This window comes from Streptomyces sp. NPDC086835, assembly GCF_044745705.1.
Classification (GTDB): Bacteria; Actinomycetota; Actinomycetes; order Streptomycetales; family Streptomycetaceae; genus Streptomyces.
In genome coordinates this window covers 1,036,278-1,093,050 of the sequence record NZ_JBIVAU010000002.1, presented here as the reverse complement: position 1 = coordinate 1,093,050, position 56,773 = coordinate 1,036,278, and the positions used below count along the sequence as shown (strand labels likewise).

The 56,773-nt window shown below is 71.5% G+C and carries 51 protein-coding genes and 1 riboswitch (2 of these 52 only partly in view); of the genes, 18 read left to right on the top strand and 33 right to left on the bottom strand.

The features are described 5' to 3' along the window. The 3 genes in view from ACIPJI_RS11050 to ACIPJI_RS11040 are tightly spaced (at most 25 nt apart) and all read right to left on the bottom strand, a layout consistent with a single transcriptional unit that may run on beyond the window. Positions 1-671: the 5' portion of a methionine synthase gene (locus ACIPJI_RS11050; RefSeq protein ID WP_307708426.1), read on the bottom strand. It extends 343 nt beyond the left edge of the window; the window shows 671 of its 1,014 coding nt (coding positions 1-671); it begins with the start codon at positions 669-671; its stop codon lies off the left edge, out of view. Positions 672-696: 25 nt separating this feature from the next. Further along, the gene (locus ACIPJI_RS11045; protein ID WP_307708425.1) at positions 697-1,395 is read right to left on the bottom strand and encodes an SDR family oxidoreductase; all 699 of its coding nucleotides are present in this window, start codon (positions 1,393-1,395) and stop codon (positions 697-699) included. A 7-nt stretch (positions 1,396-1,402) separates the two neighbouring features. Beyond that, entirely contained in the window at positions 1,403-1,942 is a 540-nt protein-coding gene (locus ACIPJI_RS11040) for a TIGR00730 family Rossman fold protein (RefSeq protein WP_307708424.1), read from the bottom strand. A 101-nt stretch (positions 1,943-2,043) separates the two neighbouring features. Between ACIPJI_RS11040 and ACIPJI_RS11035 the strand changes: the two genes are divergently transcribed. Both ACIPJI_RS11035 and ACIPJI_RS11030 read left to right on the top strand, forming a co-directional pair. Next, positions 2,044-2,832, top strand: coding sequence for an alpha/beta fold hydrolase (locus ACIPJI_RS11035; RefSeq protein WP_356621116.1), 789 nt, complete (start codon positions 2,044-2,046; stop codon positions 2,830-2,832). 128 nt (positions 2,833-2,960) lie between these two features. Continuing rightward, the gene (locus tag ACIPJI_RS11030) at positions 2,961-3,767 is read left to right on the top strand and encodes an alpha/beta fold hydrolase (protein WP_402245671.1); all 807 of its coding nucleotides are present in this window, start codon (positions 2,961-2,963) and stop codon (positions 3,765-3,767) included. Between the two features lie 82 nt (positions 3,768-3,849). Here ACIPJI_RS11030 and mnmA read toward each other — a convergent pair whose 3' ends face one another. Further along, a complete protein-coding gene (gene mnmA, locus ACIPJI_RS11025; protein WP_402245669.1) occupies positions 3,850-4,977 on the bottom strand; it encodes a tRNA 2-thiouridine(34) synthase MnmA in 1,128 nt (375 codons plus the stop codon). 61 nt (positions 4,978-5,038) lie between these two features. Between mnmA and ACIPJI_RS11020 the strand changes: the two genes are divergently transcribed. Then, positions 5,039-5,740 (top strand): N-acetylmuramoyl-L-alanine amidase, encoded by a 702-nt coding sequence (locus ACIPJI_RS11020; protein ID WP_402245667.1) that lies wholly within the window; start codon positions 5,039-5,041, stop codon positions 5,738-5,740. A 204-nt stretch (positions 5,741-5,944) separates the two neighbouring features. Here ACIPJI_RS11020 and ACIPJI_RS11015 read toward each other — a convergent pair whose 3' ends face one another. The 3 genes from ACIPJI_RS11015 to ACIPJI_RS11005 all read right to left on the bottom strand — a co-directional run bounded on the left by ACIPJI_RS11015 (position 5,945) and on the right by ACIPJI_RS11005 (position 7,825). Further along, the gene (locus tag ACIPJI_RS11015; protein ID WP_402245665.1) at positions 5,945-7,108 is read right to left on the bottom strand and encodes a cysteine desulfurase family protein; all 1,164 of its coding nucleotides are present in this window, start codon (positions 7,106-7,108) and stop codon (positions 5,945-5,947) included. Positions 7,109-7,241: 133 nt separating this feature from the next. Next, complete coding sequence (locus ACIPJI_RS11010) at positions 7,242-7,625, bottom strand: hypothetical protein (protein WP_402245663.1); 384 nt, start codon at positions 7,623-7,625, stop codon at positions 7,242-7,244. 44 nt (positions 7,626-7,669) lie between these two features. Beyond that, positions 7,670-7,825, bottom strand: coding sequence for a hypothetical protein (locus ACIPJI_RS11005; protein WP_037773700.1), 156 nt, complete (start codon positions 7,823-7,825; stop codon positions 7,670-7,672). A 106-nt stretch (positions 7,826-7,931) separates the two neighbouring features. Between ACIPJI_RS11005 and ACIPJI_RS11000 the strand changes: the two genes are divergently transcribed. Then, positions 7,932-8,552: a TetR family transcriptional regulator gene (locus ACIPJI_RS11000; RefSeq protein WP_402245661.1), complete on the top strand. Its 621-nt coding sequence runs from the start codon at positions 7,932-7,934 to the stop codon at positions 8,550-8,552. A 105-nt stretch (positions 8,553-8,657) separates the two neighbouring features. Here ACIPJI_RS11000 and ACIPJI_RS10995 read toward each other — a convergent pair whose 3' ends face one another. From ACIPJI_RS10995 to ACIPJI_RS10955, 9 genes are all read right to left on the bottom strand, one after another. Further along, the gene (locus ACIPJI_RS10995) at positions 8,658-9,509 is read right to left on the bottom strand and encodes a thioesterase family protein (protein ID WP_356621110.1); all 852 of its coding nucleotides are present in this window, start codon (positions 9,507-9,509) and stop codon (positions 8,658-8,660) included. Positions 9,510-9,607: 98 nt separating this feature from the next. Next, the gene (locus tag ACIPJI_RS10990; RefSeq protein WP_307708413.1) at positions 9,608-10,261 is read right to left on the bottom strand and encodes a trimeric intracellular cation channel family protein; all 654 of its coding nucleotides are present in this window, start codon (positions 10,259-10,261) and stop codon (positions 9,608-9,610) included. A 46-nt stretch (positions 10,262-10,307) separates the two neighbouring features. Next, on the bottom strand, positions 10,308-11,708 hold the full coding sequence (locus ACIPJI_RS10985; RefSeq protein WP_402245659.1) for an ABC transporter ATP-binding protein: 1,401 nt from the start codon (positions 11,706-11,708) through the stop codon (positions 10,308-10,310). After that, positions 11,705-12,703, bottom strand: a complete 999-nt coding sequence (locus ACIPJI_RS10980; RefSeq protein WP_356621108.1) for an ABC transporter ATP-binding protein — start codon at positions 12,701-12,703, stop codon at positions 11,705-11,707. The genes ACIPJI_RS10985 and ACIPJI_RS10980 overlap by 4 nt, the downstream gene beginning before the upstream one ends. Before the next feature lie 6 nt (positions 12,704-12,709). Beyond that, on the bottom strand, positions 12,710-13,663 hold the full coding sequence (locus tag ACIPJI_RS10975; protein WP_159694983.1) for an ABC transporter permease: 954 nt from the start codon (positions 13,661-13,663) through the stop codon (positions 12,710-12,712). Positions 13,664-13,673: 10 nt separating this feature from the next. After that, the gene (locus ACIPJI_RS10970; protein WP_307708410.1) at positions 13,674-14,678 is read right to left on the bottom strand and encodes an ABC transporter permease; all 1,005 of its coding nucleotides are present in this window, start codon (positions 14,676-14,678) and stop codon (positions 13,674-13,676) included. A gap of 86 nt (positions 14,679-14,764) precedes the next feature. Next, positions 14,765-16,435, bottom strand: a complete 1,671-nt coding sequence (locus ACIPJI_RS10965) for an ABC transporter substrate-binding protein (protein ID WP_402245656.1) — start codon at positions 16,433-16,435, stop codon at positions 14,765-14,767. A gap of 211 nt (positions 16,436-16,646) precedes the next feature. Further along, positions 16,647-17,438, bottom strand: coding sequence for an enhanced serine sensitivity protein SseB C-terminal domain-containing protein (locus ACIPJI_RS10960; protein WP_307708408.1), 792 nt, complete (start codon positions 17,436-17,438; stop codon positions 16,647-16,649). Positions 17,439-17,572: 134 nt separating this feature from the next. Further along, positions 17,573-18,322: an enhanced serine sensitivity protein SseB gene (locus ACIPJI_RS10955; protein WP_307708407.1), complete on the bottom strand. Its 750-nt coding sequence runs from the start codon at positions 18,320-18,322 to the stop codon at positions 17,573-17,575. 374 nt (positions 18,323-18,696) lie between these two features. Here ACIPJI_RS10955 and ACIPJI_RS10950 point away from each other — a divergent pair, with 374 nt between their 5' ends. Beyond that, positions 18,697-18,882: a hypothetical protein gene (locus ACIPJI_RS10950; RefSeq protein ID WP_402245653.1), complete on the top strand. Its 186-nt coding sequence runs from the start codon at positions 18,697-18,699 to the stop codon at positions 18,880-18,882. A gap of 102 nt (positions 18,883-18,984) precedes the next feature. Here the strand turns inward: ACIPJI_RS10950 and ACIPJI_RS10945 are convergent, their stop codons facing one another. Beyond that, complete coding sequence (locus ACIPJI_RS10945) at positions 18,985-19,680, bottom strand: AAA family ATPase (protein WP_356621105.1); 696 nt, start codon at positions 19,678-19,680, stop codon at positions 18,985-18,987. Positions 19,681-19,805: 125 nt separating this feature from the next. Next, positions 19,806-19,902, top strand: a riboswitch (glycine riboswitch). A 148-nt stretch (positions 19,903-20,050) separates the two neighbouring features. Between ACIPJI_RS10945 and gcvT the strand changes: the two genes are divergently transcribed. The 4 genes from gcvT to ACIPJI_RS10925 all read left to right on the top strand — a co-directional run bounded on the left by gcvT (position 20,051) and on the right by ACIPJI_RS10925 (position 24,479). Continuing rightward, positions 20,051-21,166, top strand: a complete 1,116-nt coding sequence (gcvT, locus tag ACIPJI_RS10940; protein WP_356621104.1) for a glycine cleavage system aminomethyltransferase GcvT — start codon at positions 20,051-20,053, stop codon at positions 21,164-21,166. Between the two features lie 79 nt (positions 21,167-21,245). After that, positions 21,246-21,620: a glycine cleavage system protein GcvH gene (gene gcvH / locus ACIPJI_RS10935; protein ID WP_389223697.1), complete on the top strand. Its 375-nt coding sequence runs from the start codon at positions 21,246-21,248 to the stop codon at positions 21,618-21,620. A 22-nt stretch (positions 21,621-21,642) separates the two neighbouring features. Then, complete coding sequence (glyA, locus tag ACIPJI_RS10930) at positions 21,643-22,902, top strand: serine hydroxymethyltransferase (RefSeq protein WP_005311636.1); 1,260 nt, start codon at positions 21,643-21,645, stop codon at positions 22,900-22,902. Positions 22,903-23,108: 206 nt separating this feature from the next. Beyond that, positions 23,109-24,479, top strand: a complete 1,371-nt coding sequence (locus ACIPJI_RS10925) for an L-serine ammonia-lyase (RefSeq protein ID WP_402245650.1) — start codon at positions 23,109-23,111, stop codon at positions 24,477-24,479. Positions 24,480-24,546: 67 nt separating this feature from the next. On the opposite strand, the gene ACIPJI_RS10920 is transcribed toward ACIPJI_RS10925, so the two are convergent. Further along, positions 24,547-24,762 carry an EF-hand domain-containing protein gene (locus ACIPJI_RS10920; protein WP_307708403.1) on the bottom strand — a complete coding sequence of 72 codons (216 nt, stop codon included), beginning with the start codon at positions 24,760-24,762 and terminating at the stop codon, positions 24,547-24,549. Between the two features lie 102 nt (positions 24,763-24,864). On the opposite strand from ACIPJI_RS10920, the gene ACIPJI_RS10915 reads away from it, so the two are divergent. Continuing rightward, positions 24,865-25,503, top strand: coding sequence for a GNAT family N-acetyltransferase (locus tag ACIPJI_RS10915; RefSeq protein ID WP_402245647.1), 639 nt, complete (start codon positions 24,865-24,867; stop codon positions 25,501-25,503). A 57-nt stretch (positions 25,504-25,560) separates the two neighbouring features. On the opposite strand, the gene ACIPJI_RS10910 is transcribed toward ACIPJI_RS10915, so the two are convergent. The 3 genes from ACIPJI_RS10910 to ACIPJI_RS10900 all read right to left on the bottom strand — a co-directional run bounded on the left by ACIPJI_RS10910 (position 25,561) and on the right by ACIPJI_RS10900 (position 28,365). After that, complete coding sequence (locus tag ACIPJI_RS10910) at positions 25,561-26,202, bottom strand: ADP-ribosyltransferase (RefSeq protein WP_402245645.1); 642 nt, start codon at positions 26,200-26,202, stop codon at positions 25,561-25,563. Between the two features lie 73 nt (positions 26,203-26,275). Further along, positions 26,276-27,460 (bottom strand): hypothetical protein, encoded by a 1,185-nt coding sequence (locus tag ACIPJI_RS10905; RefSeq protein ID WP_402245644.1) that lies wholly within the window; start codon positions 27,458-27,460, stop codon positions 26,276-26,278. Between the two features lie 401 nt (positions 27,461-27,861). After that, positions 27,862-28,365, bottom strand: a complete 504-nt coding sequence (locus tag ACIPJI_RS10900; protein ID WP_307708399.1) for an ATP-binding protein — start codon at positions 28,363-28,365, stop codon at positions 27,862-27,864. Positions 28,366-28,806: 441 nt separating this feature from the next. On the opposite strand from ACIPJI_RS10900, the gene ACIPJI_RS10895 reads away from it, so the two are divergent. After that, positions 28,807-29,394 carry a DNA-binding response regulator gene (locus ACIPJI_RS10895; protein WP_307708398.1) on the top strand — a complete coding sequence of 196 codons (588 nt, stop codon included), beginning with the start codon at positions 28,807-28,809 and terminating at the stop codon, positions 29,392-29,394. 73 nt (positions 29,395-29,467) lie between these two features. Here ACIPJI_RS10895 and ACIPJI_RS10890 read toward each other — a convergent pair whose 3' ends face one another. The 7 genes from ACIPJI_RS10890 to ACIPJI_RS10860 form a co-directional block, all read right to left on the bottom strand. Then, positions 29,468-31,243, bottom strand: a complete 1,776-nt coding sequence (locus tag ACIPJI_RS10890) for an ATP-binding cassette domain-containing protein (protein WP_402245641.1) — start codon at positions 31,241-31,243, stop codon at positions 29,468-29,470. Beyond that, positions 31,240-33,222, bottom strand: a complete 1,983-nt coding sequence (locus ACIPJI_RS10885) for an ABC transporter ATP-binding protein (protein WP_402245639.1) — start codon at positions 33,220-33,222, stop codon at positions 31,240-31,242. The genes ACIPJI_RS10890 and ACIPJI_RS10885 overlap by 4 nt, the downstream gene beginning before the upstream one ends. A 214-nt stretch (positions 33,223-33,436) precedes the next feature. Continuing rightward, positions 33,437-33,565, bottom strand: a complete 129-nt coding sequence (locus ACIPJI_RS10880) for a SapB/AmfS family lanthipeptide (RefSeq protein ID WP_053556909.1) — start codon at positions 33,563-33,565, stop codon at positions 33,437-33,439. A gap of 28 nt (positions 33,566-33,593) precedes the next feature. Further along, on the bottom strand, positions 33,594-36,215 hold the full coding sequence (lanKC, locus tag ACIPJI_RS10875) for a class III lanthionine synthetase LanKC (protein ID WP_356621096.1): 2,622 nt from the start codon (positions 36,213-36,215) through the stop codon (positions 33,594-33,596). A gap of 153 nt (positions 36,216-36,368) precedes the next feature. Beyond that, a complete protein-coding gene (locus ACIPJI_RS10870) occupies positions 36,369-37,136 on the bottom strand; it encodes an enoyl-CoA hydratase/isomerase family protein (RefSeq protein WP_402245636.1) in 768 nt (255 codons plus the stop codon). A gap of 75 nt (positions 37,137-37,211) precedes the next feature. Beyond that, entirely contained in the window at positions 37,212-38,459 is a 1,248-nt protein-coding gene (locus ACIPJI_RS10865; protein WP_402245634.1) for an Ig-like domain-containing protein, read from the bottom strand. Between the two features lie 190 nt (positions 38,460-38,649). Then, positions 38,650-39,876, bottom strand: a complete 1,227-nt coding sequence (locus ACIPJI_RS10860) for an Ig-like domain-containing protein (RefSeq protein ID WP_356621094.1) — start codon at positions 39,874-39,876, stop codon at positions 38,650-38,652. A gap of 198 nt (positions 39,877-40,074) precedes the next feature. Between ACIPJI_RS10860 and glgX the strand changes: the two genes are divergently transcribed. Next, positions 40,075-42,378 carry a glycogen debranching protein GlgX gene (glgX, locus tag ACIPJI_RS10855; RefSeq protein ID WP_402245632.1) on the top strand — a complete coding sequence of 768 codons (2,304 nt, stop codon included), beginning with the start codon at positions 40,075-40,077 and terminating at the stop codon, positions 42,376-42,378. A gap of 32 nt (positions 42,379-42,410) precedes the next feature. Here the strand turns inward: glgX and ACIPJI_RS10850 are convergent, their stop codons facing one another. The 4 genes from ACIPJI_RS10850 to ACIPJI_RS10835 are packed head-to-tail and all read right to left on the bottom strand — an operon-like array spanning position 42,411 to position 46,057. Further along, positions 42,411-43,067, bottom strand: a complete 657-nt coding sequence (locus ACIPJI_RS10850; protein WP_356621092.1) for a response regulator transcription factor — start codon at positions 43,065-43,067, stop codon at positions 42,411-42,413. Beyond that, positions 43,060-44,334, bottom strand: a complete 1,275-nt coding sequence (locus ACIPJI_RS10845; protein WP_402245630.1) for a sensor histidine kinase — start codon at positions 44,332-44,334, stop codon at positions 43,060-43,062. Before ACIPJI_RS10845 ends, ACIPJI_RS10850 begins: the two co-directional genes overlap by 8 nt. Before the next feature lie 32 nt (positions 44,335-44,366). Then, positions 44,367-45,155 carry an ABC transporter permease gene (locus ACIPJI_RS10840; protein ID WP_356621091.1) on the bottom strand — a complete coding sequence of 263 codons (789 nt, stop codon included), beginning with the start codon at positions 45,153-45,155 and terminating at the stop codon, positions 44,367-44,369. Continuing rightward, entirely contained in the window at positions 45,155-46,057 is a 903-nt protein-coding gene (locus tag ACIPJI_RS10835) for an ABC transporter ATP-binding protein (protein ID WP_402245628.1), read from the bottom strand. Before ACIPJI_RS10835 ends, ACIPJI_RS10840 begins: the two co-directional genes overlap by 1 nt. A 188-nt stretch (positions 46,058-46,245) precedes the next feature. Between ACIPJI_RS10835 and ACIPJI_RS10830 the strand changes: the two genes are divergently transcribed. The 6 genes from ACIPJI_RS10830 (at position 46,246) to ACIPJI_RS10805 (ending at position 56,009) form a co-directional block, all read left to right on the top strand. Continuing rightward, complete coding sequence (locus ACIPJI_RS10830; protein ID WP_402245626.1) at positions 46,246-48,204, top strand: ABC transporter ATP-binding protein; 1,959 nt, start codon at positions 46,246-46,248, stop codon at positions 48,202-48,204. A 119-nt stretch (positions 48,205-48,323) separates the two neighbouring features. Next, entirely contained in the window at positions 48,324-50,216 is a 1,893-nt protein-coding gene (locus ACIPJI_RS10825; protein WP_402245624.1) for an ABC transporter ATP-binding protein, read from the top strand. Between the two features lie 522 nt (positions 50,217-50,738). Beyond that, on the top strand, positions 50,739-52,760 hold the full coding sequence (locus ACIPJI_RS10820; RefSeq protein WP_402245622.1) for a M4 family metallopeptidase: 2,022 nt from the start codon (positions 50,739-50,741) through the stop codon (positions 52,758-52,760). Between the two features lie 162 nt (positions 52,761-52,922). Then, entirely contained in the window at positions 52,923-53,621 is a 699-nt protein-coding gene (locus ACIPJI_RS10815) for a response regulator (protein ID WP_402245620.1), read from the top strand. 49 nt (positions 53,622-53,670) lie between these two features. Then, on the top strand, positions 53,671-54,408 hold the full coding sequence (locus ACIPJI_RS10810) for a Clp protease N-terminal domain-containing protein (RefSeq protein ID WP_402245618.1): 738 nt from the start codon (positions 53,671-53,673) through the stop codon (positions 54,406-54,408). A gap of 56 nt (positions 54,409-54,464) precedes the next feature. Further along, positions 54,465-56,009, top strand: coding sequence for a histidine kinase (locus ACIPJI_RS10805; protein ID WP_356621085.1), 1,545 nt, complete (start codon positions 54,465-54,467; stop codon positions 56,007-56,009). Positions 56,010-56,078: 69 nt separating this feature from the next. Here the strand turns inward: ACIPJI_RS10805 and ACIPJI_RS10800 are convergent, their stop codons facing one another. Continuing rightward, a protein-coding gene (locus ACIPJI_RS10800; protein ID WP_356621084.1) for an NCS2 family permease crosses the window boundary here: on the bottom strand, positions 56,079-56,773 show its 3' portion. 751 nt of this gene lie beyond the right edge of the window; 695 of the gene's 1,446 nt are visible here — the last part of the coding sequence; its start codon lies off the right edge, out of view — the gene reads right to left on this strand; it ends in the stop codon at positions 56,079-56,081.

Below are 56,773 nucleotides of genomic sequence, written 5' to 3'. Positions count from 1 at the left end.
GCGAACGGCACGTCCGGTGCGCAGGAGTGCACCACCACCGGCCCGTCCGCGGCCGCCATGACCTCCCGCAGCCCGCTCTCGACGACCTGCCGGTCGACGGCACGGTACGTGCGGTAGCCGCTGGCGGTCCTGACCTGCCCGCGCAGCACGGCCGTGAGCGACGGCTCGTCGAGCTGGAGCACGACACGGGCGCCGGGGACGCGGCGGCGCACCTCGGCGAGGTGTTCTCGCAACCCCTCGGCGAGGGAGGCGGCGAGGTCCCGGCAGGCGCCGGGGTCACCGAGCGCGGCCTCGCCGCCGCGCCGCTCGAGGGCGGCGGCGAGCGTCCACGGGCCGACGGCCTGCACCTTCAGCGGCCCCTCGTAGCCCTGGGTGAACTCCTCGAGCGCGTCGAGGTCCTCGCCCATCCAGGAGCGGGCCCTGCGGGTGTCGCGACCGGGCCGGTCGCTGATCCGCCAGCCGCTCGGCTCCACATGGCCGTACATCTCGACCAGCAGGCCGATGGTCCGGCCGATCATGTCGGCGCCCGGCCCCCGGGCGGGCAGTTCCGCCAGGTGGACAAACTCCTCGAAGGACCCGGTGACCGTCCTCGCCGCCTCGCGTGCGTCACCGCCGGGCAGGGAGCCCACGCCGGTCGCGGGGCCCCATCGGAATTCGTTCTTCTCGCTCACCCCGGCAGCGTACGTGCCCCCGCGCTCAGCGCCCCGGCCGCACCGTCAGATCGTTGATCTCCGCGTCGCGCGGCAGGTCCAGCGCGGTCAGGATCGCCGTGGCGACCGACTCGGGGTCGATCCAGCGGGAGGCGTCGTACTCCTTGCCCTCCTGCGAGTGCACCTTGGCCTGCATGGGGCTCGCGGTACGCCCGGGGTAGACGGAGGTGACCCGTACCCCGGCGGCGTGCTCCTCGTGCCGCAGGGAGTCGGCGAGGGCCTTCAGGCCGTGCTTGGAGGCGGCGTACGCGGCCCACTCGGCGTGGGCGGCGAGGCCGGCGCCGGAGTTGACGAAGACCACATGGCCCTGGGCGGCCCGCAGTTGGGGAAGGAACAGCCGGGTCAGTTCGGCGGGCGCGATCAGGTTCACGTTGAGCTGCTGGTGCCATGTCTTCGGACGCAGGTCGCCGACCGGTCCGAGGTCGACGATGCCCGCGATGTGCAGCAGCGAGTCGACGCTCGAAGGCATGGACTGGTGCCCGAGGGCCCAGGAGATCCGGTCGGGGTCCGCCAGGTCGGCGACGAGCGTGCCGGCTCCCGGGTAGCGCGCCTCGAATTCCTTGGCACGGCCCGCGTCGCGCGCGACGAGGACGAGATCGTCGCCCCGCTCGTGCAGACGACGCGCGACGGCCGCGCCGATGCCGGATCCTGCGCCGGTGATCAGATGGGTGGTCATGCCCGCCATGCTCGCACTACTGGATGCCGGCGGACTCTTCGAGGTACGCCATGGCGCCGGCGCCGTCCTCGGCGAAGAACACGAGGTCGGTGAGCGGCACGGGCAGGAAGCCCTCCTCCTCCATCCGCTGGAACTGCTGCTTGAGCCCGTCGTAGAACCCCGCGGCGTTGAGCAGGACGACCGGCTTGGCGTGATGGCCGTGCTTCTTCAGCTCCAGGATCTCGGTCGCCTCGTCGAGCGTCCCGGTGCCACCGACCATGATCACGACGGCGTCGGACTTGGCGAGCAGCAGCGCCTTGCGCTCTGCGAGGTCCTTGGCGATCACCATCTCGTCGGCGTTCGCCCGCGCCTTGGCCTGAAGGAACTCGACGGAGACGCCGACCAGCCGGCCGCCGGCCTCCTGCACACCGTCCGCCACGACCTTCATCAGCCCGCTCTCCGAACCGCCCCACACCAGTGTGTGACCGCCCTTGCCGATGAGCTCGGCGAACTCGCGGGCGGGTCGGGTGTAGCGCTCGTCGAGGTCGGCGGCGGAGAGGAAGACGCAGATGTTCATGCGACCACCGTAAAGGGGGGCACTGACATCTCTTACGGAATTTCCCGCCGGACCGATGAGTTCTCGCGAGCGGCCCGGTCAGCCCTCTCATGGACACCACCATGAGCACGGCTGTGATGAAGGCCGAGTCCGCGGACGGCACCCTCATCGCCTACGAACGGCGAGGCAGCGGACCGGCGTTGGTGCTGGTGGGCGGAGCGCTGTGCACGGCCGCGTCGGACGCGCCGCTGGCGGAACTGCTCGCCCCGCATTTCAGCGTGTTCACGTACGACCGCCGCGGCCGGGGAGCCAGCGGCGACACGGCCCCGTACGCGGTGCAGCGCGAGATCGAGGACCTCGCGGCCGTCATCGGGGCGGCGGGCGGGCACTTTGCCGTCCACGGCACTTCCTCGGGCGCGGCGCTGGCGCTGCGCGCCGCGGCGGCCGGGTTGCCGATCACCCGACTGTCCCTCTATGAACCGCCGTTCGAGACCGACCCGGCGGCCGTGCAGGGCAACACCGAGTACGTCGGCCGGATGACGGCGCTCCTCGCCCAAGGGCGGCGGGGTGACGCGCTCGCCGCTTTCCTGACCGCGCCAGGGATGCCCGAGGAGGCCGTCGCCGGCCTCCGTGCGCTGCCGGCGTGGTCCGACATGGAGGCGCTCGCGCACACCTTGGCGTACGACCACGAGGTGATGGGCGACGGCATGGTGCCCACGGCGCTCCTCGCCTCCGTCACCGCCCGGGTGATGGTGGTCGACGGCGGCGCGAGCCCCACCGGGCTGCGCGACGCCGCCCGCGCGGTGGCGACGGCCCTCCCCCACGGCCGCCACCGCAGCTTGACGGGCCAGACGCACGAAGTGGCCCCGCACGTACTGGCGCCGACGCTGGTCCGGTTCTTCGCCGAGTGACGGCCCGGCCGTGAGGCCCGGTCAGGTCCTCACCACCTCCTGTGGACCGGGGCGTGGCCGGAAGTGCCGCCCGGTCACGGCCGGTTGGCGCCGATCATGTCCCTGATCACGCTTGTAGAGTGCCCGGCATGAGCCGAGTGACCGTCAACGGTGCAGCGATCCACTACAGCGACCAGGGACCGGCCGACGGGGTGCCTGTCGTCCTCGTCCACGGACACCCTTTCAACCGCTCCCTCTGGGCACCCCAGGCCGAGGCCCTGACCGCGGCCGGATACCGCGTGATCACACCCGACCTGCGCGGTTACGGCGAGAGCGAGGTCGTACCCGGCAAGACCCTGCTCTCCGACTTCGCCGACGACATCGCGGGCCTCCTCGACCATCTCGGTCTCGAGCGCGTGGTGGTCGGCGGGGTCTCCATGGGCGGCCAGATCGCGATGGAGTTCCAGCGTTCGTACGCGCCGCGGGTGCGGGCGCTCGTCCTGTCGGACACTTCTCCGGTCGCGGAGACGGAGGAGGGCAAGGCCTTCCGCAACCGCCTCGCCGACCGGCTGCTCGCCGAGGGCATGGACGGGTACGCGGACGAAGTGATCGACAAGATGCTGGCGGCGTACAACGTCACGGCGATGCCGGACGTCGCTGCGCAGGTGCTGACGATGATGCGCACGACCGCACCCGAGGGCGCGGCGGCGGCCCTCCGCGGCCGCGCGGAACGGCCCGACTACCGCGACACGCTGGCCGCGGTGCAGACGCCGGTGCTGATCGTCGTCGGGACGGACGACGCGTACACCCCCGTCTGTGACGCGGAGGCGATGCGGGCTCTGGTCCCGCACGCCACGCTCACACTGATCGAGGACGCAGGGCACCTCCCGGGGGCCGAGCAGCCCGCACGGTTCAACGCGGCGCTGCTGGCGTTCCTGGAGGAGCAGGCGGTCTAGGGCATCCCGCTTCCGGATCCTGCCGGGTCCATCCTTTTTCGGGCGGATCCTGCCGGGCCCGACCGGATCCGGAGGGGAATGCCTAGGCGACCGCCGTCGCCCGCCGGGTCGTGGTCGCGATCGTCGCCGAGCCGACCACCCGCGTGCCGTCGTAGAGGACGACCGCCTGGCCGGGGGCCACGCCGCGGACCGGCTCGGTGAAAGTGACCCGCAGCTCGGAGCCGTCGACCAGCTCGGCCGTCACCTCCGTCTCACCGCCGTGGGCACGCAGCTGGGCGGTGTACGTGCCGGGGCCCTCCGGGGCCGCGCCGCACCAGCGGGGCTTGATCGCGGTCAGGGCGGTGACATCGAGGGCCTCGACCGGGCCGACGGTCACGGTGTTGTTCACCGGGGAGATGTCCAGGACGTAGCGCGGCTTGCCGTCGGGCGCGGGGTGGCCGATGCGCAGGCCCTTGCGCTGCCCGATGGTGAACCCGAAGGCGCCGTCGTGACTCCCGAGCTTCGTGCCCGACTCGTCGACGATGTCGCCCTCCGCGGTGCCGAGGCGGTCCGCCAGAAAGCCCTGGGTGTCACCGTCGGCAATGAAGCAGATGTCGTGACTGTCGGGCTTCTTCGCGACCGCGAGCCCGCGCCGCTCGGCCTCCGCCCGGATCTCGTCCTTGGTGGTCAGCGTGTCGCCGAGCGGGAACATCGCGTGCGCGAGCTGCCTCTCGTCGAGGACGCCCAGCACGTACGACTGGTCCTTGGCCATGTCGCTGGCGCGGTGCAGCTCGCGGCTGCCGTCGTCCTTCAGGACCACGGTGGCGTAGTGGCCGGTGCACACCGCGTCGAAGCCCAGCGCGAGGGCCTTGTCCAGCAGCGCGGCGAACTTGATCTTCTCGTTGCAGCGCAGGCACGGGTTGGGCGTGCGGCCCGCCTCGTACTCGGCGATGAAGTCCTCGACGACGTCCTCGCGGAAGCGTTCTGCCAGGTCCCACACGTAGAAGGGGATGCCGATGACGTCCGCGGCGCGGCGCGCGTCGCGCGAGTCCTCGATGGTGCAGCAGCCGCGGGCACCTGTGCGGAACGACTGCGGGTTCGCGGAGAGCGCCAGGTGCACGCCGGTCACGTCGTGACCGGCCTCTGCCGCACGGGCGGCGGCGACGGCGGAGTCCACGCCGCCGGACATGGCGGCGAGGACGCGGAGGGGGCGCTGGGAAGTCTCAGTCATAGCGCTACCAGGGTACGGGTGCCTGGGAACCGAAAGCTCGCGAGTATGCGTTGTGACCGTCATGGGCAGCGACAACAAGCACGGCAGCGGCGGCAAGAAGCACGGCGTGAGCAGGCGGGCCGTGCTGATCGGCGGCGGGGCGGCGGTCATCGGTGGGGGCGTGCTGGTCGAGGAGGAGCTGCGCCGGCTGTGGCGGGGCATGCCGTGGGTGCGCACGCCGCGCAAGGAGGGCGAGATCGACCACGCGGGCGCGCAGTGGGTCGCGGCGAACGCGGCGAACTGGCGGCTGGCCGACCGCCCCGACGACTTCGAGATCGACCGGGTCGTCATACACGTCGTGCAGGGCAGCTATCCGACCGCGCTCAAGGTCTTCAGGGATCCCCTGCACGGCGCGGCGACCCACTACGTGGTGCGCAAGGACGGCCATGTGGCGCAGATGATCCGCGAGCTCGACGTCGCGTACCACGCCGGAAACCGCTCGTACAACGAGCGCAGCATCGGCATCGAGCACGAGGGCTTCGTGGACCGGCCGCAGGACTTCACCGACGCGATGTACCGCGGCTCGGCGAAGCTGACGGCGGACATCTGCGTGCGCCGCGGCATACCGGTGGACCGGGAGCACATCGTGGGACATGTCGAGGTCCCGGGGGCGGACCACACCGACCCGGGGCCGCACTGGGACTGGCCGAAGTACATGAAGCTCGTCGCGGCGGAGATGCCGGCGGCCCGGCGGGCGGCGGAGCTGGCGGAGAGCAGCGGCTGAGCCCGCCCCGTCCGACGCGCCGGCGCCAGGCGCCGCTGTCACCCTTTCCCGTCCGCGGACCCGGCAGCCGGCCGCCGTGCCGGTGGAGCTGCCGGGCCACGAATCCGACGACCGCTACGGCGACGGCGGGCACCACCTGCCACGGGAGCCCGAGCACCTGGCCGGGGCCGCAGGAGCCGCACCGAGCGGTTCGAGCAGGGGGAGCTAGCTCAGGCCGGCCGTACGCGCCCGTTCGACCGCCGGGCCGATGGCCTGGGCGACGGCTTCCACGTCGGCCTTCGTCGAGGTGTGGCCGAGGCTGAAGCGCAGGGTGCCGCGGGCGAGGTCCGGGTCGGTGCCGGTGGCGAGCAGGACGTGGCTGGGCTGGGCGACGCCGGCGGTGCAGGCGGAGCCGGTGGAGCATTCGATGCCCTGGGCGTCGAGGAGCAGGAGCAGCGAGTCGCCCTCGCAGCCGGGGAAGGTGAAGTGCGCGTTGGCGGGCAGCCGGTCGTCCGGGTCGCCGCCGAGGATCGCGTCGGGGACGGCGGTCCGCACGGCGCGAACGAGGTCGTCGCGCAGGGAGCCGATGTCGCGGGCGAAGTCCTCGCGCCGTTCGGCGGCCAGCCGGCCGGCCACGGCGAAGGCGGCGATGGCCGGGGCGTCGAGGGTGCCGGAGCGTACGTGGCGTTCCTGGCCGCCGCCGTGCAGCACGGGGACGGGGCTGTACTCGCGGCCGAGCAGCAGGGCGCCGATGCCGTACGGGCCGCCGATCTTGTGTCCGGAGACCGTCATCGCGGCCAGTCCCGACGCGGCGAAGTCCACCTCGAGCTGCCCGAACGCCTGGACCGCGTCGGCGTGCAGCGGTACGTCGAACTCCTTCGCCACGGCAGCGAGTTCGGCGACCGGCATGACCGTGCCGATCTCGTTGTTGGCCCACATGACGGTGGCGAAGGCCACGTCGTCCGGGTTCCGTCCGATGGCCTCGCGCAACGCCTCGGGGTGGACTCTGCCGTACGGGTCGACGGGCAGGTACTCGACGGTCGCGCCCTCGTGTTCGCTGAGCCAGTCCACCGCGTCGAGCACGGCGTGGTGCTCGACGGGGCTGGCGAGTACGCGGGTGCGGGCCGGGTCGGCGCCGCGGCGTGACCAGTACAGGCCCTTCACGGCGAGGTTGTCGGCCTCGGTACCGCCCGAGGTGAAGACGACTTCACTGGGCCTGGCGCCGAGTGCCTCCGCGAGCGTCTCGCGGGCCTCCTCGACGGTACGGCGGGCCCGTCGCCCGGCTGCGTGGAGTGCGGAGGCGTTGCCGGTGACGGAGAGCTGGGCGGTCATCGCCTCGACGGCCTCCGGCAGCATCGGAGTGGTCGCGGCGTGGTCGAGGTAAGCCATGGTGGCCTCGATTCTACGAGGCTCTCCGGGGGCGCGGACGCGGCGCAGGGGTGCACGGACCTCGGACCTGCGCCCCGGGCGGGGCGGGTGGGGGGCCGGGAGCGGCTCTGTCCCGGCCGGGACCAGTGGGCGGTCAGCCGCCGAAGCCCCAGACGACGGTCCCGTTGACGGTCACGAGCACGGCCAGCACCACGAGATCGGCGACGCCGAGGGCGAGACCGAGCAGGGCGCGGCCGCGGCGTACGGTGCCGCGCCGGAGGGCGAGTGCCGCGAGCACGACGGCGGTGGGGCCGAGCACGATGTTCATGACGAGCAGCCCGACGAGGCCGAGCACGAAGGCTGCGACGGCCATGCCGTCTGCGTCCTTGCGGCGTTCCGCCGCGGAGTCGTTCGCCGGGCCGTCCGCCTTGCCGTTCGCGGCCGTCGGCGCCTCGGGGGTGTCTTCGGTGCCGACCGCGGCGGCTGGGCGGCGGTCGTCGCCACGGTGCTGGGGACGTACGAGTTCGGCGAGTTGCATGACGTCTCTCCTTCCGGTTCCGGTACGAGGACTGTGCGGGCGGTTCAGTCGCGGCGGGCCCGGCCGCGCTCGCGCACGGCGAAGACGAGCAGCCAGCAGCCGATGACGGAGGCTGCCACCAGCGAGACGGACGCGGGGAGTTGGACCACGGCGCCCAGCATGATTCCCAGCAGAAGAAGTGCTGCTACAAGGGCGATCATCGTCATCCTTTCGGCGACTTCTCGGTGAACACTTGTCAGTACGACTGTTCACTGACTGGCGAGTCTACTCTTCCCTTCTTCGGAGAACGGTTGTTTACTCGATGTCATGAGTCACACCGTCGGCATCCGTCAGGCCCAGAAGCAGAAGACCCGCCAGGCCCTCCTCGATGCCGCGCTGCAGCTGCTCGAGGAGCAGAGCCTGAGCAGCCTCGGGCTGCGTGAGGTCACCCGGGCCGTGGGTGTCGCACCGACCGCGTTCTACCGGCACTTCCGCGACACGGCGGACCTCGGCGTGGCACTCGTCGAGGAGACGCTCGGCAGCCTGCACCTCACGATCGGGGAGGCGCTGCGGGAGCCCCACGACGAGGCCCGCATCGAGCGGACGGTGGCGCTGGTCGCCGGGCTCGTGAGCACCTCACCCGCACATGTCCGTTTCATCGCCCGCGAACGGCACGGCGGCGTGGCGGCGGTCCGCGCGGCGATAGGCGAGCAACTCGACCGGTTCTCCGAAGAGGTGGCGGCCGCGTTCGCCGGCGAGCCGGAGTCGGCCGGCTGGAGCGAGGAGGACCTCCGAATGCTGGCCGGCGTGTACGTGGACCACATGGTGATGACGGCCTCGTCCTTCCTCGAGGCCGGCCCCGGCGGCGAGGACAAGGTCCGCGCCCTGGCCGTACGGCAGTTGCGTCTCATCAGCCTCGGCCGCAGCCACTGGCTGGACGGCCCGTGACCTTCCTGCCGGAAACGCGACGGCTGCCTCCCATCACAGCGGGCGGGAGGCAGCCGGAGTCGTTCTGACGGCGGGTGCGCCGATACGGCGGGACCGCAGCGGGGGCTACCGGCCCCGAGGGGCCTTGGCCAGCTGGCGGGACTGGGCCACCAGGCGGTCCGCGGAGTCCCAGACGTCCGCGTCCTCCTCCAGGAAGCCACCCGCCAGGTTCCGCGTCGTGATCGAGACCCGCAGCGGTCCGGGCGCCGGGCGGCAGCGGATGTGGGTGGTCAGTTCGACCGTCGGGGTCCAGCCGGAGAGCCCGAGTTCGAACGACGTCGGAGGCAGCGCGTCCACCGTCAGCAGCAGGGACAGCGGGTCCGCGTCGCGGCCGTCCGCGAGACCGAACCAGCCCCGCATCTCACCCTTGCCGGAGGGGGCGCCGAGCGCCCATCCGACGGTCGCCGGGTCCAGCTTGATGTCCAGCCGTTCCGTGATCGCGGAGCTGCCGGGGATCGCGGGCTGCCCGTCGGCCGGTCCGAGGCACTGCTCGAGCGGCGGGATCGCCGGGGGCTCGGCGGCGGTGCGGACGTCGTCGGGCAGGGAGTCGAGGTCGCCGTACGTGGCAAGCACGCGGATCCGCTCGACCTCGGTGCCGTCCTCCTCGTACTGGAAGAGGGACGCCTGACCGGTGGAGAGCGTGCGGCCGGTGCGCACGGTCTGGGTGCGGATCACCGCGGGCCCCGGCTGGGAGGCCGTGAGGTAGTGCGCCGACACGGAGAAGGGGTCGGGGTGCGGCAGCGCGTCGCCGAGCGCCCGGCCCATCAGGGCCAGCAGATAACCGCCGTTTACGGCGTGGATGATCGTCCAACCCGCCGAGAGTTCCACGTCGTAGACGCCGTCCGCGCGCCGCGTGATCGCCGTGTCCCGGTCGAATTCACTGTTGCCGACGGTCGCCTGAGTCGCTGCTTCTGCCATGGCGGTACGGTACAACAGACAAATACTAAGCGGTAGCTTTGTGCACGGCGTCACGCCGGCGCCATCCGGCCCGGCCGCTCGACATCACCCGCTGGTCATCACTCACTAGCCTCTGAACGCCGGTTCCAGGCACGCGGCGCCCGCCAGTGGAAACGCATCGCCAGCAGCCGCAGGACGAACGCCGTCACCACGGCCAGCCCGCTCGTGAACGGGTTCAGCACCTCGAAGCGGATGCACAGCACGACCATCGCCGCACCCACCATCGCCGGCACGGCGTACAGGTCACGGTCCCAGCGCAGCAGCGAGGGCACCTCGTTGGCCAGCACATCGCGCAGCACACCTCCGCCGACGGCCGTGGCGAGGCCGAGGGTGGCGGAGGAGGTGAGTCCGAGACCGTACTCGTACGCCTTGGTCGTGCCCGTCACGCAGAACAGGCCGAGTCCGGCCGCGTCGAAGACGTTGACCGCCACCTGGATCCGCTCCACGTGCGGGTGCAGGAAGAACACCAGCGCCGTCGCGACCAGTGGTGTGACGAAGTACCCGAGATCGGTGAAGGCCGCGGGCGGTACGGCCCCGATGATCAGGTCGCGCAGCAGACCGCCGCCAAGCGCCGTGACCTCGGCGAGGACCGCCATGCCGAACACGTCGAAGTTCTTGCGGACGGCGAGCAGTGCCCCGGAGATCGCGAAGACGAAGATGCCGACGATTTCGAGAGCATGCTGGACGGAGGGCGTGAACAGTTCTTGGAGCACCGGACAGTTCTACAACGCCCGGTGCTCCAAGGTGTGCGGCGGTCCGTCAGCCGGTCTTGGCCGACTTCGCGCCGGAGGCGTCCGACTCCGGAGCGTCGGCGGCGTCGTCCGAACCGGCATCCGCGTCGGCGGCGTCCGCGGGCGGCGCGTCGTCCGCCTTCGCGGGAGCGTCGGCCTCCACGGCGTCGTCGGCCTCGACCGGAGCCCCGGCCTTCGCGGGAGCGGTGTCGGCCTCGACCGGAGCCCCGGCCTTCGCGGGAGCGGTGTCGGCCTCGACCGGAGCCTCGGCCTCCGCCGGCTCCTCGGCCTCCGCGGAGTCCTGCTCCTTCTTCTTCTCCGCCGACTCGTCCCCGGACGACTGCGCCGGGATCGCGACCTTGTCGGCGTCGGGGCCCTCCGCCGCGACGGCCTTGGTCTCCGTGACCGCCTCGATGCCGGTCGGGCGCGTCAGCGCCAGCGTCCCCGCCTCGATCTCGGCCGCGAAGTGGCACGCCACCTTGTGCCCGTCACCGACGTCCGTCAGCACCGGGCGTTCGGCCGCGCACCTGTCCTGGGCCCACGGGCACCGGGTGTGGAAGCGGCAGCCGGCCGGCGGGTTGGCCGGCGAGGGCAGGTCTCCCTGGAGCAGGATCCGCTCGCGGCGGTCCTCCACCTCGGGGTCGGGCACCGGGACCGCCGACATGAGCGCCTTGGTGTACGGGTGTTTGGGCCCCGCGTACAGCGCGTCGCTCGGCGCCTCCTCCACGAGGGAACCGAGGTACATGACGCCGATGACGTCCGAGATGTGCCGGACGACGGCGAGGTCGTGGGCGATGACGAGGTACGTCAGGCCCATCGACTCCTGGAGCTCCTCCAGCAGGTTGATCACCTGCGCCTGCACCGACACGTCGAGCGCCGAGACCGGCTCGTCGCAGATGATCACGTCGGGCTCGAGGACCAGCGCCCGGGCGATGCCGATGCGCTGGCGCTGACCGCCGGAGAACTCGTGCGGGTAGCGGGAGAGCGCGTTGGTGGGCAGGCCCACCTTGGCGAGGATCTCCTTGATCCGTTCCCGGCGCTCGTCCTGGTCCTTGCCGATGCCGTGCGCGGCCATGCCCTCGCTGAGGATCGACTCGATGTTCTGCCGCGGGTTGAGGCTGCCGAGCGGGTCCTGGAAGACCATCTGCAGACGCCGGCGGTACCGGCGCATCTCCTCCTCCGGCAGCTTCGCCAGGTCCGTCCCGTCGAAGACGACCTCGCCGTCGGTGATGTCCACGAGCCGCAGCACACCGCGGCCGAGCGTCGTCTTGCCGCAGCCCGACTCGCCCACCAGCCCGTACGTCTGGCCGGCCTCGACCTTGAGCGACACACCGTCGACCGCGTAGACATGGCCGACCGTGCGGTTGAAGAGGACGCCCTTCCTGACGGGGAAGTGGACCTTCACATCGTCGAGTTCGAGCAGGCTCATGCCGAGACCTCCGCCTTGGGCTTGGGAAGGACCGGGTTGACGCAACGCACCTGGTGTCCGGCCGCGCGCGGTTCGGTCAGTTCGGGTGTGCCGGTCAGGCACTCCATCGTGTAGTAGTCGCAGCGCGGCGCGAACGCGCAGCCGTCCGCCCAGGCGATCCGGTCGTTGATGGATCCGCGGATGGGGCTGAGCGGTTCGCCGCGCGGCGCGTCCAGCCGGGGGATGGACCCGAGCAGACCGTGCGCGTACGGGTGGGTGGGGTGCGCGAACAGCTCGCGGCGGCCCGCGGATTCGACGGCCCGGCCCGCGTACAGCACGTTGACCTGGTCGCAGAGACCGGCCACGACGCCCAGGTCGTGGGTGATCATCAGCAGGGCGGTGCCCTCCTGGTCGACCAGTTCCTTGAGCAGTTCCAGGATCTGCGCCTGGATGGTCACGTCGAGCGCGGTCGTCGGCTCGTCGGCGATGAGCAGCCGGGGCGCACACGCGACGGCCATGGCGATGAGCGCGCGCTGGCGCATACCGCCGGACAGCTGGTGCGGGTACTCCTTGAGCCGCCGGGTCGGGTCGGGGATGCCGACCCGGTCCAGCAGGTCGGCCGCTTCCTTGCGGGCGGCCTCACCCTTGAGCCCGCGGTGGCGCTCGAGGATCTCGGTGACCTGGACGCCGATGGGTACGACCGGGTTCAGCGAGGACAGCGGGTCCTGGAAGATCATCGCCAGCTGGCTGCCACGCATGTCCCGCAGCTTGCGCGGGCTCATGCTCAGCAGGTCCTGGCCGTCGAACTCCGCGCGCCCGCCGACCTTCACGCCCTTGCCGGGCAGCAGGCCCATCAGGGCGAGCGAGGTCACGGACTTGCCGCAGCCCGACTCGCCCACGAGGCCCACCACCTGGCCCTGGTCGACGTCGAACGAGACGCCGTCGACGGCCGTGGAGTCCTTGCGGCCCTTGGCGGTGAAGGTGACGCTGAGTTCTTCAACTGAGAGCAGTGCCATGGGACTTCAGCCTCGCAGCTTCGGGTCGAGGGCTTCGCGCATGGCCTCGCCGAGCAGGGTGAAGCCGAGGGCGGTGATGATGATGCCGATGGCGGGGTAGGCCGCCATCATCGGCTCGTTGTCGAAGAACCGTTCTGCCTGGGCGAGCATGACGCCCCACTCCGGGATCGCCGGGTCGGGGTTGCCGAGGCCCAGGTAGGACAGGGCCGCGGCCTCGATGATCGCGGTGGCGAGGCTGAGCGTCGCCTGGACGATCACCGGGCTGAGCGAGTTCGGCAGGATCTGGGTGAGGACGATCCGCTTCTTCCGGATGCCGAGCGCCTTGGCCGCGAGCACGTAGTCGCTGCTGCCCTGCACCAGCATCGAACCGCGCAGCAGTCGCGCGAAGATCGGGATCTGCACGACGCCGACCGCGATCATCACGGTGGTCAGCGACTGGCCCATCACCGCGGCGATGGAGACCGCCAGCAGCAGCGACGGCAGCGAGAGCATGATGTCGGTGAAGCGCATGATCACGGTGTCGACGCGCTCGCCTGCCCTGCCGCCGAGGGTCGCCGCGGCGCCGGAGAGAACGCCGACGAGCGCGCCGACGATCAGACCGATGAGCATCGACACCACGCCGACCATCAGGGTCTGCCGGGCCCCGACGAGGATCCGGGAGAACATGTCGCGGCCCAGGTGGTCGAGGCCGAACCAGTTCTCGCCGCGCGCGCCGACGAACTGTCCCTTGTTGGCGAAGACTTCGCCGCGCCACGTCTGTGCGGACGGGCTGTGCGGAGCGAGCCACGGTCCGATGATCGCGAGGAGCACGAACAGCGCGATGATGACGGCGCCGATGATGGCCATCTTGCTGGCCTTGAGCCGCCGCATGGCCTCGCGCCACAGACTCGCGCCGCTCGTGACCTCGGACGTCTGCATCAGCTCTGCGAGCCGGTCGATCTTGTCGGCCTTCTTCGTCATGGTCGTCACGTCAGTGCACCCGCACTCTCGGGTCGATAAGGCTGTACGCGAGGTCGACCAGGAGGTTGATGAGGACGTACACCATCGCGATGAAGAGGATGAACCCGACGAGCACCGGGTAGTCGCGGGCGTCGATCGAGGTGCGGATGAAGTTGCCGATCCCGTTGAAGGAGAAGACCGACTCCGTCAGCACCGCGCCGGACAGCAGGCTTCCGGTCAGCAGACCCACGGCGGTGACCACGGGCAGCAGCGCGTTGCGCAGCACGTGCCGGCCGCGGACGACCCGCTTGTCGAGACCCTTGGACTCGGCCGTGCGGACGTAGTCCTCACCGAGGACCTCGAGGACGCTGGCCCGGGTCATGCGCACGATGACGGCGAGCGGGATGGAGGACAGCGCGATGGCGGGCAGGATCAGATGGTGGATCGCGTCCAGGCTGGCGTCCAGCTCGCCGGTCAGCAGGCCGTCGAGGACGGCGAATCCGGTGACGTCGGTGGCGTCCATGCCGGTGTCGAGCCGTCCGTAGCTCGGGAACAGCTGCAGCTGGACGGCGAAGATCCCCTTGAGGATCAGGGCGAGGAAGAAGACCGGGATGCAGATACCGATGAGCGACCCGGACACCGCGCCGACGTCGAGCCAGCCGCCGCGGCGCTTGGCCGCCAGGTAGCCCATCGGGATGCCGACAACGATGGCAATGAGGATCGCGACGATGCTGAGTTCCACCGTTGCCGGGAACCGTGTCGCGAACTCGTCCCACACGGGCTGACCGGTCTGGGTGGAGGTACCGAGGTCCAGTTCGAAGATGCGCTTGAGGAAGCGCCAGTACTGGACGTAGACGGGCTGGTCGAGCCCGAGGGCCCGGTTGATACGCGCCACTTCGGCTTCGGTCGCCCGCTCGCCCAGGATCGCTGAGGCGGGTCCGCCGGGCAGCCGGTTCAGCCAGAGGAAGAGCAGAACCGACAGGCCGAGCAGGGTGGGTATGAGCTGTAGCAGTCTTCGTACGACGAGTCGCAGCACCCCGCGTGCCCCTTTCTTACGTGCGTCGATGCGGGTCCGCCCGGCCACCGAGGATCTGTGGCCGGGCGGACCCGCTGGGGTTTCGATTACTTGAAGGAGACCTCGGCGAAGTTCTCCTGCGTCAGCGGGGAGACCTTCGGCGGGTTGACGTTCTTGGCGAACGCGATCGCCGGCGGGGAGGCCGAGATCGGGACACCCGGGACGTACTCCATGATCGTCTCGTTGGCCTTCTTGTAGGCCTCCACGCGACCCGCGGGGTCGGTCACCTTCGACGCGGCGTTCACGGAGTCGAAGACCTTCTTGTCGTCGAAGCCCCACTGCTTGTCGGGCCCGGCGAACCAGGTGCCGATGAAGTTGTAGCCGTCGTTGAAGTCACCGGTCCAGCCCAGCATGTGCAGGGCGCAGGAGCCGGCCTCGGTGGCGTCCAGGTAGTCCGGGGCCCACTTCATGGCCTTCGGGGTGACTGTGATGCCGGCCTTCTCCAGGTCCGCCTTCATGCGCTCGAACATGTCCTGCGGGGCCGGCATGTAGGGGCGCGTGACCTCGGTCGGGTAGCAGAACTCGATCTTGAGCTTCTCCTCACCGGCCTTCTTGAGGAGCTCCTTGGCCTTGTTGGTGTCGAACGGGTAGGTCTTCACCTTGTCCGAGAAACCGGCGACCGTGTCGGGCATGAACTGGGTCGCGGCCTTGCCGCCCTCGGGCAGCTGCGTCTTGACGATGCCCTCGCGGTCGATGGCGTGCGAAATGGCCTGCCGGACCTCGAGCTTCTTCAGCGCGGGGTTCTTCGACTGCGTCATACCGACGTAGAAGATGTTGAAGACGTCACGGGTCGGGACCTCGTAACCCTCCTTCTCCAGCGTCTTCACATCGGCCGGAGCGACCAGGTCGTAACCGTCGATGTCACCGGCCTGCAGCGCCTGACGGCGGCCGGCCTCGGTGTCGATCGTGCGGAAGACCAGGTTCTTGACCTTGGCCTTCTCGCCCCAGTAGTCGTCGAAGCGCTCAAGGGTGACTTCCTTGTTGCCCTTGTTCCACTTCGTGATCTTGTACGGGCCGGTGCCGGCGACCGTGCCGGCCTCCTGGCTGTACTTGGGGTACGTGATCGCGTCACCCTTGGCGGTCGCGTCCTGCTTCGCGTACTCCTTGATGGCCTTCGGCGAGTGGATCGCCAGCGCCTGGAGGGAGAAGCCGCCGGGCAGGTTCGCCGAAGGCTCGTTGACCTCGATGACCGCCGTGTTCTCGTCCTTCGCCGTGCAGGACTTGTAGTTCGGCTTGGGGGCTTCCTTGTCCTCGTTCTTGGCGAAGCCGCCCATGATGGTCTGCCAGTAGTAGGAGACCGCGCTCGACTGGTAGGTGCCCTTCCAGTTGAACCAGTGGTCGTAGTTCGCGCAGACCGCGGCGGCGTTGAACGCCTCTCCGTCGTGGAACTTCACACCCTTGCGCAGGTTGAACGTCCACACCTTGCCGGCCGGGTCGCTCGACCACTTCTCGGCGAGACCGCCGACGAGCTTGCTGCCGCCCGACTCGTGCTCGAGCAGGGCCTCGAAGGCCTGACGGGTGACCCGGAAGGTCTCACCGTCGCTCGCGAGCGCAGGGTCGAGGGAGCCGGGGTCGCCGGCGCCGGCGAACACGAACGTGTCCTTGTCGCCCCCCTTGTCACCGTCCTTGCCCCGCTCGCTGGCGCAGCCGGTGGCGATCAGGCCGACGGCCACCGCCGCCGTGATCGCCCGGACAGCTCCGGACTTGAATATTCGCATGGGTCCACCCCGAGGTTCCGCCGTGGGAGAGGTCTTGACGGCCGAACACTACAGACGGGAGACACCTGGGAGAACAGTCCGGATAGCGGTGATACCTACTCGAGACCCGGACACTCAACAAACCGGGCAGATACGGGACATCCCCGCCAGGCGATTTAACACCCTTGACATCCGGGGGAGTTCGTTCCCGTCATTTCCGCAGCGGCCCAGCTCAGCGGGTGTGCGGCGGCGGATATCCGTACCCGCCGCCGGCGGCCGGGGCCCCCGCGTGGGCGTCGCGGTCGTAGAAGGGGCGGGCATTGACCCGCATCCACATGGTGACCGGGTCGTACTCGTCGGACATGGCCACGGTCGACACCGGCAGGCCGTCCGGCACGGCGGCCACCGACTGCCGCATCATCACCCGCACCGTCTCGACCGACTGCGGGCCGGTGTCGTAGAGATCCAGACCGATGGCCAGGTACGCGGGCCCCACCGCGGGCTGCACCCAGGCACGCCGCAGCGAGCGGACGGCGGGGGTGCGGTGGGCGTTCTGCGTGAGCAGGGCGTAGAACTGCGGGATCTCGATCGCCGGGTCCGACAGCCGCAGCGGTCCCGCCGGCATCCGGTCCAGGCCCGTGGCGATACGGCGCAGATCGAGCCACGGCACGCCGACACCGCCGCCGGGGGCGTGCGGGTTCAGCCAGATGCCCCAGCGGTCCGGGTAGAGGGCGCGGGCGATGTCCCGGCCGGTGGTGACCTCGTGCGCACGGTTCCAGCCGGAGACGGCCAGCTCCTGGGCGGAGGTGACGCACGGGGCGTAACAGACGCCGTCGATCTCCATGTTGCCGTACTGGGCGTCGGGCGAACCGGGCTGTCCGTGCCACAGCAGCATCCAGATCCGGCCGCCCGCGGGGTCGGCGAGGGCGTGCAGCAGCGCCTCGTACGCGTCGTAGCGGCCGGGAGTCACCTGGCGCAGCATGTGCTCGACCTGCCCGGCCGCCGCGGTGCCTGACGCACTCACCCTGTTCCGCCCCTCGTTCGGTCCCACCGTTCCGCACAGCCTCTGTCAGGCTGGTCAGGCCATCAAACCAGCTTAATCGGCCCTCCTGGCAAAGACTTGACCACAGGATCTCTCTTTCGTGTCGGGCCCGAGCCCTACGCGTGCAGTCGTTGATAGAAGGGGCGCACTCGCTCGAGCATCCAGTCGGCCACCGGATCCTGCGCGACGTCGAGAAGCACCAGGTTGACCGGCCACGGCGGCTGGACCCGGCCCATGGCCCGGCCAAGGGCGTCCATGGGGGCGTTGCGCTCGACGCCCTCCCAGGACGAGAGCTGCACACCGATGAAGAGTGTCGGCGCGTCGCCCTCGATGGAGGCGAGCGCGCGGCGGCCGGTCAGCACGACGCCGACGGCCTCGAACTCGCCGGCCGCGGCGGCGAGGAAGTCGACCGGCTCCTCCTGCCAGTCCGGCTCGAAGAGCCGCACCCGGCCGCCGGAGGCCGGACCCTCGAGCGGCGTCCGCCCCACCCGGCACAGTTCGGCGACCGCGGCGGGCGGCAACGGGGCGCCCACGGCGCCGCCCGGGTTGACGGCGATACCGAGCTGCGGTGGCAGTCCGCGGGCGAAGTCCCTGGCGGGCGCGACGGTGAAGGGCATATGGGCGCCGACGCACTGGAGGAACTGCTGCTCCGAGCTGAAGACGGGGACGTACGCGGCGCCGTCGATCTCCATGGTCGGCAGATCGAGGTCCCGGCTCTCCTGGCTGCCGCCGTTGGGCAGCGGGACCCATATCGGGCTGCGGCCGAGCACCTCGACGAGGCGGCCTCCGGCTGCGGGGTTGCCGAGGGAGGCGGCGAGCACCTCTTCCAGCTCGTTGCCGGGCCAGCCGGTGCGGGGTATGTCCATGCGGTGTCCTTCGTGCGGGCCCCAGCGGTGGGCGGTGCGTGGTCGTGCGACGACCCTAGCGCCGGGGGCGTGACCGCTGCGCGGAGCGTTTCCCCCACCCCGGTACCGATGTGCGGCTCCGCCGCGCATGGGCTCCGCCCGGCCCCCGCCACCGCGCTGCGCGCGGTGTTTACAGGGGCTCCTCCCCTACGCCTGGCCGCGGAGGGAGACCCCCCACGGGGTGTGGGGGGTCCCACCGCACCCCCACGCCGCCAGGCGTAGGGGGACCCCAACCGCACCTCCGCACGCGGCGAGGGGGACCTCCACCGGGCCCCCGCGCCTCGAACTCCCCTAAGCCCTGGCGGAAGGGGGAGGGACCCCCAGCGAGTCTGGATATGCCCCCATCGGCGGAGTCCGACCCTGACGCCGCCGGCAACACGGGCGCCGCCGGCAAGGCAGGCGCCGCCGGCAAGACGGGCGCCACCGGCAAGACGGGCGCCACCGGCAAGGCTGATTTCGCGGAGCGAAAATCACCCGCCTGGGGCACCTCCCACGGCCGCCAGGCCGTAGGGGAAGTTTGAGGGCACCGCGCGGAGCGCGGAGCGCGGTACGGGGTCTCCGGGGCCGGCCCCGGTTCGGGAAGGGGAGGGGACAAGCTCGCGCAGCGGACGGCGCGTGCCCCGCTACCCGAAGCCCAGCCGCCCCAGCGCCCCCGCAGCCTCGCGGTCCAGGAGGACCGCCGACGCGCAGCCGGCCGGGAGGCGGCCCGCCTCCGCGTCGGCGACCAGGCGGGAGACGGCCCGGCGGTGGCGGGCGAAGGCGTAACCCGAGACGCCGCGGCCCCGCTCGCGCTGGCCCGCTCTCGCGACCTGGGGCGTCACGTCCAGCAGCACCAGGTGGAGGGACGTGCCGCGCCGCCGTGTCTCACGGGCGAGCCAGCGCCGCACCCACGCCTGTGTGCCGCAGTCGTGCACGACGACGCTCTCGCCGGAGCGGAGTGCGCGCCGCAGCCCGGCGTAGTGGGCGAGCCGCACCAGCGGGCGGTAGACGGCGTACGGCAGGAAGCGGGGCGCGTGGGCGTCCCAGCGGTCCCGCGTGTCCTGCGAGTCGATGCCGAGGCCTCTCGCGGCGCGCCGGATCAGCGTGGACTTGCCGCTGCCGGGGAGGCCGGAGACGACCACCACGTCACCGGCGCCGAAGACCAGGCTGTGCGGGCTGTGCCCGGCCCGCTGCCGCAGGTCGCGCAGCACGGGCGGGGCGGTCGTGGCCGCTCCGGCCCGGGACGGGACGGCGGACATGCCCGGTGGCGCGGGCACCCCCGTGGTCGTGGCGTATGCACCGGTCGGCTGCAACGTCGTCCCCTCCCCGTGTCGGGTCATCCCACACCCTTGCCCATGAAGTGTAAAGAATTGGTAATACGGCTCAAGTGTTTTCGGGGCGGCCTCACGCTCCACTCTTCCCCGATGCGTGCAATGATGTGCGCGCCAACTCCATACCGGCCGCTTGAATCCACGCGGGAGAGTCCCTGCCACCTGTGTGGCGGGCGCCGAAGGAGCAAGTTCCTCCCTTGAATCTCTCAGGCCCCGTACCGCGTGCGATGAGGCAGATCTGAAAAGCGAGCCGCATTCGAGTGGCTCCACCCAAGGTGCAAGTCACGACTACCCGTACGCGTAGTCGGGGCGAACCTCTCAGGTTCCGATGACAGATGGGGAGGATTGTCCTCGCAGCCATGCCCTGGGAGCCACACCTATGAGCAACGCCCCCCGTCTGACCGCACTCGACGCCCTGCACAGGTCGCTGGGCGCGACCATGACCGATTTCGCCGGCTGGGACATGCCCCTGCGGTACGGCAGTGAGCGTGACGAGCACAACGCCGTCCGCACCAAGGCCGGGCTGTTCGACCTGTCCCACATGGGTGAGATCACCGTCACCGGTCCGCAGGCCGTCGATCTGCTGAACTACGCGCTGGTCGGCAACATCGGCACCGTCGGCCTCGGCCGCGCCCGCTACACGATGATCTGCCAGGAGGACGGCGGCATCCTCGACGACCTGATCGTCTACCGCCTCGGCGAGGACGAGTACATGGTCGTCGCCAACGCCGGCAACGCCCAGATCGTGCTCGACGCCCTCACCGAGCGTGCCCAGGGCTTCGACGCCACCGTCCGTGACGACCGTGACGCGTACGCACTGATCGCGGTCCAGGGCCCGGAGTCCCCCGGCATCCTGAAGTCGCTGACCGACGCCGACCTGGACGGCCTGAAGTACTACGCGGGCCTGCCGGGCACCGTGGCGGGTGTGCCGGCGCTGATCGCCCGCACCGGCTACACCGGTGAGGACGGCTTCGAGCTGTTCGTCGAGCCGCAGCACGCCGAGAAGCTCTGGCAGGCGCTGACCGACGCGGGCGCGCCTGCCGGTCTGATCCCGTGCGGCCTGTCCTGCCGCGACACGCTGCGCCTGGAGGCGGGCATGCCGCTGTACGGGCACGAGCTGACCACGGCGCTCACCCCGTTCGACGCGGGCCTCGGCCGGGTGGTGAAGTTCGAGAAGGAGGGCGACTTCGTCGGCCGTGAGGCGCTCACGGCCGCCGCGGAGCGTGCCGAGTCCGCCCCGCCGCGCAAGCTCGTCGGGCTGATCGCGCAGGGCCGCCGGGTCCCCCGTGCCGGTATGTCGGTGGTGGCGGACGGCACGGTGATCGGCGAGGTCACCTCGGGCGCCCCGAGCCCCACCCTCGGCAAGCCGATCGCCATGGCCTACGTGGACGCGGCCCACGCCGCGCCGGGCGCGCCGGGAGTCGGCGTCGACATCCGGGGCACCCACGAGCCGTACGAGGTCGTGGCGCTGCCGTTCTACAAGCGCCAGAAGTGATCCTCCGGGTGCCGGAAGTGATCGTCCGCACCCTCTTCCCGTTCACCAGCACTCCCCCGCGTACAGGAGAATTCAGGTCATGAGCAACCCCCAGCAGCTGCGCTACAGCAAGGAGCACGAGTGGCTGTCGGCCGCCGAGGACGGCGTGTCGACGGTCGGCATCACGGAGCACGCGGCCAACGCGCTCGGCGACGTGGTGTACGTCCAGCTCCCCGAGGTCGGTGACACGGTGACCGCGGGCGAGACCTGCGGCGAGCTGGAGTCCACCAAGTCGGTCAGCGACCTGTACTCCCCGGTCAGCGGTGAGGTCACCGAGGCCAACGAGGATGTCGTCAACGACCCGTCCCTGGTGAACTCCGCCCCGTTCGAGGGCGGTTGGCTCTTCAAGGTACGCGTCAGCGAGGAGCCGAAGGACCTGCTCTCCGCGGACGAGTACACCGATTTCGCCAGCTGACCAAAAACTTAGGGACCGAGTGATGTCGCTTCTCAACACCCCTCTCCACGAGCTGGACCCGGACGTCGCCGCCGCTGTCGACGCCGAGCTCCACCGTCAGCAGTCCACCCTCGAGATGATCGCCTCGGAGAACTTCGCTCCGGTCGCGGTCATGGAGGCACAGGGCTCCGTCCTCACCAACAAGTACGCCGAGGGCTACCCGGGCCGCCGCTACTACGGCGGCTGCGAGCACGTCGACGTGGTCGAGCAGATCGCGATCGACCGGATCAAGGCGCTGTTCGGCGCCGAGCACGCCAATGTGCAGCCCCACTCGGGCGCGCAGGCGAACGCGGCCGCGATGTTCGCGCTGCTGAAGCCGGGCGACACGATCATGGGCCTGAACCTGGCCCACGGCGGTCACCTGACCCACGGCATGAAGATCAACTTCTCCGGCAAGCTCTACAACGTGGTCGCGTACCACGTGGACGACGCCACCGGCCAGGTCGACATGGCCGAGGTCGAGCGGCTCGCCAAGGAGTCCAAGCCGAAGCTGATCGTCGCCGGCTGGTCCGCGTACCCGCGCCAGCTGGACTTCGCGGCCTTCCGGCGGATCGCCGACGAGGTCGGCGCCTACCTGATGGTCGACATGGCGCACTTCGCCGGCCTGGTCGCCGCGGGTCTGCACCCCAACCCGGTGCCGCACGCCCACGTCGTCACCACGACCACGCACAAGACCCTCGGCGGTCCGCGCGGCGGCGTGATCCTCTCCACCGCCGAGCTGGCCAAGAAGATCAACTCCGCGGTCTTCCCCGGCCAGCAGGGCGGCCCGCTGGAGCACGTCATCGCGGCGAAGGCGGTCTCCTTCAAGGTCGCCGCCTCCGAGGACTTCAAGGAGCGCCAGCAGCGCACGCTGGACGGCGCCCGCATCCTCGCCGAGCGTCTGGTGCAGGCCGACGTGACCGAGCACGGAGTCTCCGTCCTGTCCGGCGGCACGGACGTGCACCTGGTCCTGGTGGACCTGCGCAACTCCGAGCTGGACGGCCAGCAGGCCGAGGACCGCCTCCACGAGGTCGGCATCACGGTCAACCGCAACGCCATCCCGAACGACCCGCGGCCGCCGATGGTCACCTCGGGTCTGCGGATCGGCACCCCGGCGCTCGCCACGCGCGGCTTCCAGGACGAGGACTTCCGCGAGGTGGCGGACATCATCGCCGAGGCGCTGAAGCCGTCGTACGACGTGCCGGCGCTGCGCGCCCGCGTGACGGCCCTGGCCGAGAAGCACCCGCTCTACCCTGGTCTGTGACGGATCTCCCGTAACGGAACCGAACAAAACAAAAGGGGCACCGCGCACACTGGACCGTGCGCGCGGTGCCCCGCACCACGTAAGCACCACGCACACGCAATGCCTCTGCACCCACGCGTCGCCCACCGCCATCCGTATACGAGGCGCTGCGCGCCGCTGCACTACACGGCAGACAACGGCGTCTACCACCCCACAAGGAGTTCCCCGTGGCCATCTCGGTCTTCGACCTGTTCTCGATCGGCATCGGCCCGTCCAGCTCCCACACGGTGGGCCCGATGCGCGCCGCCCGGATGTTCGCCCGGCGCCTGAAGAACGAGGGCCTGCTCGCCCACACCACGGCGATACGGGCCGAGCTGTACGGCTCGCTCGGCGCGACCGGGCACGGCCACGGCACGCCCAAGGCCGTCCTGCTGGGCCTGGAGGGCAATTCCCCCAGGACCGTCGACGTCGAGAGCGCCGACGAGCAGGTCGAGCGGATCAAGTCGGACGGGCGGATCAACCTGCTCGGCGCCCATGAGATCGACTTCGACTTCGACGCGGACCTCGTCCTGCACCGCCGCAAGGCCCTGCCGTACCACGCCAACGGCATGACGGTCCTCGCCCGCGACGCCGAGGGCACGACGCTGCTGGAGAAGACGTACTACTCCGTCGGCGGCGGGTTCGTCGTCGACGAGGACGCAGTGGCGGGCGACAACCCGATCGTCCCCGACGACACCCTCCTGAAGTACCCCTTCCGTACCGGTGACGAGCTGCTGCGTCTCACCAAGGAGACCGGTCTGTCGATCTCGGCCCTGATGCTGGAGAACGAGAAGGCCTGGCGCACCGAGGACGAGATCCGGGAGGGGCTCCTGGAGATCTGGCGCGTCATGCAGGCGTGCGTCTCGCGCGGCATGTCCCGCGAGGGCATCCTGCCGGGCGGTCTCAAGGTCCGCCGGCGCGCCGCCACCACGGCCCGCAAGCTGCGCTCCGAGGGCGACCCGCAGGCGCTCGCCATGGAGTGGATCACGCTCTACGCGATGGCCGTGAACGAGGAGAACGCGGCGGGCGGGCGGGTCGTCACCGCCCCCACGAACGGCGCCGCGGGCATCATCCCGGCGGTCCTGCACTACTACATGAACTTCGTGCCCGGCGCCGACGAGAAGGGCATCGTCGACTTCCTGCTCGCCGCGGGCGCGATCGGCATGCTCTTCAAGGAGAACGCCTCGATCTCGGGCGCGGAGGTCGGCTGCCAGGGCGAGGTCGGCTCCGCCTGTTCGATGGCCGCGGGCGCGCTCGCCGAGGTGCTCGGCGGCTCCCCGGAGCAGGTCGAGAACGCCGCGGAGATCGGCATGGAGCACAACCTGGGCCTCACCTGCGACCCGGTCGGCGGCCTGGTCCAGATCCCGTGCATCGAGCGCAACGGCATGGCGGCGGTCAAGGCCGTCACGGCCGCGAAGATGGCGATGCGCGGCGACGGCAGCCACAAGGTGTCGCTCGACAAGGTCATCAAGACGATGAAGGACACCGGCGCCGACATGTCGGTCAAGTACAAGGAGACCGCCCGCGGCGGGCTCGCGGTGAACATCATCGAGTGCTGACCGAAGCCTTTCCCGGACATGGGAAGGCCCCCGGCGCGCGCCGGGGGCCTTCCCATGTCCCGTGGGATCAGGCCTTGTTCAGGTGGGCCCAGAACTCGTCGAACGACAGGAGCTTGTCCTTGTCGGTGTCCTGTGCGGCGATCACGGCCTCGGCCACCGACTCGGTGACGTTCCAGTCACCCATCTGAGCCATGGCCGACTTGTACTCGGCCGCGGTGATGAAGCCGTCGCCGTCCGCGTCGTAACGGTCGAACGCCTTGCGTGCTGACTCGATGTCCGCCACCGGTCCACCCCTTCTTGGTGCATTACTGACGGGGGTCAGATTATCGGCCTGCGTCATCGATCATGGAGGCGAGGCCTGTACCCACGAACGGGGAGAGATGCGATGAGCGACGAACTGGGACGGATACTCGCCGCCGCGGCCCAGGGCCGGTTCCCGCCCGCGGACGGCGGTGTGACCGTGGTGGACCGGCCCGGTGCCCGTGACGAGGGAGTGGTGGCCTTCACCGCGCACTCGGTCGTCTTCACGGCCGAGGACCCGGAGTGGATACGGGCCGAACTGGCGGCCACCGCGGCCGACCGGCTGGCCGCCACCATGAACCCGGGCTTCCTGGCCGCCCTGATGCGGCGCACCGGACGGTCGATGGACACCATCGACCTGGTGACGGTCGCGGAGGCGCTGCCCGGGAACCCCGGTATCGAACTGCGCGAGATCCAGGACCGCGAACATCCCCGGGTGGTCGGCGCCCTCAAGCGCCGCGACGAGGTGCGGGTGTGGGCGGCGGACGGTGGGCTGCTCGTCCTCGGCCGGGGGCTGGCCGGCCGCTGGGAGGTGTCCGTCGAGGTCGACGAGAAGGCACGCGGCCGGGGCATCGGCCCCCGACTCGCCGTCGCCGCCCGGCATCTGGTGCCCGGGCCGGTGCTGTGGTCCCAGCAGTCGCCGGGCAACGCACGCAGTGTGCGGGCGTTCCAGCGGGCGGGGTTCCGGCCGGTCGCCTCCGAGGCCCTCCTCGCCGCACGGTGACGACACGGGAGCGCCGCCCCGGGCCGGTCGGCCCCGGGCGGCGCTCCGCCGTTCACGTCACAGGCGCCAGGGCAGGTAGTTCGGGTTGTCCCGGCACTCGCTCATGATCTCGCGCTTGGTCTGCTTGTCGACGGGACAGGCGCCGACGATGAAGTCCCGGTTGATGCCGCCGGGGAAGGCCACCTCGACCTGGTCCGCCCAGCGGTGGGTGTCACCGATGGTCTCGTTGACATCGATGCCGCCGGGGGCGTCGATGTAGTAGTTCCAGGCGCTCTTCCACTGCTTGTAGAGGTCGTGGTCGTACGTCGTCGAGACGAACGGCGACGGCTGGTTGACGAGGACGTACTTCTCGATGTCGTACTGGCCGGTCTGCGGCGCCTTCGGGTGGAAGCCCTGCTCGAAGATGACGTCGGGGCCGCGTCCGTCGGCCCGGTACAGCTGCTTGCAGTTGGTGCGGAACGACGGCGTCGGCGTGACCCGGTCGATGTCCACGCTGCGGTCGGCGGCGGCGTGAAGCGGGTCCTCGACGACCGGACAGGTGACGGCCGCGGCGGCGGCCGGGGCCCCGGGTGCGGCTGCGGTTCCTGCGGCGGTTCCTGCGGCGGTTCCTGCGGCGGTTCCTGCCGCCGCGGGGACGAGCGTGGCGGCCAGGGCCAGTGTGAGCACGGCGGCCCGGCGCCGCGAGCGAGTGGTGATCATGGGGACACCATCCCGGCCCGACGGCTCCGGTCCGCGCATCGTCACCCGCAGGTGGGCGAGTTGTTCACATGGGTCACCGGAACACACCGGTGTGGCCGAGGGAGTACCGGCCGGGCTGCGGGTAGACGGCGAGTCCGTGCGGGCCGCTGCCGACGGGGATGCGTGCCAGCTGCTTCCCGGTCCTGGTGTCGATGGCGTACACCTCCGCGTCGTAACGCCCGGACAGCCACAGCACCTCGCCGTCCGCGGAGACACCGCCCATGTCCGGGCTGCCGCCGTCAGGGAGCCGCCACTTCTTCGTCAGCCTGTCCTCGGCGAAGTCGAAGACGGAGACGGATCCCTCACCGCGGTTGGGGATGTACATCTCCTTGGAGTCACGGCTGATGTAGAGGCCGTGGGCACCCTTGCCGGTGGGCATCAGCTTCGGCTCCGTGAATTTCTCACCGTCGAGCACCCACACGCCGTGCGCCATCATGTCGGCGATGTAGAACGTCTTGCCGTCCGGGGAGAGCTTCACGTCCTGCGGCATCGCGCCGTCGAACGGGAGCTTCTGCTGCCCGATCACCTTCATCTTCTGCGTGTCGACCTTCAGCAGCTCGGCGGAGAACTCACAGGAGACGATGAAGTACCTGCCGTCGGCGGAGAAGTCGGCGTGATTGACGCCGTAGCAGGACACCGGCTCGGTGTACCGGGTCTCCATGGTGTGCGGGTCACGGAAGACGAGTTCGCGGTCGAGCGAGGCCATCACGACGGCGTACTTGCCGTCGGGCGTGAAGTAGAGGTTGTACGGGTCGTGCACCTCGACCGGCCTGCCCGCCTTCCCCGTCGCCGGATCGATCGGGGTGAGGGTGTGCCCGCGGTTGTTGTTGACCCACAGGGTCTTCAGGTCCCAGGACGGTACGACGTGCTGCGGCTGCGCACCGACCGGGATCGTCTCGACGACCTTGTACGTCGCGGGGTCGATGACCGAGACGGTGTTGGAGTTGGTGTTGGGCACATAGATCCGGGACGGGAATCCCTTGACCACCGGCGAGAGCATGCCGGGCCGGTCGGCGGCGTAGACGTCCCCGGGATCCAGGACGGGCGGCATGCCGGGGAGGCCGCCGCGGGCCGAGATGGGCCGGGGCCCGGTGGGAGGGGCGGCCGCGTCCGTGCCGCGTACCTGTGTCCTCTCGCCGCTCGGGCCGCAGCCCGCGAGCAGCGCGAGGAGGGCGCCCGCGAACAGCGCCGTGGTCCGCTTCGTGAGGGGTGTCTTCACGGACAAGGACAGTAAGGGGCAATGCAGACAAAGATAACGATTTGCCCAATTCAACCCCGGGGCGGGTCGGACGCAACGTCACTCAGAGCCCGAACGTTCGAGGAATCACACACCGACCGGGATAGTTATGCATGGAATGCCAGGCAAGTGGGCGAGCTCACCTGCGATTCCTTGAGGACACCTCCTGTTCGACCCCTTTTGCCCGCTTATAGGATTTTGGAGATGAGGCGTCCGTCTGCCATAGTCGATGACACGACCCCCATTGACCCGGGCCAGGTCGACATCAGCGGCCGTGGATACACCCCCCAATCCGCGGCGCTCCACACAGAAGCCCCCGAGTCGCCGCCACCGCGGCGTACGGGGGCTTCTGTGCGTCGCGGGCACGCCGGCGTCCGCGCACCTCAGCGGTCGGCGACCCGCATCTCGAACCAGGTGGTCTTGCCGCGCGGCAGCAGGTCCACGCCCCAGCGGTCGGCGAGCTTGTCGACGAGGAACAGCCCGCGGCCGCTGGTGTCCATCTCGGCGACGGGCATCAGACAGGGCAGCCCCCGGGACGGATCGCGCACCTCGATGCGGATCCAGCCGCGGCGGCGCAGCATCCGTAAGCCGAACACCCGCGCCCCGGTGTGGCGTACCGCGTTGCCGACGAGCTCGGAGACGAGCAGGACCGCGTACTCGCCGGTCTGCGCCGGCAACGCCCACTGGCGCAGCACCACGCACTGGGTGAGCCGGCGGGCGGTGGCGGCGGACTCGGGCCGGGAGGGGAGGCGCACTTCCGCTTCGGTGGGGTTGCCGTACAACTCGACGGCTTGGAGAGCCTGTTCGTCGTCGGCGGCCGGTACCCACCGTGCGGCGGTCGCGCTGACGCGCTGCCGCGGTTGTCCCACACCCTCGAGGCCCGCCATGTCTCCATCATGGCGCCTGCCGCCCGTCCGTGTGGCCGTTCCCGCGGAACAAAGTCCCTCGGAGCAGGACGGCCCGACCGGCTCGAACGGCATCCGGCCCCGACACCACAAGGCGCGGCCCGCCCGCCTCAACCTGGGTGAAGGCCACTCTCACGAGTGACGCCCGACCCACGGCAGCCGATCGACGCCGGCGTGCCGGCCCTCGCCCACAGCTCACCGCTGCGCGGTATCAGGCCATTTGTCGTGGGGCGCTCTGCTGCGGAGCACGCGATGGCCTGCACCGCGTCACCGGGCCGGGTACTCATCCGGCCAATCCGCCACCTCTTGCGCCCCTCTGCTTCCGAAAGCCCCGTTCCCCGGACCAACGCGGGGGCACTCAGAGGAGGGGCGGATCAAGAGCGTCACACCGGACAGGTGTGACGGGCATACCAAGGGTGGGAAATGATACGGGTGACCGTGGTGTACGAGGCCGGGCTGCTGCGGGCGGCGCTCGAGGAACTGCTGCGCTGTGGAGGTGAGTTCGATGTCTCCTCCGTCGCGCACTGGCCGCAGAGACCGACCCCTGGCGCTCCGGTGCCGGATGTGTACGTCATCGACGCCGAGTCTCTCGAGCCGGCCAGAGCCGCCGACCGGACGGCGGCGGGCAGGGTCGCCCTCGTGGCACTCGTCCCGGCGCAGCGACCAGGGGTGCTGCGGAGGGCCCATGAGGCCGGCGCCCTCGGGTTCGTCGACAAGGACGGCTCCAAGAGCCGATTACTCACAGCGGTACGCCGCGCGGCGAAGGGCGACCGGTTCGTGGACGAGGCGCTCGCGGCCGGATTCCTGGCCGCGGCGGAAATGCCCCTCACACAGAGGGAGTTGAGCGTGCTGGCGCTGGCCGCCAAGGGGCAGCCGATCGCGGAGGTCGCCGCGTCGTTGCACCTGTCCCAAGGGACGGTCCGGAACTACATGGCGAGCGTCATCCGCAAGGTGGGGGCCCGCAACCGGGTGGACGCGATACGCATCGCGCAGGGAGCCGGCTGGACCTGATCCGGGTCGGCGGACCGGCCGCTCCGGCACGTACACGGACCGCGGCCGCTGACGGTGCGCCGGCCCGGCCGTGTCAGCGGCCCGTGCCGTGCCAGTGCCCCACCAGGTCCCGGTAGAGAGCGGAACGCACGAGCAGTTCCTCGTGTGTTCCGCACCGGGCGTGCGTGCCGTCGAGGGCGAGGACGCGGTCCGCCCGGAGCGCCGACGACAGCCGGTGGGCCACCACCACCAGGGTCCCCGGCCGGGTGGCGAGAGCCCGCTCCGCCACCGCTTCCGTCGAGGGATCGAGATGGGACGTCGCCTCGTCGAGCAGCAGCACGGGCGCCGGGGAGAGGTGGGCACGGCCGAGGGCGATCAGCTGCCGCTCGCCCTGGGAGAGGGTCCGCGGTGTCAGCGTCGCGTCCAGGCCGCCGACCCTGGCCACGAGCGGCTCCAGCTCCAGCGCCCGCACGGTCTCCTCCACGGCGGCTCGCGGAGCCTGCGGGCGCAGGTAGCACAGGTTGTCCCGGAGCGTGCCGGTGAACACGTACGCGTCCTGCGGGAGAAGGGTGCGCAGGTCCGTCAGGTCCGGGGGCGGTGTCGGCACGAGGGGGTGCCCGGCCAGCCGCACCGCTCCCTCGGACGGCGCCAGTGTGCCGGCCACCACCTGGAGGAGTGTCGACTTGCCGATGCCGCTCGGCCCGACCACCGCGAGGTGCTCCCCCTCGGCGACGGACAGGTCCAGCCCGTCCAGGACGGGACGAGCCCGAGACCCGAAGGAGACCCGGACGCCCCGCAGTTCCACGGCCGCCCGGGCGGTCCGGGGGCCCGGCCCGGGGCCTGCGGCGGGAGGGGTGACGGCCGTGTCCGGGTACGGCTCGGTGAGCCGGCCCAGGACCACGAGCAGCCGGGCGCCCGCGGCGCCCAGCACCGTCATCAGCGAATGCAGGGCGGGAAGCAGGGCCTGAAGCAGATAAGTGAGGGCACCTGCCAGCGCTCCCGCCGAGACGCCTTGCCGCAACAGCCACGGCGTGCAGACCAGGAGGAGGAAGACCGGCAGCTGACCGGCCACGGCCACGGCGAGTGTGCGCACGGCCGCCCAGCGGGCCATCGACCGTGCCGCGGCGGCGGCCTCGTCGACGGCGAGCCGCCCCCGTGCGGCGGCCTCGTCCTGCGTGCCGCAGGCGACGATGTCGCGCAGGGCAGTCCGTACGCCCTGCGCGTGCCGGCCGATCGCCTCGTCGGCGTCGAGGTAGCGGTGCTGGGCACGGGCCATCGGCAGCAGCGACATCACGAACAGCGTGACTCCCAGCAGCAGCGGCGGCAGAACGATCAGCAGGAACTGCGGTGCCAGCGACAGCAGGCCGACCGCGGCCCCGGCGGCGACGAAGAAGAAGGAGCGCGCGGTGAGCACAAGCCCCGCGAAGCTGTCCCGGGCGATCTCCGTCTGGCTGGTCAGCCGGGAGACGGCCGTGCCGTCGACCGAGCCGCCGGGGGCGGTGGCCTTGCGCAGCGCGTGCATCACCGCGCGGCGGACCAGAGCGTCGCGCAGCGGCTCCGTCAGGTCGGCGAGCAGGGCGAAGACCCCGCGGGTGACGGGGGCGCCGAGCAGAATCACCCCGGCCGCCAGCGCCAGCCAGAGCAGACCCGTCACGGTGTCCGCCCGCAGGAAACCGTCGTCGAGTGCTCTGGCGACTCCGTAGCCACCGAGGAACGTCTGCACGGACTCGGCGGCGGACAGCGCCATGAGCCCGAACAGGGTCCGCTTCCTGCCCAGGAGGAAACGCCGGGCCGGTGCCGCCAGGCGGCGGGCGGCCACCCGGTCGGTGACGGCGGGGCCGTGAGCGGGCCGGGCGGCGGTCCGGCTCATCGCCCGGCCCCCCGGCCGCGGCGTGCGACCGAGGCGGCGGGCGGCCACCCGGTCCGTGACGGCGGGGCCGCGCCCGTGGCAGACGGGTCCCGCTCAGGCACGTAGGGAGGCGCGGCCGGCGAATCCGGCGCAGGCAGAGGGTCCCCCGCTGCCTGCGGGTGCGGGGCGGCCGGCTGTTCCGGCACGGGCCCGGGGGCGAACACCGCACGGTAGTCCGGGTCCCGCCACAGCTCGCCGTGCGGCGCGACGCGTCGGACGCGGCCCGCCTCCAGCCAGATCACCAGGTCGGCCCGGGCGGCGGTGGACACCCTGTGCGCGACGACCAGCCGCGTGCCGGTGAGCGAGGAACGCGACAGCGCGAGTTCCACCTGCCGTTCCGTGGCGGTGTCGAGGCTCGAGGTCGCGTCGTCCAGGATCGTCAGACGTCCTCGGCGTACGAAGGCCCTGGCCAGCCCGAGGCGTTGCCGCTCGCCCCCGGACAACGGCGCCTGGTCCAGCGGTGTCTCGTACCCCTGGGGCAGCAGGCGTACGAAGCCGTCGGCGTGCGCGAGCACCGCGGCGTGCCGGACCTGCTCCCCGCTCGTGGGGACGGCTCCGGCCGCCACGGCCTCGGCCACGGTGCCGCCGGGGAACTCCGGTCGTGCGAAGGCGTAGGCGACGCAGGCGCGAAGGTCGCTCCGCCCCACCTGGGACAGCGGTACGCCGTCGAGGAGCACCTGTCCCATGTCCGGATCCTCGAGCCGGCCGGCGACGGCGGCGAGGCTCGACTTGCCGGAGCCGGACCGGCCCACCACGGCGGCCGTCGCGCCTCCGGGCACCTTCAGCGTCACGTCCGTGAGCAACGGCACGCCGCCGCGCACCACACCGACCCCTCTGAGTTCCAGGGCGCCGGTTCCGTCGTCCGGCAGGACCTCGCAGCCGTGGGGCATCGGTTCCAGGTCCGCGAGTTCGGCCGTGCGACGGGCCGCGCTGCGGGCCCGCACGAGCGCGCCGAGCGGGGACGCGACCCCGCCGACGCCCGCTGCGAGCGCCGCGTAACGCGAGGCGGCGAGCAGTTCCCCCACGCTCAGGGCGCCTTGGGAGACGCGGACCCCGCCCACGGCGAGGACGGCGGTGACGAGCAGCGGCAGCAGCACGCCGCTGTGCGCCACGGCACGGCCGTGGACGGTCCACATACGCCGTCCGTGCAGGGCCAGTTCGTCGAGCGGGGCGAGGACGCGCCGCGCCTCTCGGCCGAGGGTGCCTGCCGCGGCGACCGTACGGGCGCCCTCCAGAGCCTCCGCCAGCCGCGCGGCGATGTCGGCCTGCACCCGCTGGTAGCGGCCGACGCTCTCGGACGAGTGACGGGCGAAGGCACGCAGCAGCAGAAGCAGCAGCGGAACACCGGCCAGGAACACGGCAGCGGTCCACGGATCGATGAGCGCGAGGGCGACGAGGGCGCCCACGGGGGCGAGCAGTGAGGAGACGATGGTGGCGAGCGCCGCGGGCGCGGCGCCGCTGTCCGCCGCGTTCACACACAGCCGAGCGGCGACGTCACCGGGAGAGTACGGGGCCGCCCTCTCGAGCGGAGTGCCGAGCAGCCCCGTCAACGCCCGGATACGTACCCAGGCGGTGGCGCGGGCGTTCGCCAGTTGGCTCAGCAGGACGCGTGCCGCCTCCAGGAGGACCTCACCCGCCAGCAGCACGGCGCTCAGCGCGAGCCATGGCCCCACCCCGGGGCGTCGGTCCAGCATCAGGTCCAGCGCGTGCCCGATCACGGCGGGTACCGCGAGCGCGCACCCGGCGGCGGCCGTCGAGCAGAGGCCGAGGACGGCGGTGATGAACCAGGTGCGCCGCACCGTGCCGCGCAGCAGTGCGTCTCCTCCGCTCACCGGCGCCGTACGGCCCCTCTCCCGTCGGCCCTCGCCTTGGGACTTCGCGGCCGGCTGCACCGGGTCACGCCGTTCCTCGTCACGCTCGGCCCGTTCCAGCCTCGTCACCCCTCTCCTTCACCCGCCTCGGTCGCTCGTCCCGGCACTCCTCTGCGGAAGCCCCCGGAGGGCGGCGCCACCGGAAGCCGCTCCGGGGCTCGGCCGGGCAGAACCGTCCGCCGCTGTGGGCCCGGCGTTCCGGACGCCGCGGCGCCCCCGGAGATGTCCTCCGGGGGCGCCGGGACTCCGCAGCGACTCCCGCCGCTCGCGGAGCCGCGCCGGATCAGTTGCAGGTGGTCACACTGAGGCTGCTGTCACCGCACAGCAGCAGACTGGCGCGGCTGCCGGTCTCGACGTCGCCGATGGCCTCTTCCTTCGGGGTCTCCATCGACTGCAGGTCGAGAAGGGTCATGATCTTTTCCTCTCTGTCGGGGACGGTGCTACTGACGACCCCTTGACGGGGCCGGTTCTTGGGGGTGCCGCAGCGGCGGCAGGAACGGCAGCTGCGCCGGGCGGTCGCCGAGCGCCGCCGCCAGCGCCAGCAGGCAGCCGGCGGTGCCGGTGGACAGGTCCATCGACAGCCGCATCATCTGCTCGCCGGGAAAGGCCAGTCGGCCTTCGTAGGACATGGCGTGCCAGGCCAGCGAGCGGATCTGACGGCGTACGTCCTCCGCTGTGGTGCCGGGGCCGCCCGTGGTGGTGCGCGCGAGGTGCAGGACCATGCCGGCGGCGCCGCGGAAGAGGCCGGGCTGTGCGTAGAACGTGGCCTGCGCGGCCCGAACGATCTCGCGCCGTGCCTGGTCGAACGTTTCGTCGCGGCGGTGGGCCGCGTAGTCGTCGAGCACCATGCCGATGCCGACGCTGCCCGCTCCCAGGTAGGGCATCGTGCGCCAGCCCTCGTCCACCTGGAGGGTGCCCGCGGCACCGCGCACGCACCGGGACAGGTCGTCGCTCAGCGCCTCGGCCGCGAGGTCGAGCAGAGCGTTGTCCCCGGTGCGTTCGTGCAGCCGCACGAAGAGCAGCGCCCGGCCCGCGGAACCGTGCAGCAGCCCGGTGCGCCGTGGGCTCCGCCCGGTCCCTGCTCCGGCGGGGACGGGGCGGGCCGTCAACTCCACGCAGCGGAGGGCGGCGTCGTGCAGGGCCGTCTCCCCGGTGGCGGCGGCGAGTGCGTCGAAGGCGAGGCCGATTCCGGCCGTGCCGCTGTGCAGGTCGGGCGAGAGGGCCGACCAGTCCTGTTCGAGAATCCGGTGCGCGAGTTCCAGGGCAGGGTCGGTGTGTCCCAGCCGGTGAAGGGTCCAGGCGATGCCGGCGAGGCCGTCGTAGAACCCGAGCGGAGTGCCCGAGTCGGGTGCCTTGGCGTGGCGCAGCAGCCACTCCTCGGCGGCGGGGCAGTCCGGGGAGCCGCTCTCGTGGAGCGCGTAGAGCACTCCGGCGGCACCGTGGCCGAAGCCCGCTCCGCCGCCCGCGGTGGCGAACTGCGCGATGTCGCCGGGGAAGTACCGGTCCTCGCGCTCCGGGGTCGCCGACGCGAGGATCGCCTCGGCCATCGAGTCGCGGCTGCGTGGCCAGTCGTCCGGTTCCGCGGGGAGGAACCGGACAGGTCCCCCCGCCGGCGGGTGGAACGGCCCGCCGGCCGGGTCGCGTCCGATCTCCCGTACGGCCTCGTCGAGGAAGTCGCGGGGCACCGGGAAGTGCCGTGCCGCGAGGTCGGCCAGGTGCGCCGCCTTGTCCCGGTCGACGGCGAGCAGGCTGGTGAGCGGCAGGAACAGGGCGATCCGCAGGCAGGCCAGCGCGTAGCGGTCGACATCGGTGCCGCGCCGGTCGGCGGGTGCGACGAACGCCGGGTGGGCGACGATCTGCCGGCCGCGCTCCTCCACGGGGCGTGCCGCTTCGAAGTCGAGCAGTACGACGGACTCCTCGTCCTCGGCGACCATGATGTTGAACAGGTGCAGATCGTTGAAGACCACCCCGCGCGCATGGACGTCGGCCACCGCCTGTTCGACCAGGCCGTGCGTCCGCATCGCCCACCGGGTGTACTCGTCCAGCCGTTCGGGCGACGGGTCCGCGTCGATCAGCGGGTGCCTGCGGGCGAAGAAGGAGTTGAGGGGGCGGCCCGCCACATGCTCCAGTGCGAGGAAGTGGTGCTCGCCCAGCACGAAGCGGTCGACGACCTCCGGTGTGCAGGCGAGCCCCGACAGCTGCCGCAGCGCCCGGTGCTCCCGGTCCAGGCGGGTCACCGCGTCGGCGCCGTCGGCGGCGAGGCCGGCGTACGGGCGGGCCTCCTTGAGCACGACCCGCCTGCCGGTGGCCTTGTGGTGAGCCTCGTAGACACCGCCGCCGTTGGAGAAGTGCAGCGCCTTGTCGATGGTGTACGGCAGGTCTGTGACGGCCACCGCGCCGCGGGCCTCGAGATGGGGCCGCAGATAGTCGGGCGGGGTGATCCATTCGGGTATGCGGAACACCGGTTCGCGCGCATCGGGCACGAGCGCGCCGGCAGCGTTCTCGATCGCGGGGCGCAGCTCACCGTGCTCGTCGTAGCAGTGGCGGCGGGTGAAGCTCCCGTAGCGCAGGTGCACCGGTCCCGCGCCCCAGCGCAGGTCGCTGAGGATGTACGGACCGGGCTCGCCCTCGAGGAGCGCGGCGAGGTCGGCCGCGATCCGACCGCACCGGGCGTCGTCCGCCGGGTAGACCGTGATGAACTTGCCGCTCGCCGCCCGGTCGGCGTACTTGGCGTTGCGCTGGTGCAGCAGGTAGCGGCTCGGGACGAACTTGAAGGCCACCTCGTGCGCCAGGCAGTACGTCCGGACCTTGGCGAGCACCGACTCCGCGTTGCCGAGGGAGGCGGAGACATGGATCTTCCAGCCCTGGGACGGCAGCGCCTGGTCCACGGGTCGCAGGGCGAGCCAGTCGCCCGTGCGGTGGCTGAGCCAGCCCTCGGGGACCGGCAGCCGCGCCGCCTCGTACAGGGAGCCGTGAGCTGTCCGCGCTGCGAACTCCAGGCGGTGCGGGGCGTCGTAGAAGTGCCTGTCGGCGTCGCAGAAGACCGCGTACCCCTTGTTCACGCACACTCCCTCGGTCGGTGACAGGAGTGACGTTGTCACGCGCCGCCAGGCGCCCGACAGTCACCGCTGTCACCTTCCGAACGTGCGGTACGCACAGGTAACCAGGGCCGGACGCGGCCCGGGACGCAGCCGGGCCGGGCCCGACCGAGGCGGTCAGAGGAACTTGGCCTTGCCCGGACCTTCCTCGACGAAGCTGCGCATGCCGCGTTCCCGGTCCTCCGTGGCGAACAGGCCCGCGAACCAGTTGCGTTCCACGGCGAGCCCGGTCTCGATGTCCGTCTCGAGCCCGGCGTCCACCGACTCCTTCGCCGCGCGCAGCGCCAGCGCGGGTCCCTTGGCCAGTGCCGCGGCCCAGGCGCGCGCCTGCTCGTACACCTCGGCGGCGGGGACGACACGGTCCACCAGGCCGAGGGAGAGCGCCTCTTCCGCCTTGACCATGCGGCCCGTGAAGATCAGGTCCTTGGCGCGGGAGGGGCCGATCAGGCGGGACAGCCGCTGGGTGCCGCCCGCGCCGGGGATGAGGCCCAGCAGGATCTCCGGCTGGCCGAGCTTGGCGTTGTCGGCGGCGATCCGGTAGTCGGCGCAGAGCGCGAGCTCACAGCCGCCGCCGAGGGCGTAGCCGGTGACGGCCGCGACCACGGGCTTGGGGATACGGGCCACGGCGGTGAAGGACTCCTGCAGAGCCCGGGAGCGCACGACCATCGCCGCGTGGTCCATGGCCTGCATCTCCTTGATGTCCGCGCCTGCCGCGAACACCTTCTCGCCGCCGTAGAGGATCACGGCCCGCACGTCGTCGCGGCGGCCGGCCTCCTCCGCGAGATCGCGCAGCCGGTCCTGGACGGCGATGTCGAGGGCGTTCATCGGGGGGCGGTCGAGCCTGATGGTGCCGACGCCTTCGGAGACTTCCAGTGAAACGGTCATGCAGCAGAGGTTAGTGCGCGTTAACGCGTCGGGGCCCGGTGCTGTTGCTCACAGCACCGGGCCCCGCGTCGCGTACTACTTGGTCCACTCGGACCAGGACATGTTCCAGCCGTTGAGGCCGTTGTCCGGAGCGATCTGCTTGTCCTTGGAGTTCTTCACGATCACCACGTCGCCGATGATCGAGTTGTTGTAGAACCAGGCCGACGGGGTGTTCTTGTCGTACGCGCCGCGCACGTCCCGCAGCCCGATGCACCCGTGGCTGACGTTCGCCGAGCCGAACGTCCCGGCCGAGGCCCAGTAGTTGCCGTGGACGAAGGTGCCCGACGTGGACAGCCGCATCGCGTGCGGCACGTCCTTGATGTCGTACTCGCCGCCGAATCCCACGGTGGCGCCGTTCATCCGGGTCACCTTGTACTTCTCGCTGATGACCATCTGCCCGTTGTAGGTGGTGGTCGACGGCGCGCCTGCGGTGATCGGGATGTTCTTGATCTCCTTGCCGTCGCGCACGACCTTCATGGTCTTGGCGCTCGCGTCGACGGTGGAGACCTGGCTGCGGCCGATGGTGAACGAGAAGGTCTTGGCCTGCTTGCCGTACACGCCGGGGCGGCCTTCGACACCGTCCAGGTTGAGCTTCACGGTGACCTTCGTGCCCGCGGCCCAGTACTTCTCGGGACGGAAGTCGAGGCGGTCGTTGCCGAACCAGTGGCCCTCGATCGGCACGGACGGCTCCGCGGTCACCGTGATGGCCTTCTCGACGGCCGCCGGGTCGGTGATGCCGCGGGTGAAGTTGATGGAGACCGGCATGCCGACGCCGACGGTGGAGCCGTCCTCCGGCGTGTAGTGGCCGATGAAGGTGTTCTTGGGCACCAGCGTGGTGAAGGTGGTGTCCTTGGCGGACTCACGGCCGTCCGCGTCCTCGGCGACGGCGTGCACCTTGTACTTGGTGGCGCCCGCCAGGTGCTGCAGCGGCTGCCAGCTGGCGCCGTCCGCGGCGATCCTGCCCTCGATCTTCGTGCCCTTGTCGTCCTGCACGGTGACCGTCGTCAGCTTGCCCTTGGCCGCGGTCACCTTCAGGGCGCCCATGGTCGCGACCGCGTCCGCGCCGTCCTTCGGCGAGATGGTGACCACCGCCTGGGACGCCGCGTTCCCGACCTTGCCGCTGCCGTCCTTGCCGCCCGGATCCTTGTCACCGCCCTTGGCGGAGCTTCCGCCTCCGCAGGCGGTCAGAACCAGCATCGCCCCCATGACCAGACCGGACAGCACGGCGCCCCCGCGCCCGCGTCCGGTTTTGGCCGATGCCCCCGATATCGGCTGCCCGTTCACAGTCGTGTACTCCCCTCGCACGGCCTGGCACCGCCATGGCCCCCACCCCCGCGCGCCTCACGCACGCACGGCGATAGATAATCACACCGCAGGTCGTCAAATGTGCCCCCGAATGTCACCGTTCGGTCCCAAGTCGTCCATCGGACCGTGGTGGGGGCCGCCTACGGGCGGGCGAGAGGGTTACGCCCGGTCAGCGCAGTGCCGAACCCGCCTTCCAGCGCTGCCAGTCCAGGTTCCAGCCGCCGAGGCCGTTGTCCGGTGCGACCGTCCTGTCCTTGGAGCCCACGACCTCCACCACGTCCCCGATCAGGGTCCGGTCGAAGAACCAGCCCGCCGGGGATTCGCTGCTGCCGCCCTTGTCGTCCCTGAGCCCCACGCAGCCGTGCGAGACGTTGTCCGACCCGAAGACGTCGGCGGGGGTCCAGTAGTTGCCGTGCAGGAAGGTTCCGGAGGTGGTCAGCCGGATGGCGTGCGGCACGTCCTTGATGTCGTACTCGCTCTTGCCGTCCTTCTTCGTGAAGCCGACGGTCGCGCCGTTCATCCGGGTCACGTCGTACATCTCGGTGACCACCATCTTGCCGTTGTACGTCGTGGACTTGGGCGCCCCTGCGGTGATCGGGACGGTCGCCAGGACCTCGCCGTCACGCACCACCTTCATCGTGTGCGCCGCCGCGTCGACCCGGGACACCTGGGACCGGCCGATCGTGAAGGAGACGGTCCTGTTCTGGATGCCGTACACGTCGGGCGCCGCCTCGACGTCCCGCAGCCGCATGTCGACGGTGACCTCGGTGCCCGGATCCCAGTACGTGCGGGGGCGGAAGTCGAGCCGCTCCTTGCCGAACCAGTGGCCGACGACCTCCACCGGCGGCTGCGAGCTCACCCGGATCGCCCGCTCCACGGCGGCCCGGTTCTCGATCTTCCGGTTGAAGTCGAAGGACACGATCATCCCGGTGCCCACGGTCGAACGATTCTCCGGTTTGAAGTAGCCGATGAACCGGCTGTTCGGGACCAGGGTCGTGAACGTCGTGTGCCGGGCGGAGCGCCGGCCGTGGCCGTCCAGCGCCACCACGTCCACGCTGTACTTGGCGGCGAGACTCAGCCGGGTGCCCTTCTCGGGCGCCCAGCGCAGCCCGTCGCCGGAGATCCGCCCTTTGACCACGGTCTTCGTGGCGTCCTCGATCCTGGTGACCTCGACCCGCTCCAGCCGCCCGCTGGGCAGCCGCACCTCCACGGTGTCGTCGGGGCGCACCTCCTTCGCGCCGTCCTCGGGAGTGACCCGGATGGTGTCCTTGGTCCCCCGCGGTTTGTCGCCGATGCCCGGCATCCCGCCGGAGCAGCCGGCGAGGCCCGCGATCAGTCCTGCCCCTGCCAGGGCGACCGCGGCCCTGTGCCCTGCCCGCTTCAGTACATGTCTCACGTACCGGTCAACGACGACCACCCGGCGTGGGCAACGTGAACGGCGGGCGATGTTGGGACGGGGGCGGCGCGGGCAGAAATGGTGACAGGACCACGCGTGGGGTGCCGCGGCCGGGACGCCGCGGGCAGTGCTCCTTGCGGGACCTGCCGCCCGGGGGCACCTCGAGCGGGGGCCCGACGAGCCGCGGGAGGCCGGCAGGTGTCGAGCGCAGCCGAGCAGGAGACGGTGGAGAAGGTGCCGGGCGAGCCGCCCGGCACCCGTTCGGCGGTGGCCGGCCCGGCCGCACGCCGTTCGAGGACGGATGCCCAAGAGACGGACACGGGCTCCCGCAGACCACCCGTGTGGCCGGGGGCACCGACCCCCCTCGGCGCGCGGTTCCGGGTGGGGCCGGACGGGGTGGCGGGGACCAATTTCGCGCTGTGGGCCGGCGGGGCGGAGGGGGTGGAGCTCTGCCTCTTCGACGAGCGGGGCGCGGAGACCCGGCTCCCGCTCACCGAACTGACCCATGAGATCTGGCACGGTTTCGTGCCCGGCGTCGGGCCCGGCACCCGGTACGGATACCGGGTGCACGGCCGCTGGGACCCCTGGACGGGAGCCCGGTGGAATCCGGCGAAGCTGCTGCTCGACCCGTACGCGAGGGCCGTCGACGCGGGCGCGGGCAACGACTACGGCGCCTTGCCCCCGGAGGTCTACGGGCATGTGCGCGACTGGCCGGAGCAGCATGTCGCCGACACCGTCCGCGACGAGCGGGACTCGGCCCCGTTCGTCCCCAAGGGGGTGGTCGTCCACGACGACCCCGGCGGCGACGAGTGGATGGACGACCGCAGGCCCAAGACGCCCTGGGCCGACTCGGTCATCTACGAACTGCACGTCCGCGGATTCACCCGGCTGCACCCCGGCATCCCCGAGGAACTGCGGGGCACGTACGCGGGGCTCGCCCATCCGGCGGCGATCGAGCACCTGGTGCGGCTCGGTGTGACGGCGGTCGAACTGCTGCCGGTGCACCAGTTCGCGCACGAGGACCATCTGCTGCGCCGCGGGCTGCGCAACTACTGGGGCTACAACTCGATCGGGTACTTCGCCCCGCACGCGGCCTACGCGGCCACCGGCACCGCCGGTCAGCAGGTCGGCGAGTTCAAGCGGATGGTGCGCGCCCTGCACGCCGCGGGGATCGAGGTCATCCTCGACGTGGTCTACAACCACACGGCGGAGGCCGGCGAGCTGGGGCCGATGCTGTCCCTGCGCGGGATCGACAACCGCGGCTACTACCGTCTCCAGGCGGACGCCCGCAGATACGCGGACTACACAGGATGCGGCAACACGCTGCATGTGGTGCAGCCCCATGTGCTGCGGCTGATCACCGATTCGCTGCGGTACTGGGTGACCGAGATGGGCGTCGACGGCTTCCGTTTCGACCTGGCCGCGGCACTGGCACGCTCGATGCACGACGTCGACATGCTGTCCCCGTTCCTCGCCGTCATCGCGCAGGACCCGGTGCTGCGCCGGGTGAAGCTGATCGCCGAGCCGTGGGACGTGGGCAACGGCGGCTATCAGGTGGGGGCGTTCCCGCCGCTGTGGACGGAGTGGAACGACCGCTACCGGGACTCCGTGCGCGACTTCTGGCGCGGCGCGCTGCACGACGTGCGTGACCTCGGCTACCGGCTGTCCGGCTCCAGCGACCTGTACGCCTGGGGCGGCAGGCGGCCGTACGCGTCCATCAACTTCATCACCGCCCACGACGGTTTCACCCTGCGCGACCTGGTCAGCTACGAGCGCAAGCACAACGAGGCCAACGGCGAGGGCAACCGGGACGGCACCGACGACAACCGCTCCTGGAACTGCGGCGTCGAGGGCGAGACCGACGATCCGGCCGTGCTCGCCCTGCGGGGCCGGCAGCTGCGCAATCTGCTGACCACGCTGCTGGTGTCCACGGGCGTACCCATGCTGGTCGCCGGAGACGAGATGGGCCGTACCCAGGGCGGCAGCAACAACGCCTACTGCCAGGACAACGAGGTCAGTTGGGTGGACTGGTCGCTGCTCGAGCAGCCGGGGCCCGCCGGTCTGCTGAAGCTCACCCGGCGGCTGCTGGAGCTGCGGCACAGCCATCCGGTGCTGCGCAGACGCGCCTTCTTCTCCGGTCGGCCGCAGGCCGCCGACGGGCTGCGTGACCTTGCCTGGTTCACGCCGCGCGGCAGCGAGATGACCGAGGAGGACTGGTACGCGCCGTCCGCCACGCTCGCCCTCTACCTCTCCGGCCGGGACATCCCCGGTCGTGACGCGCGCGGGTGCCAGGTGACGGACGACAGCTTCCTGACGGTCCTTCACGCGGCGGCCGCGCCCGTGGACTTCCGGCTTCCGGGGCCGCCGTGGGCGGCGGCGTACGAACTGGTGGTGGACACCTCGCTCGAGGACCAGAGCGCGGCCCCGGGCACGGTGCTCGAGGGCGGTTGCGTGGTGAGGGTGCCGGGAAGGTCGGTGCTGCTGCTGAGGGTGCGGACCTGACGCGCCGCCGGGCCGGTGACGCGGCCCGGCGTTCAGCCCAGGATGCCGCGTTCGTACGCCAAAGCCACCGCCGCGGCACGGTCCTTGGCGCCGAGCTTGCCGAAGATGTGGGTGAGGTGGGTCTTCACCGTGGCCTCGCTGATGAACAGTTCGCGGGCGATCGCACGGTTGGAGGTGCCCTTGGCGACGAGCTCCAGCACCTCCCGCTCTCGCGCCGACAGACCTTCGCTGCCGGGCGCCGCCGGGGTGCGGACATGCGAGACGAGGCGGGAGGCGACCGCAGGCGAGAGGACCGTACGCCCCTCGGCGGCGGCCCGTACCGCCGTGAACAGCTCCTCGCGGGGCGCGTCCTTGAGGAGGTAGCCGGTCGCGCCGGCCTCGATGGCGGGCAGGGTGTCGGAGTCCGTGTCGTACGTGGTGAGGACGAGGACCCGGGACCGGGCGCCGCGGCGGGACAGCTCGGCGATGGCCGCCACTCCCCCGCCGCCGGGCATGCGCAGGTCCATCAGGACCACGTCGGGGTCGAGACGGGTGGCCAGTTCGACGCCCGCGGGGCCGTCCGCGGCCTCGCCGAGGACCTGGAAGCCGGCCGCGGACTCGAACATGCCGCGCAGGCCGTCCCGTACGACGGGATGGTCGTCGACGACGATCAGGGTGACGGCATGCTCGTTGACAGGGTGTTCAGCCATGGCGGACCAACGGTACGCGAGCGGACACCGCCGTGCCCTGGCCCGGCTCCGATTCGAGGGCCACGGTGCCGGCGATCCGCTCGGCGCGTGCCCGCATGCCGTCGAGCCCGAAACCGCCGGAGCCGGAACGCGGCGCGACAGCGAGGGGGTCGAAGCCCCGGCCGTCGTCGCGGACGTCGAGGGTGACTTCGTCGCCCATGTAGGACAGGGTGACGCCGGCACGTGCGGCGTCCGCGTGCCGGGCGGTGTTGGCGAGGGCCTCCTCCGCGATCCGCAGCAGGGTGGCGGCGACCTCGTCGTGCAGTTGCTCCTCGGTGCCGGTGACGGTGAAGCGGGCCTGCACGCCGGTGCGCCGCGACCAGTCGGCGACGGTCTTCTCCAATGCCTCGGGAAGGGTGGCGTGCTCGAGGGCCGCCGGAGCCAGGTTCTGCACGGAGCGGCGGGCCTCGCCGAGGCTGTGCCGGGCCAGGGCGCAGGCCCGGCTCAGATGTTCGCCGGCGACGTCCCGGTCCTCGGTGGACGTGACGACCTGGAGCTGGGTGATGATGCCGGCCAGGCCCTGGGCGATGGTGTCGTGGATCTCGGCGGCGAGCCGGCTGCGTTCGTCGGCGATGCCCGCTTCGCGGGCCTGCACGAGGAGTTGGGCGTGCAGGCCCGCGTTCTCCTCGAGGGCCTGTTCCAGGCGGGCGTTGGCGAGCTCCAGCGCCTGGATGGTGGCCAGACGTTCCTGGGCCCGCTCGGCCTCCTGGACACCGAAGCGGGCGAAGAGCAGACAGAGGGCGGCGTTGAGGACGTACAGGCCGCCGAAGAGGACCCACTGGAGCGTGGAGGCGGGCGGCAGGCCGCCGGCCTGGGAGCCCGCCATGGTCACGGCGGTGGCCAGCAGCCCCGCGTACGCCCTGCGGCCGGGCAGCAGATGGCCCGAGTCGAAGTATCCGAGAACGGCGTAGGCGGAGAAGAGCGGATTCAGCCAGGCGAGGGCGAAGGCGAGGACGGTCCGCAGGGCGTAGTAGATCTGCCCGGCCCGGGCGTGCTCCTCCTGGTCGGGCCGGCGCACGCCCCACCACACCTGGAGCGCGAGAGCGGCGAGGACCAGTACACCCGCGGCGCGCATCTCCGCGCGGCTCATGAAGTCGCCGGCGACGGCGCCGGCGATCACGGTCGCGAGCCCCAGGAGGGCGTAGGGGCCGTAGCGGTAGAACTGCGCCCAGCGCTCCTCGATCGGTACGGCCGTGCCCGGCCTCTGCACCGCGTCGGACAGCCTCATGCGCCAAGTTTCCCCCACCCCGGCCACGGTGATCACTCCCAGCGGAACCAGCGGACTGCCGCGGCGGTGAGCAGCACGGCCCACAGCCCCGTGACGCCGAGGTCCGTCCAGGCGGGCCAACTGCCCGCCGCCGCCCGGTCCAGGGCCTGTGACGCCGCTCCCAGCGGTGTGAACTCCACGATGCGCTGGAGTGTGCCGGGCATGGTCTGGACGGGCAGCCACACGCCCGAGGTGAACATCGACGGGAAGAAGATCACCGATCCGACGGCGGTGGCGATCTTCTGGTTGCGGGAGACGGCACAGACCGTCGCGCCCAGCGCCAGTGCGCTCGCGGTCGTCAGCACCATGGCGAGCACGTAGCCGGCGGGCTGCCCCGGCAGGGCGACGCCGAAGGCGACGCGGCCGACCGCCAGCGCCAGTACGGCGGAAGCGAGGGCCGCCACGCCGTGCAGGGCGAGCTGGGCGGACAGCAGCACGGAGGGCCTGACCGGGGTGGTCGACATCCGGCGCAGGATGCCGCGTTCGCGGTAGCCGGCGAGGACGGGTGGCATCGCCTGAAGCCCGGCCATGATCATGGCGAGCAGCACGGCGACCGGGACGTAGAGGTCGATGACGCGGCGGCCGCCGATGTCGTCCGACGCCTCCCGGAAGGACGGGATCAGGCCGAGGATCGTCATGAGCAGCGTCGGGAAGAGGAGGATCCAGAACAGCGATCCGGGTTCCCGGGAGAAGAGGCGGGCCTCGGTCCGCAGCACGGCGGCCCACGCCGGGACGCGTGCGGGTGCCGTGGCCGTGCCGGGGGCGGGGGCGGCGGTGGTCATCAGAGCCTTTCTTCCGTGAGGTCGAGGAACGCGTCGTCCAGGGAGGTCTCGGAGACACGGAGCTGACGGGCGGTGATGCCGAGCCTGGCCAGCAGAGAGATCACGGCGGTGACCGTCTCGTCGGTGCCGTGGACGACGATCCGGCCGTCGGTGGTGGTGACGGAGGCGGCCTGCGGCAGCGCGGCCAGTTCCCGCTCGTCGAGCGGGCCGGAGGGGGTGAAGGAGATGACGGTCGACGCGGTGGACCGGCCGATCAGTCCGGCCGGGGTGTCGAGCGCGGCGACCCTGCCCCTGTCGATGACCGCGATCCGGTCGCAGAGGCGCTGCGCCTCCTCCATGAAGTGGGTGACCAGCAGGACGGTGACGCCGGAGTCCCGCACCTCCTCGATCAGTTGCCAGGTGTCCCGGCGGGCACGCGGGTCGAGTCCGGTGGTCAGCTCGTCGAGGACGACGACCCGTGGCCTGCCGATCAGGGCCAGCGCGATGAACAGGCGCTGCTTCTGGCCGCCGGAGAGCTTCGCGAAGCGGTCGCCGAGCTTGGGTACCAGGCCGAGCCGCTCGGCGAGCGGCCGCCAGTCGGCCGGCCGCTCGTAGAAGGACGAGTACAGCTCCAGGGCCTCGCGCACCGTGAGTTTGGGCTGGAGCTCGCTCTCCTGGAGCTGCGCGCCGAGCAGCCGGGTGACCTCCTCGTGGTCGGCCACCGGGTCGAGGCCGGCGACCCTGACCGTGCCCGTGTCGGCGGTCCTGAGGCCTTCCACGCATTCGACGGTGGTGGTCTTCCCCGCGCCGTTCGGGCCGAGGATCCCGAAGATCTCGCCCTCCTCGACGCCGAAGCTCACCCCGTCGACCACGGGCCGGCCACCGTAGGCCTTGTGCAGGTCGTTCACTTGGACTATCGCCATGGCCACGAGGCTCCCGCGCGGCCGCCGGCCGGCACATCGCCCATCACGCTCGAGCCGGCATCGGCCGATCGGTTGATACGGGCGTACGACTTCGGCCCGGCGGGCCCGTGGTTCACCTGGCCGGAGGTGCCCCGCCCGGCGGAAAACCACATGAGCGGTGTCAGTGGTCAACCGTAGGCTCGCACCTGATGCCCACTACACATTCGGATACGTCCGACACCACGGACCGCTCCGCCGTGCGTTCGCTCGTGCGGCTGTGGCCCTATGTGCGCCCGGTCCGCACACGCCTGTTCAGCGCGGCTCTCGTCGCCATAGTGGCCTCCTGCCTCAGCCTGGTCATCCCACTGGTGCTGAAGTGGATCGTCGACGGACCGGTCGCGGCGGGCGATCCGGGTGGGGTCTGGTTCGGGGCCCTGGTCCTGCTGTTGCTGGGTGTCGCGGAGGCGGTGCTGTTCGGCTTCCGGCGGTGGCTGGTGGCGCGGCCCCTCGCGGGCGTGGAGGCGGCCATGCGGGCGGACCTCTTCCGCCATCTGCAGCGCCTTCCGGTGGCCTTCCACGACCGCTGGGCCTCCGGTCAGTTGCTCTCGCGCGGCACCACGGACCTGATGCTGCTCCGGATGTTCCTGGCGTTCCCGCTGACCTTCCTGCTCGTCAACGCCACCACGATCCTGGTCGGTTTCGTGATCCTGCTGGGGCAGGAGTGGACGCTGGGACTCGTCCTCCTTGTTCCCGTACTGCCGCTGGTGGTCGTCTGTTCGCTCTTCGAGGCGCGCTACTCACTGGTCGCGCGGAAGGCACAGGACCAGGTGGGCGACCTGACGACGGTCGTCGAGGAGAGCGTCCTCGGCATCCGCATCATCAAGGGCTTCGGGCGGCACCGCAGCCAGGCGGAGGCGTTCCGGGGTCTTTCGGAACGGCTGCGTGGCACGGAGCTGGGCAAGGCGCGTCTGCTGGGCAGCGTCTGGGCGCTGATCACGATCATTCCCGAACTCGCCATCGGCGCGGCACTGGTGCTCGGCACGATCCAGGTCGCGGACGGCACGCTGTCGGCGGGCACGCTGGTCGCCTTCCTGTCGACGGCCCTGGCGCTGCGCTGGCCGGTGGACTCGATCGGTTTCCTGCTGGCCATGAGCCAGGAGGCGGCGACCGCGGCCGACCGTTACTTCGAGGTGCTGGACGCCGAGGAGGAGCGCGAGACGCACGACGGGCAGGAGACAGCGCCCCGTACGGAGAAGGGGCGCGGGACGGGCGGCGCCGCGGGGGCCGTGCCGTCCGGCGTTCAAGCGGAAAGCGGTGGACTGCGTTTCGAGGGCGTCGGGTTCCGTTACCCGGACGCGCCCGACGGCAGCGCCCCGGTCCTCGCCCGGATCGACCTCCATGTGCGGCCCGGCGAGACCATGGCCCTGGTGGGCGGCACGGGCAGCGGCAAGACCACCCTCACGGCGCTGGTGCCGCGGCTGTACGAGCCGACGTCCGGTCGGATCACCCTCGACGGGCAGGACATCACCACCATGCCGCGTGAACGGCTGCGCGAGCTGGTGTCGGTGGCGTTCGAGGAGCCGACGCTGTTCTCGGCGAGCGTCGCGGAGAACGTCCTGATGGGTGCACAGGGAGCCGACGACGCGGAACTGCGCCGCTCGCTGGACATCGCACAGGCCGGCTTCGTCGACGCGCTGCCGCACGGCGCCGCCACCCAGGTCGGCGAGCAGGGTCTCAGTCTGTCGGGTGGTCAGCGCCAGCGCCTCGCGCTGGCCCGCGCCGTCGTCGGCGGGCCGCGCTTCCTGGTCCTCGACGATCCGCTCTCCGCGCTCGACGTGCACACGGAGGCCCTGGTGGAGGCGGCGCTGCGCCGGGTCCTGGAGGACACCACCGCTCTGGTCGTGGCGCACCGGCCGTCGACGGTGATGCTCGCCGACCGGGTCGCGCTGCTGTCGGGCGGCCGGATCGCCGCGGTCGGCACGCACCACGAACTACTGCGTACGAACGCCGAGTACGCATGGCTGATGTCCGGCGCGGAGGGGCCCGACGGCCCGGTCGACGTGGCAGGCCGGCCCGGGACGGTGTCCGGGGACCCGGACCGCCCGAAGGCGACGAAGGGTCGGACGGACGCGGACGCGACCGCGTGGACTGAAGGGACGGCACGGTGACGACGGGGTCGACGAAGGGGCCGGCGACGGCGCGCCCGGCAGGGCAGACAGAGGGCGCGGCGCCTACGGGACCTGCGGACGGGCCGGCGGACACGTCGGCGGCCGGCCTGGACACACCCGTGGCGGCCCGCCCCGCGACCGGGCCCGCGACGAGCGGCCCCGCGGCCGCGGCCGGCCCTCTCGACGGCACGGCGCCGCCCGGGACAGGTGGGCCGGCGGGTGACCCGTTCGACCGGGACGCCCTGCCCGCGCCGGCCGGCGCGACCGGCGCCCTGCTGCGTTCCCTCCTCGCCCCCCGCCGTGCCCGTGTCGTCCTCGCGGCGGTGCTGCTGCTCCTCCAGCAGGCCGCCGTCCAGGCGGGCCCGTTGCTGGTGGCGTACGCCATCGACCGCGGCGTCCCGGCGTTCCGTGAGCGGGACCACGGGCCGCTGGTCGCCGTCGGCACCGGGTACGCGCTGTGCGCGGTGGCCGCGGGAGCGCTCCAGTACGCCTTCATCCGCGCCTCCGCCCGGGTCAACCAGGACGTGCTCCTCGATCTGCGGGGCCGTATCTTCCGCCACGCCCAGGCGCTGAGCGTCGACTTCCACGAGCGGTACACCTCCGGCCGGCTGATCTCCCGCTCGACGACCGACGTCGAATCGCTGCGCGAGCTGCTGAGCGAGGGACTTCAGGAACTCATCGGCGTCGTGCTCGCCTTCGTGTACATCTCGGCGATGCTGCTCTGGCTCGACCTCGGGATCGGCGGCATGGCGGTCCTGTCGTTCGTGCCGCTCTATCTGCTGGTGCGGGTCTACCAGCGACGGGCCAAGTCCGTCTTCATGAACCGCTCCACGGCGATCGCGGCGGTCATCGTGAAGTTCGCGGAGACCATGAACGGCATCCGGCCGGTGCGTGCCTTCCGCCGCGAGCGGGCCAACGACGCCGACTTCGAGGTGCTCAACCACCGCCACGAACGCACCAACGGCGACGCGCTGCTGGAGATGGCGCGCTATGTCGTCGGCTCCCGGCTCGTCGCCAACACCGCCGTCGCGGCGATGGTCCTGTGGGGCGCGTACCGGGTCGCTCAGGGCACGCTCGCGCTGGGTGTGCTGGCCGCCGCCGTGCTGTACCTGCGGCGGCTGTACGACCCGATCGACCGGCTCGGGATGTTCCTCAACTCCTACCAGTCGGCGGCCGCCTCGCTGGAGAAGATCGCCGGCCTGCTGGCGCAGGAGCCGACGGTCCCCGAGGCTCGCGAGCCGCGTGAGCTGCCGGTGCGCAGGTCCGGCACGCCTGGCCGCGAGGTGGTGTTCGAGCAGGTCAGCTTCGCCTACCGCACGGGCGGGGAGGTGCTGCCCCGGTTCGACCTGACGATCCCGGCCGGGCAGACCGTCGCGGTCGTCGGCTCGACCGGCGCGGGCAAGTCGACCCTCGCCAAGCTGCTGGCCCGCTTCTACGACCCCACCGAGGGCCGGGTCCTGCTCGACGGGACCGATCTGCGGGACCTGGCCGTGCCGGACCTTCGCCGGGGGGTGGTGATGGTGACCCAGGAGGCGTTCCTGTTCTCCGGGACGGTCGCGGAGAACATCGCGCTCGGGCGGCCGGAGGCGAGCCGCGCGGACATCGAGCAGGCCGCCAAGGCGATCGGCGCCCATGACTTCATCGAGTCCCTGCCCGACGGATACGACACGGACGTGCGCAAGCGGGGCGGACGGATCTCGGCGGGGCAGCGGCAGTTGGTGTCCTTCGCGCGGGCGCTGCTCGCCGACCCGGCGGTGCTGATCCTCGACGAGGCGACGAGTTCGCTGGACATCCCCGGCGAGCGGGCGGTGCAGCGGGCGATGGACACGGTGCTCCAGGGCCGTACGGCGGTGGTGATCGCACACCGGCTGTCGACGGTCGAGATCGCGGACCGGGTGCTCGTGATGGAGCACGGCCGGATCGTCGAGGACGGCGCCCCCGCCGAACTGATCGGCGGCGAGGGCAGGTTCGCGGGGCTGCACAGGGCGTGGCGGGACAGCGTGGTCGGCTGAGTCCTCGGCGGGCCGGGCCGCCGGGCCGGGTCCGTCGCACGGGCGGCCCCGGGGCGGTTCGGAATGCCGCCCGATGCCGCCCGTGCCGCCCGCCCGCCCCGGTACGGAATGCCGCCCGATGCCGCCCGTGCCGCCCGCCCGCCCCGGTACGGAATGCCGCCCGACGCCGCCCGTCCGCCCCGGTACGGAATGAGCCACGCCTCGAAGGCCCGTACCGGACCGCGAACAGCCGCGCCGCTACGCCGCCTTCACAGATGCAGACTTCGCCGTGAACATCCGGTTGCTTTCCGGGTCGGGCCGGGGCGAATGCCCGGGCCCTGCCCGGCAACGATCCGCGAAACGTCCGCTGACCGAACATGACCTATCGGGCAACGGACGAATTCCGGCCAACTTCTTGTCGCGCTCCTGACAGAACACGTTCACGGCTGCCAGTCTTCCCCCGATCCACGCACCACAGCTCCGCATGCTCTGCCCGGCCGACCCACCCAGCCGACCGGTACCCCCCTCGCAGAAGGAGTCCGCGTGAGACCCACGCATCGCCGGCGCGCCACCGCGACCGGAGCTCTCATCGCCACCGCCGCCCTTCTCGCGGTCGGCTTCCAGACCGGAACCTCGGCCGCCGCCCAGCCGCAGGCGCCCACCGCCGCGAAGGCGGGCAAGGCCGACCCGGGCGCGCTGCCCAAGAGTCTGTCCCCCGCCCAGCGCGCGGAGCTGATACGCCAGGCGTCCGCCACGACGGCCGCCACCGCGAAGGAACTCGGCCTCACCGCCAAGGAGAAGCTCGTCGTCCGCGACGTCGCGCAGGACCGCGACGGCACCACGCACACGCGCTACGAGCGCACCTACGAGGGCCTGCCGGTGCTCGGCGGCGACCTGGTGGTCGCGCAGTCCGCGACGGGTGCGACCGAGTCGGTCACCAAGGCGTCCCGCGCCGCCCTGAAGAACATCGACACCAGCGCGGACGTCGCGCCGGCCACAGCGGAGAAGCAGGCGCTCGGCGCCGCCAAGGCCGAGGGTTCGAAGGCCACCAAGGCCGAGCGGGCACCCCGCAAGGTCGTCTGGATGGGCACGGGCACGCCCACCCTCGCCTACGAGACGGTGGTCGGCGGGCTGCAGCACGACGGCACCCCGAACGAGCTGCACGTCGTGACCGACGCCGTCACCGGCGACAAGCTCTTCGAATGGCAGGCCGTCCACAACGGCACCGGCAACACCCAGTACAGCGGCCAGGTCACGCTCGGCACGGCCCCCTCGTACACGCTCACCGACACCACCCGCGGCAACCACAAGACGTACAACCTCAACCGCGGCACGTCGGGCACCGGCACCCTGTTCTCCGGACCGGACGACATCTGGGGCAACGGCCAGCCGTCGAACCTGGAGACCGCCGGCGCGGACGCCCACTACGGCGCGGCCCTCACCTGGGACTACTTCAAGAACGTGCACGGCCGCAGCGGCATCCGCGGCGACGGTGTCGGCGCGTACTCCCGGGTCCACTACGGCAACAACTACGTCAACGCGTTCTGGCAGGACAGCTGCTTCTGCATGACGTACGGCGACGGGTCCGGCAACAGCAAGCCGCTCACCTCCATCGACGTGGCCGCGCACGAGATGACGCACGGCATCACCTCCAACACCGCCGGCCTGGTCTACAGCGGTGAGTCCGGCGGCCTCAACGAGGCGACCAGCGACATCTTCGCCGCGGCGGTGGAGTTCAGCGCGAACAACTCCCAGGACGTGGGCGACTACCTGGTCGGCGAGAAGATCGACATCCGCGGCGACGGCACCCCGCTCCGCTACATGGACAAGCCGAGCAGGGACGGCTCGTCCAAGGACTACTGGTACTCGGGCATCGGCAACGTCGACGTCCACTACTCCTCGGGCCCGGCGAACCACTGGTTCTACCTGCTCTCCGAGGGCAGTGGCGCCAAGACCGTCAACGGCGTCAACTACGACTCGCCGACCTCCGACGGCCTGCCGGTGACCGGCATCGGCCGTGAGAAGGCCGCGCTGATCTGGTACAAGGCGCTCACCACCAAGTTCAGCTCCCGCACCGACTACGCGGGCGCCAGGACCGGCACCCTCGCGGTCGCGACGGAGCTGTACGGAGCGGCCAGCGCCGAGGTCAAGGCGGTCACCGACGCCTGGGCCGGCATCAACGTCGGCTCCCGCCCCGGCGGCGGCGACCCGGACCCGGGCACGGTCTTCGAGAACACGGCGGACGTCAGCATCCCGGACGCGGGCGCCGCGGTGACCTCCTCGGTCAACGTCACCGGCCGCACCGGCAACGCCCCGTCCACCCTTCAGGTCGGCGTCGACATCGTGCACACGTGGCGCGGTGACCTGGTCATCGACCTGCTCGCCCCGGACGGCACCGCGTACCGCCTGAAGGGCTCGAGCGGTTCGGACTCGGCGGACAACGTCAAGGCGACCTACACCGTCAACGCCTCGAGCGAGGTCGCCAACGGCACCTGGAAGCTGCGGGTGCAGGACGTGGCCCGCTACGACACCGGCTACATCAACAGCTTCAAGCTCACCTTCTGAGGCTGACCGCACATCCCTGATCCGGGGCGCTGCCCGGGACGCCACAACGGCTCCCGGGCAGCGCCCTCCCACGTCCGGGGCCGACCCCTCCGCCGCACCCGTCCGCCGGCGTGCCGACCGGGAGTTGATCCACCCGGCGGGCGGGATGTCTAGGCTGACGGCATGACCACCTTCGCCGGCCCGACCGACACCAGCGCCCCTCCCGTACGGGTCCTGCTCGCCGACGACGAGACCATGATGCGCGCCGGGGTGCGGGCGATCCTGGCCGCCGATCCGGGCGTCGAGGTGGTCGCGGAGGCCGGTGACGGGCGTCAGGCCGTCGAACTCACCGTGGGGCACCGGCCGGACGTCGCCCTGCTCGACATCCGGATGCCACGGCTCGACGGGCTCGCCGCCGCGGAGGAGCTGCGGCGCGTGGCGCCCGGGACGGCGGTGGTCATGCTCACCACCTTCTCGGAGGACGAGTACATCGAGCGGGCCCTGGGCGCGGGGGTGAGCGGGTTCCTGCTGAAGTCCGGGGACCCCAGGGAGCTGATCGCGGGCGTGCGGGCGGCGGCCGGGGGCGCCGCCTGCCTGTCCCCCGAGATCGCGCGTCGCGTGCTCGACCGGCTCGGCGCGGGACGGATGTCGCGGGCGGCGGAGGCCCGGACGGCGCTGGAGCCGTTGACCGGCCGCGAGCGGGAGGTCGTGGCGCTGGTGGGGGCCGGCCTGTCCAACGCGGAGATCGCGGCGCGGCTGTACGTGGTGGAAGGCACGGTCAAGGCGCATGTCAGCGCCGTCCTCGGCAGGCTGGAACTGAGGAACCGGGTGCAGCTGGCGATTCTGGCGTACGAGGCGGGGCTGGTGGCGGACACCCCGTGATCGTCAACTTCGGGTTGACGATCCTCGTGCGTCAACCTAAGGTTGTCGCATGACCGATCCTGTGCGTCTCACGCATCCCGTGCGCCTCGACGATCTGATCGAGGCGATCAAGAAGGTCCACTCCCAGCCGCTCGACCAGCTGTCCGACGCGGTGCTCGCCGCCGGTCACCTCGGCGACATCGCCGACCACCTCATCGGCCACTTCGTCGACCAGGCCCGCCGCTCCGGCGCCTCATGGACCGAGATCGGCACCTCCATGGGCGTCACCAAACAGGCGGCCCAGAAGCGCTTCGTGACCAAGGAGTCCGACCAGCCGGCCGACCTCGACCCGAGCCAGGGCTTCAGCCGGTTCACCCCCCGGGCCAGGAACGTCGTCGCGGCGGCGGCCAACGAGGCCCGCGAGGCCCGCAACACCCACGTCGGCACCCAGCACCTGACGCTCGGGCTGCTCGCCGAACCCGACGGCCTCGCGGCCAAGGCCCTCGCCGCCCAGGGCGCCGACGCCGACCGGGTCCGCGCCGCGGTGACGGCCGTCCTCCCGCCCGCCGCCGACGAACTGCCCGAACTCGCCCCGTACGACGCCCGCGCCCGCAAGGTCCTGGAGCTCACCTTCCGCGAGGCCCTGCGCCTCGGGCACAACTACATCGGCACCGAGCACCTCCTGCTGGCCCTGCTGGAGGCCGAGGACGGCAGCGGCCCGCTGTCGGAGCTCGGCGTCGACAAGACCGCCGCCGAGCATCATGTGACCGAGGCGCTCGCCGCCGTCACGGCCGCCCGGGGGCAGTGACAGTCCCCCACTTTCGTCAAAGGCCCCGGGCACGGGGCCTTTGACAGGGTGGGGGCATGCGCAGAGAGAACGCCCGCGAACGCCTCACCGACCTCGCCCTGTGGGTGGTGCTCGGCAGCTGCGTCCTGCTCCGCTCCGACCCGAACGACGGCGGCTCGTGGTGGTGGGTCGGCACCGGCGTCCCCATGCTCGGCCTCGCGGTCCTGCTGTGCCGGTCGTGGCCGCTCGTGTCCCTGCTCGTCGCCGTCTCCCTCAGCGCCTGGCAGACACCGGAACTCTTCACCGCCTCCTACGCACCCGCCATGGCCGCCTTCGGGTATCTCTCCGGCCGCCGCACGGCGACCGCCCGCCCGGCGCTGCTCACCTTCGCCGGCATCGCGGCGGCGGGGCTGGTCCTCGGCCTGGCGCTGGAGGACCTGTGGACCTGGTTCGCCCTCCTGATCACGCTGCTGTTCGCCGTCGTCGTCCCCTGGCTGGTCGGCCGCTACGTGCGCCAGTACGCCCAACTCGTCTCGACCGGCTGGCAGCTGGCCGACCGCATGGAACGGGAACAGCAGGCGGTGGCCGACCGGGAGCGGCTGCGTGAGCGGTCGCGGATCGCCGGGGACATGCACGACTCGCTCGGCCACGACCTGTCGCTGATCGGCGTACGGGCCGCGGCCCTGGAGGTCGACGCGAGCCTCGGGCCCCGGCAGCAGCAGGCGGCCCGCGAACTCCGCGAGGCGGCGGCGGAGGCGACCGCCCGGCTGCGGGACATCGTCGGTGTGCTGCGCGCCGACGGGGAGCCCGCCCCGACCGCGCCCAGCGGGGAGACGGTGGGCGCACTGGTGGAACGGGCCCGCGACTCGGGCCTCGACGTACACCTCCACGAGGAGGGCCCGCGCGCCGGCCTTCCGCCGATGACCGCCCGGGCCGTGCACCGCGTCGTCCAGGAGTCCCTGACGAACGCGGCGAAGCACGCGCCCGGCGCGGTGGTGCGCGTCGCGCTGTCCTACGGCGACGCCGGCGTCACCGTCCGCGTCACCAACTCCCTTCCGCCGTCCGCCCCTTCCCCCGCTCCGGGCGGAACGGGCCTCGTCGGCCTGGACGAACGGGTCCGCCTGGCGGGCGGCACGCTCACCCACGGCCCGGACGCGGACGGCTTCACGGTGACGGCCCGTCTCCCGCTGTCGTCCGGCGCCGCCCCCGCACCGCCGGCGGCCCCCACGGCGGCCCGCGAACTCGACGACGCCCGCCGCCGCGTACGGCGCGGCCTGCTCCAGGCCCTGACCGTCCCGGTCGCTGTCGGCGCGGTACTGGCCCTGCTGATCCTCGGCTTCCGCTTCTGGAGCGACTCCCGCACCGTGATGGAACGTGCCCAGTACGACCGCATCCGCGTGGGCGACACCCGCGCGGACGTCCTCACCCGCCTCCCCCGCCTCTCCCTGGACGGCCCGCCGTCGGGCGTCCAGCCGGAGCCGGCGGACGCGGGCCGCTGCGAGTACTACCGCGCGAAGAAGTACGAGACGACGCCGGCGTACCGGCTCTGCTTCAAGGACGACCGCCTGACGTCGAAGACGATCGTGACGGACGTCGACAACGAGGAGGACCGCCCCCGGTGACACCGGGGACGGTCCTCGCCCGTCATGGAACCGCGCCGACCGCCCGAGCCGCCGGCCCGCTGCCGACGGCTACTTGATGCCGAGGAGCTGCTCCAGCGGGTCGATGGCGAAGTAGACGAGGAACAGCGCCGCGGTACCCCACAGCAGCCAGTGCACCTCACGGGCCTTGCCCAGGCACGCCTTGATGACCACGTAGGCGATGAAACCGGCGCCGATGCCGTTGGTGATGGAGTAGGTGAACGGCATGACGACGATGGTCAGGAAGGCGGGGACGGCGACGTCGTAGCGGTCCCAGTCGATGTGCCTGACCTGGGTCATCATCAGGAATCCGACAGCGACGAGGGCCGGGGCCGCGGCCTGGAGGGGCACGATCGTCAGGACGGGGGCGATGAAGAGGGCGAGAGCGAAAAGACCACCGGTGACGAGGTTGGCGAAACCGGTACGCGCACCTTCACCGACACCCGCGGCGGACTCGATGTACGTGGTGGCGGACGAGGAGGAGGCGGCGCCGCCCGCGACGGCGGCAGCACCGTCGATGAGAAGAACGCGGCCCAGGCCGGGGACCTGACCCCGCTCGTCGAGAAGTCCGGCTTCTGCGGTGACACCGACGACGGTGCCCATCGTGTCGAAGAAGTCGGACAGGATCAGGGTGAAGACGAGCAGGACCACGGTCAGCACGCTGACCTGGCCGAACGAGCCGAACAGGTCGAAGTTTCCCAGCAGGGCGAAGTCAGGGGCGGCGAACGGCTTGTCGGGCAGCGAGG

Bases quoted from the DNA above. Each gene is read 5' to 3' on its own strand.
- ACIPJI_RS11045 (WP_307708425.1), bottom strand. From the start codon at position 1,395: ATGGCGGGCATGACCACCCATCTGATCACCGGCGCAGGATCCGGCATC.
- ACIPJI_RS11040 (WP_307708424.1), bottom strand. From the start codon at position 1,942: ATGAACATCTGCGTCTTCCTCTCCGCCGCCGACCTCGACGAGCGCTAC.
- ACIPJI_RS11035 (WP_356621116.1), top strand. From the start codon at position 2,044: ATGAGCACGGCTGTGATGAAGGCCGAGTCCGCGGACGGCACCCTCATC.
- ACIPJI_RS11030 (WP_402245671.1), top strand. From the start codon at position 2,961: ATGAGCCGAGTGACCGTCAACGGTGCAGCGATCCACTACAGCGACCAG.
- mnmA (WP_402245669.1), bottom strand. From the start codon at position 4,977: ATGACTGAGACTTCCCAGCGCCCCCTCCGCGTCCTCGCCGCCATGTCC.
- ACIPJI_RS11020 (WP_402245667.1), top strand. From the start codon at position 5,039: ATGGGCAGCGACAACAAGCACGGCAGCGGCGGCAAGAAGCACGGCGTG.
- ACIPJI_RS11015 (WP_402245665.1), bottom strand. From the start codon at position 7,108: ATGGCTTACCTCGACCACGCCGCGACCACTCCGATGCTGCCGGAGGCC.
- ACIPJI_RS11010 (WP_402245663.1), bottom strand. From the start codon at position 7,625: ATGCAACTCGCCGAACTCGTACGTCCCCAGCACCGTGGCGACGACCGC.
- ACIPJI_RS11005 (WP_037773700.1), bottom strand. From the start codon at position 7,825: ATGATCGCCCTTGTAGCAGCACTTCTTCTGCTGGGAATCATGCTGGGC.
- ACIPJI_RS11000 (WP_402245661.1), top strand. From the start codon at position 7,932: ATGAGTCACACCGTCGGCATCCGTCAGGCCCAGAAGCAGAAGACCCGC.
- ACIPJI_RS10995 (WP_356621110.1), bottom strand. From the start codon at position 9,509: ATGGCAGAAGCAGCGACTCAGGCGACCGTCGGCAACAGTGAATTCGAC.
- ACIPJI_RS10985 (WP_402245659.1), bottom strand. From the start codon at position 11,708: ATGAGCCTGCTCGAACTCGACGATGTGAAGGTCCACTTCCCCGTCAGG.
- ACIPJI_RS10980 (WP_356621108.1), bottom strand. From the start codon at position 12,703: ATGGCACTGCTCTCAGTTGAAGAACTCAGCGTCACCTTCACCGCCAAG.
- ACIPJI_RS10975 (WP_159694983.1), bottom strand. From the start codon at position 13,663: ATGACGAAGAAGGCCGACAAGATCGACCGGCTCGCAGAGCTGATGCAG.
- ACIPJI_RS10965 (WP_402245656.1), bottom strand. From the start codon at position 16,435: ATGCGAATATTCAAGTCCGGAGCTGTCCGGGCGATCACGGCGGCGGTG.
- ACIPJI_RS10955 (WP_307708407.1), bottom strand. From the start codon at position 18,322: ATGGACATACCCCGCACCGGCTGGCCCGGCAACGAGCTGGAAGAGGTG.
- ACIPJI_RS10950 (WP_402245653.1), top strand. From the start codon at position 18,697: ATGCCCCCATCGGCGGAGTCCGACCCTGACGCCGCCGGCAACACGGGC.
- ACIPJI_RS10945 (WP_356621105.1), bottom strand. From the start codon at position 19,680: ATGACCCGACACGGGGAGGGGACGACGTTGCAGCCGACCGGTGCATAC.
- gcvT (WP_356621104.1), top strand. From the start codon at position 20,051: ATGAGCAACGCCCCCCGTCTGACCGCACTCGACGCCCTGCACAGGTCG.
- gcvH (WP_389223697.1), top strand. From the start codon at position 21,246: ATGAGCAACCCCCAGCAGCTGCGCTACAGCAAGGAGCACGAGTGGCTG.
- glyA (WP_005311636.1), top strand. From the start codon at position 21,643: ATGTCGCTTCTCAACACCCCTCTCCACGAGCTGGACCCGGACGTCGCC.
- ACIPJI_RS10915 (WP_402245647.1), top strand. From the start codon at position 24,865: ATGAGCGACGAACTGGGACGGATACTCGCCGCCGCGGCCCAGGGCCGG.
- ACIPJI_RS10910 (WP_402245645.1), bottom strand. From the start codon at position 26,202: ATGATCACCACTCGCTCGCGGCGCCGGGCCGCCGTGCTCACACTGGCC.
- ACIPJI_RS10900 (WP_307708399.1), bottom strand. From the start codon at position 28,365: ATGGCGGGCCTCGAGGGTGTGGGACAACCGCGGCAGCGCGTCAGCGCG.
- ACIPJI_RS10895 (WP_307708398.1), top strand. From the start codon at position 28,807: ATGATACGGGTGACCGTGGTGTACGAGGCCGGGCTGCTGCGGGCGGCG.
- ACIPJI_RS10890 (WP_402245641.1), bottom strand. From the start codon at position 31,243: ATGAGCCGGACCGCCGCCCGGCCCGCTCACGGCCCCGCCGTCACCGAC.
- ACIPJI_RS10880 (WP_053556909.1), bottom strand. From the start codon at position 33,565: ATGACCCTTCTCGACCTGCAGTCGATGGAGACCCCGAAGGAAGAGGCC.
- ACIPJI_RS10870 (WP_402245636.1), bottom strand. From the start codon at position 37,136: ATGACCGTTTCACTGGAAGTCTCCGAAGGCGTCGGCACCATCAGGCTC.
- ACIPJI_RS10850 (WP_356621092.1), bottom strand. From the start codon at position 43,067: ATGGCTGAACACCCTGTCAACGAGCATGCCGTCACCCTGATCGTCGTC.
- ACIPJI_RS10845 (WP_402245630.1), bottom strand. From the start codon at position 44,334: ATGAGGCTGTCCGACGCGGTGCAGAGGCCGGGCACGGCCGTACCGATC.
- ACIPJI_RS10840 (WP_356621091.1), bottom strand. From the start codon at position 45,155: ATGACCACCGCCGCCCCCGCCCCCGGCACGGCCACGGCACCCGCACGC.
- ACIPJI_RS10835 (WP_402245628.1), bottom strand. From the start codon at position 46,057: ATGGCGATAGTCCAAGTGAACGACCTGCACAAGGCCTACGGTGGCCGG.
- ACIPJI_RS10830 (WP_402245626.1), top strand. From the start codon at position 46,246: ATGCCCACTACACATTCGGATACGTCCGACACCACGGACCGCTCCGCC.
- ACIPJI_RS10815 (WP_402245620.1), top strand. From the start codon at position 52,923: ATGACCACCTTCGCCGGCCCGACCGACACCAGCGCCCCTCCCGTACGG.
- ACIPJI_RS10810 (WP_402245618.1), top strand. From the start codon at position 53,671: ATGACCGATCCTGTGCGTCTCACGCATCCCGTGCGCCTCGACGATCTG.
- ACIPJI_RS10805 (WP_356621085.1), top strand. From the start codon at position 54,465: ATGCGCAGAGAGAACGCCCGCGAACGCCTCACCGACCTCGCCCTGTGG.